Origin of the sequence: Evansella sp. AB-rgal1 (assembly GCF_041820985.1) — a bacterium.
Taxonomy (GTDB): domain Bacteria; phylum Bacillota; class Bacilli; order Bacillales; family Salisediminibacteriaceae; genus Evansella.
This window is the reverse complement of sequence record NZ_JBGUAU010000003.1, coordinates 57,672-115,342: the sequence shown is the minus strand read 5'-3', so window position 1 is coordinate 115,342 and position 57,671 is coordinate 57,672. Positions and strand designations below refer to the sequence as shown.

Here is a 57,671-nt window from a genome sequence, read left to right as displayed (position 1 = left end):
GGATCTTCGTCCAGAATCATGAAAAATCGTATACCATGAACAAGGTAGAGAGCACTTCTCCTATCCTGATTCGGAAAGTGCACATATATTTGCTCGATTCGCACATATAATCAGGATTCCGCACATATATTGCTTGAATTCGCACATAAAAGGGAGAAATGTGCACATATAATCGCCCAATCCGCACATATATGGTGATGCCACCACTAAAATCTCCCCAACTTTCTCCAAACAACAAAAAACCTGACCCGGAAGATGCTTTCTCTTCCAGGTCAGGTTCAAACACACATAAGTTTTCTCTTTAATATACGAAAAAACCTGCGATTTGTAGTTCTTCATCAAAGGTTATACTAAATTCTGCTTCTGTTCCTTCAAATAACCCTTGAATAAATACTACTTGATAGTTTTCTGTAGCTTCTGTACGGAGATACTTTTGCTCTAGAAAGCTTCCAAACTGATTTTGAAAACTCTCCCAAAGCTCCTCTAGTACTTCTGGAGGAAGTTCATCAGACATCGTTTCATCAAAGTGCTCAGTAGCAGCCTCAAAATCTCCCTCTGTTATTAATGATATAAAGTTTTCTGCTAATTCTACTCTTTTTGCTTCTTTATTCAAGCTTTCTTCAGCGTTATTCGTTCCATCATCGTTTCCGTTATTACATGCTGCTAAAAACAATACCATCATTAAACTGTATAAACCTATTCTATATTTACTCATATATGTAGTGCTCCTCTCCGTTTTTCCTCTCAAGCATAATAGCAATTAACCATTCTATTCCACCTGTGCCCAGATCCACTGACCAATATCCGAAATAACGTTTCTATCTACTATATTCGGATAGTCGTATTCATTTATGGTACCTTTATGAGGACCTTCATATGAGATGAAGAAATGGTTAAGTCCTTCATAGCTTTGTATTAACGCCCATTCATTCTCCCCTAATAATTCCTTCCATAACGGAAAATCCTGCTCCATCGTAACTTGAAAGTCATCTTCTCCGTGTAAAATAAAGATTGGTTTTTCAAAGTCTTCAAGGACATCCCTAGTTGGGAAGCTGTCCATCTCCAGAAAATAGAACGCAGGCAAGCCAAAGATGGTTTCAGCCTTTGCATCCTCTTCCGTAAACTTGCTCATCCGCTCCGCTTTCTCACGTTCAATCTCTAACATTTGCAGATATTCATGCTCCGCTGCTTCATCAAAGTCTTCCGTTGCTAGAAAATGCAAATTTTGATCATAGATGATTTCCCACAACGGGCGAGCAGACCCACCTAATACAACAATCCCAGCGAAATCGCCTCCTTCTGCATCAATCCTCGGGGCAAGCATCCCTCCAAGGCTATGGCCTACTATATATACATTGTCCGCATCTATCCGTGTATCTCCCTTTAGAAGCTCAGCTGCCAAAATCGCATCATCAACAGTTTCTTCCTTCACCGTAATAGTTTCTTGCTGAGCCATTTCGTTTCTATATGTGTACGTCCGCTTGTCGTATCTCAGCACAGCGATCCCCTGTTCCGCCAATCCCCAAGCGATATCACGAAACGGCCGATATCCATATACCGCTTCATCCCGATTGCTCGGACCTGATCCTTGAACAAGTACCACTGCCGGAACGGATCCCTCCTCCAAGTTTTCCGGAAGCGTCAACGTTCCACCTAACTCAAATTCCGTTCCCACCCCCACAACTACCTCTTCTTCAAAAACACTGTCTGGTAGCTGTGCATTAGCATAGCCATGACTAAAATAGATCCCAGCAATTCTCCTCGCTTCATTAAATGTTAGCCTAATTTGGAAAATCACGTCTGTAAAAACTAGTTCCGCTTCCGCAATTTCATGACTTCCCGTTTCGGAAAAACTCCATGTAACATCCTCTAGAAGTTCTCCACTATTCAAAGTTCTGCTTTCCCACTCCTGCTTAAGTTCCTCTTCGGACATAGACGCTTTTAAACTATCATCAACATATATCTCTAACACTTCTTCATACTTTCCATCCATTAAATGCTGCAAAGCTTCTTCGCTTATCTCGTCTACTGGCTGCTGAGCTCCGCCTGAACACCCTACCAATAATCCTACCACTATGAAAATCATGATCCATGACCTACAAATTTTATTCATCTCATTCATGCCTTTCTCTATTACTATATGTATTACGAATTAAAATGCTGGTTAGTTTCAAATATTTTCCTATCAAATTAGGTTTTGAATTTTAAGATCTTCTTGAAAATACTAATTACCCTTTTTCAGAGTTTATTTTCCATTTCAGCTCTCATCCCGGTTCCTTTCGGAAATTAACGAGGAGCAAACCTTATCTACCTTTATTCTGTGCATCGTACTCCGATTTTAGAAGGGAATATACAATAGTATCATGATATTCTTCCCCGTCGAAGTCTGTTTGTCTTAGTTGGCCATCTTTATGGAACCCGAATTTTCCCATTAGACGCTGAGAGCCTTTATTGCTCGCAAAAAGGTCTCCGACAATTCGATTTAGTTGAAGTGTAAGAAAACCAAATTCCAAAAGTGGTTTTAAAATTTCTGTCATGACGCCTTTTCTTTGAAAGTCATCCCGGATAACAGCGCCCATTTCCGTTTTTTTATGCCAAAGATGGAGTTTGTGAAAACGAAACATCCCGATAAGCTCATTGTCTGCTTTATGAATAATCACCCATGGTATTTCCTTTTGTCTAAGGAAGCTTTCGATGCTGTCGTTCACCTTGTTCTCCATTTCTTCTAGTGTGGTCACTGGGAACGGCGTGATATATTTCATTGTTTCCCTGTCTGACATGAAGGAATATAAACTTTCTGCATCCTCTAAACTGATTCCTCGTAACAAGAAATTTTGTGTTTCTATAGTAGGTATATCTTTTAATGATGTAAAGTTCATCTTAGTTTCAACTCCGTTACCTGTATTTTAAACCGCCTTATATTTTATCTATATTTAAATCAGCTGGTCAAATAAGTCATACATAGAACGTAGCGACTAGGAAAAAATATGTTAGTACTATATTTTTAGGAGGAATTCGATGAACACTCAACGAGCAAAAGAAATTGCACAGTCACCTGACATGAAAAATGTTGTTTGCAACGGGGAGCGAATTTATATTCAACACGTGAATGATCAATCGGAAACAGCGAGAGTTTTCCCGTTGGATCAGCCTGAAAAAGAGTATGAGGTTCAAGTTGCAGATTTGACGGAGATGTAATAACTCCTAAATTGAAATGAAAATTCCCTTAGGCATCCAAAAAATCTTTTTGGGTGCTTTTTGCTCATGTTCCTGTCATGAAGATGTATGTTCACCCTCCAATCAGACAAACTATAAATAAGGATATAGTCTGTGAAAACGAGGTGCCTATGATGATTCAACGTTATGAACTGAAGACAATAGAAAATGAAACGATAGTAATTGTACACTTGGATCCCCAGTTAACGGAGTTTTCCTCCGAGTTAGGAAAAACTCCCGAGGATAGGGTTGCAATTAGCCAGCATATTCGAACAACGATTATCAAAAAGTTTCCCGAGCTCAAAATAACAGCGATTAAAGTAATGTCCGGTTCTTTACTTGTTTCTTCTATTTATTTAGGTGGAGGAAACACAGCTTTTGCAACAACATCCGCTTCAACTAGTACTACGACAGCTCAAGTGACTCAAGAGATATATGATATGTACACAGTGAAAAGTGGGGATAGCTTGTTTCTTATTGCGCGACAACATAACGTAACAGTCGATGCTATTAAAGAAGTAAACAATCTTAGATCTGATTTAATTTTTATTGGTCAAGTATTAAGACTGCCATATTTTACTTATACGGTAATGTCTGGGGATAGTTTATCAAAAATCGCTCGGAAATACGGTGTCACAGTAACAGATTTGCGCTCTTTCAACAATTTAACTGGTGATCTTATTTTTGTTGGTCAAAAATTACGTGTTCCTCGGACTGTAAGTAGTGCGACCGCACCAACGCCAGCACCGAGTCCTACTCCAACGGAACCGACACCACAACCTGTAGTGGAAACATCCATTACATATACCGTTGTTTCGGGAGACTCTTTATCGGTGATTGCTCGGAGATTTGACACGACAGTCACAGAAATACGAACTCTTAACGGACTTACATCGGACCTAATTCGTGTGGGACAGGTGCTGAAGATTCCGCAAAAAACAGCGGTCGCGGAACCAACACCGACGCCACCACCAGAACCTACTCCCGCTCCCCCCGTGGAGCAAACGACGTTCAACTATACCGTCGTGTCAGGAGACTCACTATCTGTGATCGCTCGGAGATTTGATACGACTGTCACAGAGATTCGTACTCTTAACGGACTTACGTCGGACTTGATTCGCGTTGGACAGGTGCTGAAGATTCCACAAAAAGCAACGGTCGTGGAACCAACACCGACGCCACCTCCTGCGGCACCAGCGCCTGAACCTACTCCTGAGCCAACACCACCTGTAGAGGAAACAACGATTACCTATACAGTTGTGTCAGGAGATTCTTTATCGGTAATTGCTCGTCGTTTTGACACTACCGTTTCTGAAATAAAAACACGGAACGGATTAACATCTGACTTAATTCGCATTGGTCAAGTGTTGATTATTCCACAAAAAGTCACAATACAAGATCCACCTGCACCACCAGAAGAAGTGTTGCCAGCGCCCGCGACACCGACGTTCCTACTACTAGATCCTATGAATAGTACAAACAGCTCATCTTATACTATCATTGGTGAAACGAGTCCTAACTCGGCGGTTGTCGTTACCCTAACCGATGAAAACAACAAAACCCTAACAGATAATGTCACTAGTAATAATGAGGGTAGATTTGAAACTTCCTTCAATGTGACATCATTGGAAGAAGGTAAAGTTGAAGTCCAGGCTGTGGCAACGAATGCACAAGGAAAGCAAAGTGATCCCATACGTACTACTATAATAAAAGATACGATTATCGAGGTTCCGAAGATTGAAACTACTTCACCATTCGTTAATGGGAAAAACCAGGCTGCGTTTCAGATCACTGGATGGGCGGAGCCTAACGGAACAATATTTATAACGATTTCCGATGAAGAAGACAGGAACATAGAAGTGGAGATACCAGTTGACGAAGACGGAAACTTTGTTTCCTCCATAAATGTTTCGAACTTAGCTGATTCGGAGCTAATCTTCCGGATTAAACAGCGAGACTCTGCGGGAAATGTGAGTCAGTCTCAGCTTCATATTGTGGAGAAGGACACGTCTCATCCTGATGTTCCTGTGTTGCAGGCGGGTGATGTGGTCAACAATCAAAATGCTGCAACGTTTATGTTCGATGGAACAACGGAAGCGTATGCTACTGTTTTTGTTTCGGTCATGGATGATGTTGGTGAACGTATCACAGGGTCGATTCGTTCTGATAAAAATGGGCAATTTCGTTTACCAATGAACCTCTCTTCTTTACGTGATGGAAATTTGAAGGTGGAAGTAAAGCAAGAGGATCGAGCTGGAAACGAGAGTGAAGTTGGAATTCACACATTGCAGAAGGTAACGGTGACGCCAGATATAGCAGTAGACCCTATCGGTATTGTTAATAGTAGTAACGTGGGTGAATTCATTGTATCTGGGGAAACAGCATCGAATAGTGATGTTCAAATTACCGTTTCAGATGGTGACTCGGAGCTCACGGAAACTGTCAGTGCGGACAGTGCCGGTGTGTTCACAGTTCCATTGAATTTACGCTTTTTACATGATGGGGAGATTACATTTGCCTTCGTCACAATAGATCGCAACGGAAATAAGAGTAGTAAGGAGACAGTCACAACTTCTAAAGATACGGTTACTCCAGCTAACTTGGTGATCGCAGATTTAACCTCTGTGAATAGTGCAAATCAAGCAGAATTTGTAATTGAGGGTACTACGGAGGACGAAGGGACCGTCGCTCTCGTTATCACCGATGGGGTTATTACGATTACAGAGATCACAGAGGTTGGCGACGATGGTACCTTCCGCTTTACGCTCGATCTAACCGATATGCTAGATGGAACGTTAACAATCGCTATCACGCAAACAGACAAGGCTGGAAATACAAGCGATGTAGAAGAGCTGACAGTGGACAAGGACACGGCCATATCCTCCCCAACCATCAGTCGAAGTGGGTATGCTTTTGAAGGAGACCGCATTTTGTATAATGTCGCCGGCGTGGCCGAACCATTGTCTACGATTTTCATCACTGTGGATGATCGGTCAGGTCGAGATCCTATTACGATCGAGCACACGGTAAATGAGCGTGGCATATTTAATCTTGATGTGAATATATCTGATCTCGATTTATCACGATCTCTTCTCGTCTCCATCTCCCAGTCGGACGCAGCAGGAAATGTGAGTGAAGTGCTGACACCTGACTTCATCACACATACCGTGGTGAGTGGAGATACGCTATCACATATCGCAAAGCGCTATAACACGACAGTGGAAGCAATTCGTCGAATTAATGGGATCAACGGTGACTTGATTCGAGTCGGGGACGTCTTGAGACTACCTGTTACCGCAAGCGAAACATTGAACCTAGGGTACCTATATTTTGGTCATCCGAACAATTTTTCCAATCAAGTGTTGGCAACGGAACGATCCTTTAATGTGGTATCCCCAAGCTATTTCGACGTGAACCCAGATGGTACATTAAAGGTCACCTGGCTATTTGATCCAACGTTTATCAAATCCATGAACGACCAAGGAATTCGTGTCGTGCCGTTTTTAAGTAATCACTGGGATCGAGAGCTTGGACGGGCGATGCTGGAAAACCGGGAGCAAGCTGCCCAGCAAATTGCCGACATGGTCATCCGCTATGACCTCGGGGGAGTGAATGTGGACCTAGAAAACATCAACCACCAGGACAGAGACAATTTCACGGACTTCGTAAGATTACTTCGAGAAAAAATCCCGTCATCGAAGGAGGTATCTGTCGCTGTTGCTGCTAACCCGAACGGCTGGAACACGGGCTGGCACGGTGCCTATGATTACAACGCTCTGGCAAAGTACACAGACTATTTGATGATCATGACCTACGACGAAAGCTATCACGGTGGACAACCAGGCCCTGTTGCAAGTCTCCCATGGGTGGAGCGCTCGATACAATACGCCATTGCCCAAGGAGTTCCAAAAGACAAGATTGTCATCGGCCTCGCTCATTACGGACGCTTCTGGCGAGAAGGAGCAGCCACTGGGGGGCAAGGCATTTCCAACTTCCAAATCCAGGAGATGCTGCGCAGGTACGAGCACACTGTTACCTTCGATTCAGCAACCCAATCAGTTAAGGCCGTGGTCACCATTCGGGAAAACGACCCGAAGACCTACATTATGGGCAACGCCCTCGTACCAGGCACGTACACTATTTGGTATGAAAACGACGAATCCTATCGCGCCAAAGTAGGACTCGTGGAAACATACGGCATTCGAGGAGTAGGTCACTGGAGCATAGGACAGGAAAATCGCGACGTGTGGAACAACTATCACACCTTTTTCCTACCGAAGGACACGCAACTGGCCCCTGTGAACCCAGCACCAACCGAGCCATTGACGTACTTTACCTACACCGTCGTCTCCGGAGACAGCCTATGGCGACTAGCCGTGCAGAACAACACAACCATAACGGCAATTAAAGAACTGAACAACCTTACAAGCGACACCATTTTTGTCGGACAAACATTAAAGATTCCGAGATAAATCTTATTCATTTAAAAAAATAGACGATAGTACAAAACCCTGGCTGACTATGAACGTAGTCTCCAGGGTTTCGATTTAGGTTTATTTCGTTGTTGAACTTAGTTGTTTTGTTGACTCACGCTTCGCTTTATTTGTGTAAAATTCAATTGTCTCCCGAATACCTACCTCATACGGAGTTTTCGGTAACTCCCCAATCTCCCTTTCGTATTTCGCACCACTTAGAACTACTGGATTTTCAATCAAATAAAACATCTCCACTACTTCTTTCATTCCTGCATTGAAGAATCCAAGAAACTTTATCATACGCTTGGTAATGGTTCCCACTTGTTTGTCATACCCAGTAATATCTCTCATCTTCTGAACGAACTCCATGCCTGTGATAACGTCCGTGGCTGGAATGTTCCAATTTTGGTTGTAAGCATCATCGCGGAGTGATAATTCGATGAGTGCCTTCGCTCCGTCTGGAGTATAGATTACTTCTTTAGCTGTATAAGGATCCCCAACAATAGATGCTTTCTTATTTGCGATAACATCCTTCATTGTATAATACAGCATAGCATTATCAGCGTTAGGTCCGTAGAAATCAGGGAAATGAGCAATCACAACAGGAGCTGGTGATTGCTTAGCGAGAGTTTCCAGTTCCAATCGGATCTTTCCTTTTTTCGTGTGCGGTTCCTTTGGTGTATCCTCGGTAATTTTTTTGTTGCTTTGCCCACGGCCGTATGCATAGATGTTATCTACATAAGCAACCTTTGCCCGTTGTTTTTCCGCTGCAGTCAACACGTTATTCATTATCGTGGCGAGCTTTGCCGACCATTCTGGATAAGGTACATTGAGTGCGTGGTAAATAATATCTACGTTTTCCGAAGCCTCTAGTATGTCTTGCATTTTCAATGCATCTCCAGGGTGGATGGTAACATTTTTGTCTTTTTGAAAAAGTTCAGATAGCTTTTCTTGGCTTCGGGAAAAAGCCACCACTTCCACATCTCGACTACTTAACTCTTTCACAAGGGCATACCCCATACCCCCTGATGCCCCTAAAACTAAAGCTCTCATTAGCGTTCCTCCTGTATTTGGTTTACTTATGTGTGTCATGATGGTTGATTCTCTATTGATGAGTTTGAAGTGTGATCTGAGGTGAGCATTTGATTTTCAAGGTGATTGTAGTTGGTTGTTTTTTCCAACTTATAATTTAGTTATATATGGATTGTTGAAGTGTTGCAAGTTAAATTTTGATTAATTTGAGTAAAGTATACTAACTTTCCTAGTCAGCTATTTGGTGCTATTCACTGGTTTTGCTACGTTGTGATTCTGATTCCTCTTGAAATTAACCATTTGCCGGGTAGTGCCTACCACGGCATATGGTTAAAAAGCTATAATATCGTTTGAAATCCTGCATAAAAATGCCCTAGTTTATGCTACGCAGTAACCCCAGTCTCAAAATAAACTTCGACTATGTAATTCAACAAGAATAATTCACTCCAACTAGCAAAAAATAAAGTTATCCAGCATGGATGAAGGAGTTGATGTTATGAAGTGCAAACGTGTACAAGAAATTATTGATTCACCAAATATGATCAACGTTCGGTATAATGGGATTCCAGTTTACATTCAAGAAGTACTTCCGAATAAAGAAACAGCCAGAGTTTTCCCCCTAGATGAGATGGGAAATGAACAAGATGTGGATATTGAAGGTCTAGTAGAAGATCCTATCCATACTATGCCGCATTAAGTGGAAATAGAAATCGACAAATCTCACAGGACAATTCATAATAAACGACCGTTATCTACACTTTTGTTGATTGGCGCTTTGTTCAACTACGATCAACTTTTCAGTGGCCATTAAATGGTTTACGGTCGTTTTTCCTATTTAGAAACAAGCAACTTTATTTATATTGCTTTTTCAATGGTCAACTGTTTCTGTCCTTTCTTTCGAATATACCCCTCTATGACTATGAGATTCCCGATCCAACAAAGCCATGTGGCTAAGGCGTAACCTAAGATAAAGTTGTCAGTTGAGTAGCCGATAATTGCTGACCAGATTCGAAAAGTCACTGCTGCAAAAGTTACTGCATAGCTTCTATACATCCATTGTTCGTGTAAATGGACGTTTCGTTTGCGTATGTAATAATATGCGAGATAGGTTGTGATAATCCAAGCGATATCAAGGAAAAAAAAGCCTAACATAGCTGTCAGTCCACCAAATGCATAGAAGGACAGGTACATTCCTACTGATGCACTGATTGCGATTGAGATGACATAAAGCTTTCCTAAGTTTCTATGTAGAGCTAGGTTTTTAGTTCTGAATTTTTTAATAAACTGAATAGGCCCTACTAATAGCGCTATAGCTGCTGAAAAAATATGTGTGTACATAGCGTAATTCCATAGTTCATATTGGAATGTAAACATTTCAAACCCGAGTTCAATAAGTACTAGATTTGTGGAAACAGGATCCATAAAGAAGTAACGTACGATGGATGATATAGCTAAAATAACAGCAAAAAGTATGATTAAAATAAGAGCTACTTTCTTACGTAAGGTAAACATAACAAACCTCCCTTTTATTATTTACAGACCTAAATTTATGAATTTTGTATGCTAAAATCCTCTTTATACTTAGGCGTTTATTCCTTTGAATTCGTTACACGTAATTTGAAAAGATGTCACAAAATAGACACGGACCTGGTCCCCGACAAAAGTGTCGGGGACCAGGTCCGTGAATTTTTCATGAACTTATTTTAGAAATTGGATTGCTAAGGGGTATTTGAATTTTTTACCACTTACTGTTTTATAGCCTGCAATCATGACCGTGATCCAGAATACGATTAATGATGCAAATATGGAGATGATCGCTGTATTTCCTATAATGATTGTTACCATAGATGGGATTTGTTGGTGAATCAATCCTGCTGCAACCCATATTAGGATAGCTCCTAGTAAATATAGAACAAATGTTATTTGAAAGTTCAGCGACTGTTTGCCGCTATAGTCTGCAAAGGTAGATTGTCTTCTTACAAAAAGCCAGTAAAGCAAGGTAACGATGATATTTAATAATGGTACAGATAGCGCTAACATGTGATTGAACATAGCAACGATTTTTACATTCATTGGTAACTCTCTAGGTGATAATTCTACTTCTGTTTTATGGTTCCCTGTCATGTTTTGATTGTATTTTTTTGTCATGGTGTGTTGGATCTCTCCTTTATTTGTCATCTTCGTCACGCAAAGTTCTAGAGACGATGATGGTAGATGAAAACGTTAACCATTTACGGAATAGGACATAATTACCTGTTATTATCACTTTGTTTTCCCAAAAATAATTGTATCATATATCAAATGATTGTCCATGTAAGCATAAAAAAACTGAGCCCTAGTGTGGGTTCAGTTCAGTTGGTTATTGTTTGCCCGTTGGATTCTATTAGTTTGCCTGTTAGGATATATCGTTCTGTTGTAAAGCCGAAGAAGTCTAGTGGGTAGCAGGTGATTAGGGTAATAACTGGTTCGTCATAAGAGATAATGACAGTGCGGTCATCTTCATGCACGATTCTTTCATCTTTTAGCTGGTAGATGAATGTTCCTTCATGAGTTTCGATTTCGATAAGATCACCTAGCTGTATTTGGTCAAAGTTACGGAAAACGGTGTTGTTGTGGCCTGCGAAAACGGTGTTGTCGTTTTCGCCTGGTAGGACGCTTCCGATAAAGTGACCTACTCCTTTGTCTAGTTCCTCATCATCTGTTCCGGAAATGATGGGTATTTCTCTGTCTAGTCTTGGGATATACATTTTCCCAAAAATGTCTCCTCGAGATGGCCGGTTTTCGTAGATGAGTTGGTATGGTTGTTCTTTGTTTTGTGTGTCTTCATCAATGGTTGGAATATTTGGGGCAGTTTTGTGTGTTCTTTGGTGTGTTGGCTTTTCTTGATGGTCTTGGATGAGGAGTTCTACTTGTAGGTTGGCCGTTTGGGTGTTCCATTCTTCTAGTGATTGATCTACTTGAGTTGAGCCTAGTTGAATTTGTATTAGTGACGTGATAACAAAGGTGAGCGAGATAAAAAGGCATACGATCACCAATAGATTCTTCAGTTGGTTTGGCATGTTTTTCACCTCGCGTTGGAATGTTTTTTAATAAATTCTTCGTTTTACTCTTCTCATGAGGATGAATCCTGATAATATAAAACCTACTGTGCTTACGGCAAAAATGTTATACCAAGGACTTGACGTTCTTGGAAGCTTTCCACCGTCGATTGTTTTAGGTTTGTCTTCTCTATCCGTAGGAGTTTCTTGTTTTGTTTTTTTCACAGGTGGAGCTGGTTGTTCTTCTTCATCATCCTCTTCTTCTGGTGCTTCTGGCTCCTCTGGTTTGGATGGTTCACAATCAATATCAGATGTAGAAGCGGTAATTTGAATTAGTTCATATAGTCGTTCTTCCTCTTCTACCGTTTCCTCTTCATTATCACTCGAAGATGTAGTCGCATCGTTGGTCTGAGAGTTATTGTTTTCCTCGTTTGTATCGGTATTGTTGGTGCTTTCGTCTGCTGTGTCTTCTTCATTTGTTTCTGTGTTGTTCTCATTTGAATTGCTATCCTCATTTGATTCTGACTGCTCGTCCTCATCGTTTCCGTCGTTTTCAGAGGATTCTTCGTTTTCTTGGTTTGTTTCATCTTCTGCTTCTTTATCTTCTGCAACTTCTTCTGGTTGCGTTAATAGTGGGAATTCGAGAGTAATAGTATCTCCCGCTGTCTCAGGTGTTGTAATAATTGTCTCTCCTGGTCCAATAACCTTGTGATCGATAATTGTTCCAGGGTATTCCGATCCCCATTTCACTTCAATCTCTTGGTCATTAGGATTTGTAATTACCCAAGCATGAACCCCTTCCTCTTCTGTACATATAGGCGTGATTGTTACTGGTAGTTCTGCGGGTTCACAATCAGTGATACAATCTCCAAACTCCAATGGGTTCTCAGGTTCTTCAGGAACTTCTGGTTCTACTGGCTCTGGTTCTTCTGGGCGGTCCGTGAAGCTACCAGCTTTAATAAAAACATTAGAATCTAAGTCTCGATCTCCTGCGTCGGCAATTGCCATTTTTATTGTGTTCACTTCTCCAGCGTTCACTTGTGCCTCAACAGACAAGACTACTGTTAACCCATCCATCTCCGTATTGAGTGGTGCACCACTCTCAATATCATTGTTACGGTAAAACTCAGGATTCGAGGCATTGTCACTTCCATACGGCTCTCCTCCGTTCACATTATTAATAGAAACAACAATGTCGGTACCAGGAAGCTTTGCTTCGTTTTCCCCATTAATAAAAAAGCCAAAGACATCATTAAATGAAGAATTTACATACTCATTGTATTCATCAGATGCAAACACATACTGGAAATATATACTATCTTTTTCCGGAATGAAGTCAAATTCTAGTACAGTTGCGTCATATGTCCTATAGCCAGGAATTAATTTATCAAGATCTTCGTCACCTGGTAAGCCTGTTTCATATGCTATTGTATCCGATGTGTTGGGACCAATAACATTATGTACAGAGCCTGTACTTAGTATGATTCCTTGATCAAAACCGATAATATCCTCTCCACCTGTAAAGAAACCAGAAGATACATCTACTCCTTTAAGTGATATGTTCGTAACTGTTACTCCTTCACCAAGGAGACTTTCTACAAGGTTTTCTTTTGTTAATTGGTTCATGTCTGTTACGATAAGACCTTCCTCTTCTGTGTTTGCTAGTACTGGTTGTCCAATTATGAGGATTACTGAAAGGAAACAAATGCTAAGTATTTTCCAACTTTTCTTATACAATATTTTACCTCCTCTTCGTGCGTTTTATAGAATCTTCTCACCAATACTAGCACCGCAGTTTCCCTTTGAGTATTATCCTAAAGTATTAAATTTGGGTATATTTTCTAAATCAGTTAATTCGAACTAACTAGATATCTTTCTAAAGTCTTAGAGAGAAAAAATGTAATAGGTAGTTGAAGAACTTTCCATAGTATGATACAACTATAAGCGAGTTGTTAATTTTCAAAACTCTTAAATAATTTCATATGTACCACTACTAGGGGTGCTTGATAAAGCTGAGAGAGACGATCGTCTTAACCCTTATAACCTGATCTAGTTCGCACTAGCGTAGGGAAGAAGTGTAAAGACATAGTAAAGGGAAAGACCATTGTTTCCCTTTGCATCATGTATTATTTGGTTGTTTAAAGCCGCTTCTTTCCAACAAGAAGTGGCTTTTTTGTATGTTGTCACAAAAAGTTCAGGGACCTGGGACTGTACGATTTTGTGACAGTTTTGAAGGAGGGGAAATTGAATGAATAAAGACTTGTTAGAGGAACTCCTTAGTGATGTGGACGCTCGGCAGGATGAGATGATTGAGTTACTGAAGACACTCATTTCCTATGAAACTCCTGCTCCACCTGCTCGGAACACGAAAGAAGCACAGGACTTTGTAGCTGAGTATTTGAGTCATCTAGGTTTTGAGATTGATATGTGGGATGTGTATCCGAACGATCCCAATGTTGTGGGGTTTTTAAAGGGCACAGATAGTGGGCGTTATAAGAGTCTCATTATTAATGGTCATGTTGATGTTGCAGAGGTAAGTCCTGATGAAGCTTGGGAATTAGACCCTTTCACTCCAATTGTCCGTGATGGATATGTTATTGGTCGTGGAGCCGCTGATATGAAAGGTGGCTTAGCTGGTGCACTCTTTGCTCTGAGATTACTTCGAGAGAAAGGAGTGAAATTTCCTGGTGATCTTTCATTTCAATCAGTGATTGGAGAAGAAGTCGGGGAAGCAGGAACGTTGCAATGCTGTAAGCGTAACGGTGGCGCGAAGGCAGATTTTGCGATTGTGGTAGACACGAGTGATTTACATATTCAAGGACAAGGTGGCGTTATTACTGGGTGGATTACGATTAAAAGTGAGAGAACATTTCACGATGCAACTCGCCGCAATATGATTCATGCTGGTGGTGGTCTAATTGGTGCTAGTGCCATTGAAAAGATGACAAAAGTGATTCAAGGTTTGCAAGATTTAGAAAGACACTGGGCAGTGACAAAGAGTTACCCTGGTTGTCCACCTGGAGCAAATACGATTAATCCTGCTGTAATTGAGGGCGGACGTCATGCCGCTTTCATTGCAGATGAGTGCCGATTATGGATTACTGTTCATTTTTATCCGAATGAGAATCATGAAGAAGTGAGTCGAGAGATTGAGGAACATATTTTGAATGTGGCAAAAGGGGATCCTTGGTTGAAAGACAATTTACCTAGGTTTGAATGGGGTGGAACTTCCATGATTGAGGATCGTGGAGAGATATTCCCTTCACTAGCGGTGGATCCTGCAAATGAAGGAGTTCAGTTGTTGGCTAAGAAGCACCAAGGTATCGTAGGTTCTGAAGCGGTAGTGGATGTTTCCCCAACTGTTACCGACGGTGGTTGGCTTGGTGCAGAAGGTATTCCTACAGTTATATACGGTCCTGGCGATTTGCAAAATGCCCATGCAGTGAATGAGCAAGTTTCTATTAAACAGCTAGTGGAATATACGAAAGTGCTATTAACGTTTATTTATGAGTGGGCTAATACAAAGAAATAAGAAAATACAGTGTGTTTTGTATTGTCACAAAAAGTTCAGGGACCTGGGACCGTACGAATTTGTGAACAATTTGGATATGTTCACAAAATTGTCGGGGGTCTGGTCCCGGAACAAAAGTTCGGGGACCAGACCGGTGAATGGTTGACCGGTGAAAGGTTTGTGAAAGGTTTGTGAGTGATATATCAAACTTAGATTTTATTAGAGGGGTGTTTCGTTATGACTATGAAGTTTAGTGAGCGTTTATATGATAAGTTGCAGCCGATTTGGAGACAGAATCATGCTCATCCGTTTGTTAGGGGGATTGGGGATGGTACGCTGGATAAAGAGAAGTTTCGTTTCTTTATGGTGCAGGATTATTTGTATTTAATTGATTATGCAAAGCTGTTTGCTATTGGTGCGGTTAAGGCAACAGATGTGGAGACGATGGGGAAGTTTGCTAACTTATTAGATTCTACATTAAATGAAGAAATGTCGTTACACCGTGAATATGGAAAGAAGTTTGGGATTTCAGAAGAAGAGTTTGAAAAGGCAGATCCTTCTCCAACGACTCTTGCGTATACTCATTACATGCTTCACGTTGGGCAAAACGGTACACTTGCGGAGCTTGTTGCAGCACTTCTACCTTGCATGTGGAGCTATTGGGAGATCGGGAAAGAGTTAAATGAAGTACCTGGAGCAAGTGATCATGAATTTTATGGAGAATGGATCCAAATGTACAGTTCTAACGAGTTTGGCGACCTCGCGAAATGGTGTATCAATCTACTAGATGAACTTACAGAAGGAAAGTCAGATGCGGAGCTTGAGAAACTCGAAGAAATTTTCTTAAATACCACTCGTTTTGAGTATATGTTCTGGGATATGTCTTACAACGAGGAAATGTGGCCAATCAATGAGTAAGCCAGCATTACAATTCGAAAAAATTAGCTTTACCTATCCACCTTCAAAAGGATCGGATGAAAAGGTTATTTTCGATAACCTTGATTTCCAAGTGAATACAGGAGAGTTTGTATGCATTATTGGACCTAGTGGTTCAGGAAAGACGACTCTCTTTAAATTAGTGACAGGTCTTATGCAACCAACTATTGGAAGTATTTTATTAAACGGTGAAAACGAAGAAAAACGTCTCGGAAAAGTTGGATATATGCCGCAACAAGATCTACTTATGCCATGGCGAACAATTATGGATAATGCCGCTCTGCCGTTAGAGATAAAAGGAATTCCGAAAAAAGAGGCACAAACTCAGGTGCGACAACTCCTTGATGAGTTCGGTTTAACCGGGGTAGAAAACAAATATCCAAGTGACTTATCTGGCGGTATGAGACAACGAGTATCCTTTTTGCGAACCGTACTAAGTGGGTCTAATGTACTTTTGCTGGATGAACCGTTTAGTTCTCTAGATGCAATTACTCGTTTAAACATGCAGGAATGGCTTCTAAACCAATGGGAAAAATATAAATCTACCGTTCTCTTCATAACTCATGACGTAGATGAAGCATTATTTTTGGCAGATCGAGTATTTGTTTTTACCGAAGCTCCTATCCAGCAGTTTTATGAGTTGAAGGTTCCTCTTGAAAGACCTCGACAATTAAAAGATATCCATAAGACGAAGGTTATTGAGCTAAAAGAGTATTTAATCGACCAGCTACGATCGAGGGTGTTGCCATGAAACAATGGAAAGATTATATTGCGCCAGCTCTCCTTATACTAACCGGACTCGTACTTTGGGAAGTTGTTGCTAGAATCATAGGTTTAGCTTTTATATTGCCATCACCGACTCAAGTAGCTGTAAAGCTATGGGATTTGCGGAGTGTCTTACTTATAGGACATCTTCCCGCAACGTTATCTGTTATTTTAACAGGACTTCTTCTATCGATCCTGTTAGGTGTTGGGTTAGCAGTTTGGATGAATACTAGTAAAACAGCTGAAAAGGCGTTTTACCCTATACTGATTGCATCTCAAACCATCCCAATCATTGCTTTAGCACCAATCTTCGTTCTTTGGTTTGGCTATTCTATTTGGAGTAAGGTTGCAGTTACATTACTTATTACGTTTTTCCCTATAACGGTGAATACGTTTGATGGACTTCGGTCCAGCAACAAGGAGTTACGGGATTTACTATATACGATGGGGGCAACAAGGAAAGATATCTTCTTTAAGCTTGATGTACCATCGGCATTACCACATTTTTTCTCTGGGTTAAAAGTGGCAGTAACACTAAGTGTTATTGGTGCTGCCATTGGAGAATGGCTCGGTGCTCAAGCAGGACTTGGCTATTTTAGCCGTAGAATGATGACACAGTTTGATGGTGCAGGGGTATTTGCACCGATTGTACTGTTATCAATTGTAGGAATTGTGTTGTTTTTGTTTGTTAATTTACTAGAAAAACTTGCATTTAAATGGAGGAAATGAAAATGAAAAAATTATTATTGTTAAGTTTTACACTGTTATTATTGCTTGTGGCTTGTGGAGATGGTGAAGCACAAGGCGGGAACGCCGATGAGGCGGAGCTAACGGAAATCGATATTATGTTGGATTGGTACCCGAATGCAGTACACAGCTACTTATATACTGCAATTGAACGTGGTTTTTTTGAAGAAGAAGGGATAAAAGTAAATATTCAATTCCCGGCTAATCCTACGGACCCTATTAATCTGGCTGCGGCAGGGCAAATTACGTTAGGGATTACCTATCAGCCTGATGTGGTTACTGCTCGTGCGAATCAAGATGTGCCGGTGAAATCCATTGGGGCAATTGTAAGATCCCCTCTAAATCATACGATTTTCTTAGAGGATAGTGAGATTCAATCTCCGAGTGATCTGGAAGGGAAAACTGTTGGTTATCCTGGAATCCCAGTAAATGAAGCGTTAATTAAAACGATGGTTGCGAATGATGGTGGGAATCCTGATAATGTAACTATGGTGGATGTTGGATTTGAACTAGGTTCTTCTATTGTTAGTGGACGTGTAGATGCGGTAACAGGGGCGTACATCAATCATGAGGTTCCTGTGTTACGTCATGATGGTCATGAAACTCGTTATTTTAATCCTGTTGATTATGGAGTTCCTAGTTTCTATGAGTTAGTGTTTGTAACGAATGATGCTACGTGGGAGAGTGATTCAGAGCTAATCAAAGCTTTCTGGCGTGGAGCAACAAAGGGGTATGAGTTTATGGTGGAAAACCCTGATGAGGCGTTGCAAATTTTATTAGATAACCAAGATGAAGCGAACTTTTCATTAGTGGAATCTGTAGAAAAAGAAAGCTTACAAATCTTATTACCAAAAATGGAGTCTGCAAATGGTTTCGGAAGTCAGGATGCTGAGTCTTGGCAAGAGACGATCGATTGGATGTTAGAGTTCGGGTTGATTGAGGAAGAGCCGAATTTGGATGAGATTTTTGTGAATATTGTAGAGTGAGACCATAAGATAGAGGCCCATTTTTTCCTTTGGGTCTCTTTTTTATGCTCTGTTAAACGTTGCTGTTGAGTAAGAAAGTATTCTTAGTACATTCTGCGAACTTTCATTTCTTTGAAAACATTCTCATTTTCCCTTTCTATGATTCCTCTTTCCTATATAATGAAAGGTAGAATAAATAGGAGGGATATATGATGACATTGAACATTGGCCTTGTAGGAACGGGTTGGTTTTCGAAAATGCACGCTGAAATTCTAAGCAAAATAGAGGATGTGAATATCTCTGGAATTTGTGGGTCTTCCCAAGTGAAAGCAGATAAAATGGCACAGCAGTTTTCCAGTGCAAAAGGGTATGAGTCGATTCACACCTTGCTAGAGGATCAGAAGCTTGACGCTCTTTATATTTGTGTACCACCGTTTGCCCATGGAGAGATAGAATTAGCTGCAGTCGAGCACAATATCCCGTTTTTTGTGGAAAAACCATTAAGCACAGACTTACAAACGCCATCTCTCATTCTCGATGCAATCAAAAACAAAAACCTAATAACTTCCGTCGGTTATCACTTTCGATACCACGATAGTGCGCAACGTGCGAAATTACTTCTACAAGAACAAACCATTGGAATGTCGTTAGGATACTGGATGGGGAATATGCCAGGAGTTTATTGGTGGAGAAAACAAGATGGATCTGGAGGTCAGTTTGTGGAACAGACAACACATATTGTAGATTTACTTCGATACTTAGTTGGTGACGTAAAAGAAGTTTATGCAGCTTTTTCCAATCGAGTTTTACACGAAAAAGAAACTGGTGTGGATGTTGCCGATGTTGGTACTGTGACGATGAAGATGGAGAATGGTTCTGTCGCTACCATTTCTAATACATGTATACTCCCTGCTGGTGGTAAAAATGGATTACATATTTATACCGATCAAGGGGTTTTGGAAGTGGACCAAGGGAATTTAATCGAAACCGCAGTAGGACGAAAGACAGAATACAAAAACCAGTCCAATCCATATGAAACAGAAACGAATGCATTTTTACATGCCTTGCGAACAGGGGATACATCAGGAATTCTATCAACGTATGCTGATGCGTGGAAATCACAGCAGGTGGCTGTTGCGGCAAATGAATCAGCTAAATCTGGTAAGCCTGTAATTCTATAATTTACATGGGGAGGAAGTAAGGGAATCCTCCCCTCGTAACTTACGATCCTACCATTTCCCCTCCATTTACATGCAATACTTGCCCTGTCACATAGCAAGAATCCGTAGAAGCTAAATAAACAAAGGTAGGCGCTAACTCAAATGGTTGGCCAGGTCTTTTCATTGGTGTATTTGTGCCGAATGTTTTCACTTCATCTTCGGAAAACGATGATGGTATTAGTGGTGTCCAAATTGGACCTGGAGCTACTGCATTCACTCGAATACCATCTTCCGCTAACGATTTCGACATCGATCTTGTGAAGGTAACGACAGCTCCTTGCGTTGCCGAGTAGTCGATCAGTTTTTCATGACCTCTGTATGCTGTTACCGAAGAAGTGTTGATGATACTGCTCCCTGCTTTCATGTGCGGTAATGCTGCTTTTGTCATATAAAAAAAGGAAAATATGTTTACTTTAAACGTATATTCCAGTTGTTCTGCTGAAATATCTAATATGGATTCCTTCGGATATTGCACTGCAACATTATTTATTAACGTATCAATTCTCTTAAAATAATTCATCGTTTCATTTACTACGTGCTGACATACGTGCTCTTCACTAAGATCTCCAGAAATCGTCAAACACCTTCGACCAAGCTGCTCAATTCTTTGCTTCGTCTCTTCTGCATCTTGATGCTCATTATAATAAGGGATAACGATATGAGCCCCTTCTTTTGCAAAGGCAATGGCAGTTGCTCTTCCAATACCACTGTCTCCACCAGTAATAATAGCGACTTGGTCTTTTAGCTTATTAGATCCTGTATAATTAGGATTCTCTGCAATTGGTCTAGGTTTCATTTCATGTTCATACCCTGGGTGTTGCTCCTGGTGTTGAGGTGGAAAAGAAATAGGCTGGTCTTCACACTTTACTTTCTTATCATAATAAGGGTAAAAAGGATACAAGGGAATTCCCCCTCCTTATTTCATAGGTGATTTACCATATAGCCTATTCACTGGGCATGGCTTAAGTGAAAAAGGATTTTCTAACCTTATCCCTTATTAAAAAGTTTCAAATATTTGTATAATAGCAGGTCCTAATAATACGATAAAAATACATGGAAAGATAAACAAAACTAGAGGAAACAACATTTTAATTGGTGCTTTCATTGCCTGTTCCTCTGCACGTTGCTTTCTTTTTTGGCGTATCTCATCTGATTGAACACGCAAAATTTGCACCATCCCTATGCCTAACTGTTCCGCTTGAATAATACTTCCAATGAGAGTTTGCACATCCTCAGCGGTTAATCGTTGCTTAATTCCAGTAAGTGCCTCACGTCTTGTTTTTCCAAGTCTCACTTCCTCTAAGCACCTTTGAAATTCATCTGACAAAACCCCATCTCGTTTTTCTACTACCTTACTTAGCGCAGAATCAAAGCCCAATCCCGCTTCAATACTAACAGTAACAAGATCAATAAAGTCAGGTAACTCTCTCATCGCTTGTTTATTTCGAGCATTCGTTTTTTGCTTCAAATAATAGGAAGGATAAAAAAGTGCAATAAGAAAACCTATCAGTACAAAGAGGAGAACTCTACTAATATCCATATTTAGCATATACCCATAGCCCCCAGCGATCATAGGCAAAAGAGAAAATAAGATAAGTTGGACGAATCGGAACTCCACCGCTGTCATTCTAAATGGATTTCCCGCTTGGAGAAGCTTATTCTCTAATTTTTCTTGTTTCTCGCTATCGATGTTTTTCTGAAAAGATCGTTTCATCTTTTTCCAAGTAGGAATAATGACTCTTTTTGAAAAAGACAGTTTACTCATATCATCATCAGATTCAATAATACTCCGTTGCTCTTGAAAAACTGATTGGAGTCTGCCATTAATTAGTAGCCGCTTTTCCTTTCTCCATAAAACGATTCCAAGTACAAGTAACAATAGGCTTGAAATATAGGTCATTATTATCATAGAATTACACCTCAATTGTTGTTAGTTTTCGAATAAATACAAAGCCTAGAATACATGAAACAGAGGCAATTCCAATAAGAACTAACCCAATGGGGTGTGTAAACAGTACACTCATATAATTAGGTTCAATAATAAAGATAAGACCACCTAGTACAACAGGTAAAAGGCCAACTACCATTCCGGACATCCTACCTTGTGCTGTTAACGTACTAATTTGACCTTGTATTTTAATACGATCTCGGATGGTTTGTACAATCGTCTCTAGAACAGTAGCTAAGTTGCCGCCCACCTGACGTTGAATAATAATGGCTTGTATCATAATATCTAAATCCTCACTAGGCATACGTTCCTTTAAATGATTCAAAGCTTCTTCTACCGTTGCTCCGTACTGCATTTCTTTTAGTACTGTAGCCATTTCTTCTTTTATAGGGGAAGCTGACTCCTCCATTACTGATTGTAATGCTTGTGGAAAACTAAACCCAGCTCTTAAGGCACCGATAATCGTAGAAATCATTTCTGGAAGTCCTGCATTGAACTTTTTCAACCTAGCTGCTTTTTTGTTCTTTACAATGTATTTTGGAATTATTGCACCTATAAATGCACCTAGAGGCAATACAAAAATACTATTGATAAATAAGTAAATAATACCTGCTACTAGAGCGATGGAAATCCATCGAAACATGATAAACTCTTCTGGTTTTAACGGGATACCTGCTTGAATTAATTCTTTTTCTATTAGATTATTTTTATCTTTTTTCTCTAATCTTCTCTTTATCCTTTGTTTCGTAAGTCGAAAATCAAGCATCATCTTAAACTTTACTGGTTCAAAAACTTCCTTCTCATCCTGCAATAAATATTGCTTTACTCGTAACTCCATTTGTTTGTGCTTCGCAAGAAATATCTTTTGAAAGATGAAAGTAAATAAGAAGAAAGTGAACAGAAGAAAGGTTATTATCAATAAGCTTTTCATCCTTTCCACTCCTCTTCTTTTATAAATACATTAGGCGCAATAGTAATACCTGAGCTCTCTAATTTTTCATAAAATTTTGGTCTAATCCCAGTTGGCACGAGCCTTCCTTTCAGTTTTCCAGTATCATCGAGTCCTGTTTGTTCGAAGGTGAAAATATCCTGCAACACGATAACGTCGCCTTCTAACCCTTGCACCTCTGTAATTTTCACAATTTTTCTCGTTCCATCCTTTAATCGAGATTGTTGAATAATTACATCGATGGCTCCTGCTATTTGTTCACGTATTGCCTTTACAGGTAACTCAACTCCAGCAAGTAATACCATCGTTTCCAAACGAGCGATCATATCCCGTGGACTGTTAGAGTGACCGGTTGCTAGTGACCCATCATGCCCAGTATTCATTGCTTGTAGCATGTCTAACGCTTCAGCTCCCCTTACTTCCCCAATTACGACTCGGTCTGGTCGCATTCGTAAGGAGTTTCTCACTAAATCTCGTATAGTTATTGCACCTTTTCCCTCTATATTCGGAGGTCTCGATTCGAGAGAGACAACATGTTCTTGTCCTAACTGGAGCTCGGCAGCATCTTCTATCGTTACAATCCTCTCATCGTTTGGTATGAAGTTCGATAATACATTTAACGTTGTTGTTTTCCCAGATCCTGTTCCTCCACTGACAAAAATGTTCAGTCTTGCTTTTACACAAGCATCAAGGAATGTCGCCATTTCGTTTGTTAATGTTCCAAACCTAACGAGATCGTCTATCACAAATGGGTCCTTCGCAAACTTTCGAATAGTAATAGTTGGTCCGTTTAAAGCAAGTGGAGGTATGATTGCATTTACTCGCGATCCATCTGGTAACCTTGCGTCTACCATGGGACTGCTCTCATCGATTCTTCTTCCAATAGGAGCAACAATTTTTTCAATTACATGTAAAACATGATCATTATCACGGAAGACCACATCTGTTAATATAAGCTTTCCTTTTCGTTCACAATAGACTTGATTCGGTCCATTTACCATAACTTCTGAAACTTCTTCATCCAATAGGAGAGGATTAATTGGTCCAAACCCAGTTAAATCATTTATTAATTCCTCCACTACTTTGGAGCGATCAAAGTTTCCCCTAAAGGATTCATCTTCTTTAATGATTTCTAACGCCATTGCATCTATTTTTGGAATCAGTGTATCTACTTCATCCAAATCCTTAATTTCTTGAAGGATTTGTTTATGCAATTTATTCTTAAGCTCTTTATGCTTGTCCGTAGCGGGTGCTTTTTTCTTTTTTGTTTGTGTCTCTTGTTTTTGAGGTACAGATTTTACAGATGCGTTGGAGATTCCTACCTCCACTTCATCTTTCTTTTTTGGTTCTGAGGAAACAGCAGTATGAGGTCTATAATCCTTTTGGCTTTTTATTCTCGTTAACAGACTCATATCATGTCACACCTCTATTTTCTAGGTAGTATTTTGTGTAAGAAAGATTTTTTCTCTTTCGGTTTGATTGCTTGTTTCGATATAATCGATTCTGTCATTTTAAAAATTGCCTTTGATAAGTCACACTTTGCTTGGTTACTCACAAAAGGTATACCCAAATTCATTGATTGAGAGGCGATTTTAAAATTATTTGGGATAAAAAAAGAATTTGCTTCTCCTAACATCTTAGATACTTCGTCTGCTTTAAGTAAGCTTTCCATATTATACCGATTCACAACTAATTGTACTTTTTCACGCATATTAATTTGTGTGAAAGCCTCTAATAATAACTTCGTATTTTTTAGCGCGGTCATTTCTAAATTAGTTACGATAAGAATTTCGTCCGCTTTATCAAGAATATCCATTGATTGCTCTTGTATCCCAGTTCCATTATCAACAATCACATAATCATTTTGCTTTAAAAGAGCGTCAATCACGATTGTAACAGCCTCACTTGAAACAAGTTCCGCATATTCAGGTCGATCTGGTGCCGCTAAAACCTTAACAGAGGATAAGTGATTTGTAGTATAGTTCATAATTGTATCTTCACTTATCCCATCAATTTCTTCTATAACATCCTTTATAGAAAAAGTTGGCTTTAGGTCCAGTGCCAAACAAACATCCCCAAATTGAAAGTCTCCATCTACTAGCGTTACATCAAGATTTTTCTTCTTGAAAGCTAAAGCTAAATTTACTGAAATGAGTGTTTTTCCTATTCCACCTTTTGCGCTACAAACAGCAATGAGCTTTCCTTGCTTCTCTAGTTGATTACTATCTTCTGCTGCCATAGCAAACCCTCCTTTATACATTACCTCAGTGTTACTATTTCGTATTGTCTTCATGAATAAGACTAGAATGTAAGATTAGCTGTAATGGGCCTTTATAGGATGCATTAATTATTTCTCGAGCATCATCAGGAGATAACTCTAATGTTACTGCATTGTATTCTATATGCTCCTCTGTTCCTGATGTTGGAGGAATCATTTTTCTACCCACCGATAATACACGTACTTCTTCTAAAACTACAGAAGTCTCATATGTAGAGACTTCCTCTTCTCCCTTTTTCTCTTCCGTTAAAATAACATCCACAAAATCTTCTGGCTCAATAAGGGTGGAAACGGATTGAACATAGTTTACATTGATTGAAACAGCTCTATTTCCTTCTTGAACTTTTCTCGACACAAACCTATTCTCTTCTTTCTCAGATTTCATTCTGTGTGTCAAGATTACCTCACCCTGCTCTATATCTGTTGTAGCAAATTGGCCTTCCAGATCCGCCATGGTCATTACTGTAGATGGATGTAAACCTTGTTCTGGTACTTCCGTCATTTCAAGTACATCTACGGAAATCAGTTGATTCATAGTAATTTTTTCACGTGCAGTAACAACTGTAGCCATTGGTTCTTGTCGTACCATTACATCCTCGGCCTGTCCGTATTGTTGAATGTATTGGAAAAACAAGACGGTAGAAATGATTCCCATAACTAATGCTAATAGTAAGACCATTTTTGATCTCATATTTCTTCACCTACTCCGTTAATCTAATGCTGTATGCTCCTTTATCTCTTGCACCTTCACCAATAAACGTTTTATTTGAACTAACATCTCTAATATAATAGCCTTTTATAGACGTATCACTACTACTCATCCGTTCTGCGATATAGAAATAAGCAAATCCAGTAACTTCTACTTCAATAAGCTTGTTGTTCTGATATCTCGAGTCTTTATATACGGGAACTAACAAGATTCTCGAACAATTAGGTTCGTCGACACTACTACAACTGTCCACCTTGTTATCAATAATACTCTTTGTTCCTGCCTTTACCCCTGTTTCGGTTGCTAATTTATCACCTATACTCAGCAACTGATCAAAACCTTCATCTAAATAACGATAGTAGTCAGGAGCACCAGGCCTATTCAATTGCAAAATCCCATAATTACCTATCGTTCCATTAGAGGAACCAACATGTAAAGGATACGGTTCTCCAGGATTTTCTGGATCGTAAAATTCTAACTCTATATCTTCATGTATCCCTAAAGGAGCAGCACCATAAGCATGTCCAATTGCTCCTATACTTGCCGTTGCACTTGCTGATATCGTTACGGATTCTTTTCCAAGTAACTTAGAAAACGCAAGGGAGACTGGCTTGCTAAGATAAACTTTTACACTGGTTGGCTGAATATCAGGTTCCCCTATAAGACTACTTTCTTCTTCATGAAGACCAAGAATTTCATTTACTGTCTGTCTTGCATTTACTTCTCCATTCTTAGCTAATCCTTGTGCTCCTGATAAAGCAGCTGCATTTGCTACCTTTTGTAAGTGACTTTTCGTGGCATATAAATTTCCACCATCAATAACTAATCCCGCTAACATTAATAATCCCGTAAAAGCAAAAGAAACAAATACAAGAATATTGCCATTTTCACTTTTTATGAGTTTCATTATATGTTTTTTCATCGTTTATCCTCTCATTCAATTCGAATGGTTGAATCACTCTTTAATACGATTGCTCTCGATAAAAGATTACTTACAAAAGGCATCAATGTTTCAATTGGATATTCTAATCTCACAGTAAGGTATTCCCCTGTTCTTCTCGATTCTATGGAAGGACTTATAAAAACTTCTAGCTTAGTCGCATCGCCAGCACTGAAGTTTTCCCTAGCAAAAAGTTCTAGCTCACTATCTGTTCGACCAAAGGATCCAATTCTAACTGTTTCTTGTGTTGTGAAATGTAACCCCGTATATGTGTAAAGCATTCTACCTATATCAAAAATACCAATAAGAACAATCAGTAAAATGGGAATTACTAAAGCAAATTCCACTAACGATTGTCCTTTTTCTTCCCGTATCATAAGAAAACAACTCCTTTTAGAAAGAAGGCTAGAAATGCACCACCTGCTATTGCAACCCCATAAGGAAATGCAATTCGATTATGAAAGTCGATATTCGGATTTATCCCGTGTCTTAAGCCTAAAATTGTATAGAAGAGTGCTTTTATCCTACGGAATAGTCCTTTTCTAAAAAGAAGCATCCACAACCCTATCACAGCACCAATTAATGCCATATATACAGCTGTCGTTAATACAAATGTAATTCCGTGTATCGCACCAATAAGTGCTAATAACTTAACATCCCCTGCACCCATTCCTCCTAGTAAATACGGAATAAGAAGAATACCTAGACCAACTACAAACCCTAGTAAACTACTGGATATTCCTGACCAACCATAGAAGATTGCGTTAAGAAGGAGAGCAATAATAAGTGCTGGAAAAATTACTTTGTTGTAAATTTTCCTGTTTTTTAAATCAGTAATAACACATACAGTGAGGACAGCAATTAGTAAAAAATTCAGTAATAACATCTTGCTATCTTCCTTTCTAAATCGAAGTAATTTTTGTAGAAAAAATGAGGCTGGAACAAAAGTGTTTTCAGCAAAGAGAAATCCGAACGAAATGATGCTTGGTATACTATCCTCTGCAGAAAGATACTGCGCTTTCCGCGGGCGGCTGGTGAGCTGGTGAGCCGCCGAGCGCTTAAGCACGCTTGGGGTCTCTCCCTTGCCTTTTGATCCCGCCGGAGTCTTCGTATCTTTCCTCCGCTAGGTTACCTATCGTTCGTCTTTTCAATGTTACACTTTCGTTATGTCCCAGTCTCATTCCATTTACATATTTATAAAATTCTAAATAGTGAACAATTAAGGTTTATTCCCCTACTTCAGCCTCAAATTCTCCTATAATACTTTCAAATAATCCTTTTATTGTTTCTCCGAATCCCGACAATAAAGCTACAACCCCAACAGCTATAACTCCTAATACTAAAGCATACTCCGCCATACCTTGTCCTTCTTCTTCTACTACTAACGCTTTAAGTTTGTTTACTAACATAATTTACACGCTCCTCTTTTTATTTTATAAATTTCATTTTTTGTCCGACTTTTGTCTCGGACCTTTTGACTGTACCGGCTGATAACTCCACAACTGAGTGTGCACCTTTGTACCGCTTACCTACTTTTCCTGGTGCTAATGCTTCATCGATAGCTACAACCTGATTATCCTTATTAATGTATAGAATATCGATTGCATAATTCATAAAGTAGGTGTGAACCGATGGGCAGGGTTTAATGTGTAATCCATCACCTATGGGAAGCTTTTTTGTAAACATTAAGCCTTTTAATCTCTTAAAAAAGCTATACGCTTGGTTAACGTTTGCGGCTATTACCCTGTCGTTACCCAGGTTTACTAATTTCAATGCTTCACCTCCAAGCAATAAAAAATACCCCCGCCTCTACCGAAAGCGGGGGTACTTCCTCGTAATTCTTCAGAATAAATAAGCTGAGTAAATAAACTCTGCTTTCATTATATAGAAGAAATTACTCCCTGTTCTTTCGGTAACTGGCTAGCTTTGTGTTTCCACCGAAGCCCCTATAGCTTTGCGTCACTGGTTTTCACCAGCTTTGCCTTTATCGAGAATCAGCGTTTTGTCCGACTGAACTCTTAATTAAATGATAGATGAGAACAAAGAAATACAAAATCCAACATTATACTCATTTTTTTTACACGTTTTTTCGACAAAATTGACAATCTTTAAGAAAGTAACAAATATAACTATGCCCTCTCGTTACATTAGTTGGTACTTTTTTCACATAACTATAGATTTTTTCAATTTATTACATAATTACTAGTTATAACAGCCTATTTTTTGCTTTTGAACAAAAAGAGAAAAAACAAACATAAATGCCCATATTTTTTAAAAAATTACGCCCTTTCAAGTCAAAAATGATACATTATTGTATTTGTATTAGCTACTTTAGTAACGCACACTTGGCTTATTATAGGTATATAGTCACACCCCTATTCATCATGATCTAGGTCTTACAAGACAACACAATACTCCTGTTGACCAAGTCTATCCTCGCTGGAGTTACTACCTCGATTAGAACATCTGATACTCTCACACCTAAAGGAGTGGGGTTCTAATCTACTTAGTTTACGATGGATGCCCCTATATCAATACCAACTCGTTTATCGGCACACTCTGTTTGCTTCGTTTCACAGGAATTAGATTTCTTCGGAGCAACACCTTCCAAAATGAGTTGTACGTAGTATACATAGTTGTCTTTACTCCATTTTTATGTCCCAGCCTCCATGTATTATGTTTTACTCTCCCATATAAATCATCGTATGCTCCAACACATCCTCAAACGTTGTACCTGTGATAGGAGACCCATCTGTAGCTTCCATAGGCTTCACTCGATAAATATCATCAAGAATCACTACAGTAGGCTCGATTTGTGGAGTAGTGATAGTAACGGTGGATTCATTACCCACGGTTTCTTTTGTTACCTCCACTGTAGCAACGCCACCTATATCAGTGAACTCAAAATATTGCCCTGAAAAGAAATTACCCAACGAATAAAAGACCGTAGTTTCATGTCCTGTTTCCTCATTTTTTATCACATCAATTGGTTGTAGCACATGAGGATGATGACCAAAGACAATATCAACTTCTAGTTCAGCTAAAAACTGTGCCAAATCTCTCTGATTTTGATTAGGTTCACGAATATACTCGGTTCCCCAATGCATATGGACGATGAGTACATCGACTTTTTCACGTAATCGTTCCACATCTTTTGTAATTTGATCTTTATTAATTAAAGGAACGACATACTCATGTCCTGATGGAATAGGAATTCCATTCGTTCCGTATGTATATGCTAATACTCCTAAGGAAATATCCTCTATAGAAACAATTCGATCCGTATTTCGGTCTTCTTGATCTCGGTATACCCCAACATAATCCATACCTACTACATCATACAAATCTAATGCGTTATTAACTGCTTTTAATCCACGATCAATAGTGTGATTGTTTGCACCAATCATCATATCTACCCCTACGTTCTGTAAATCAGTTACAATCTCTTGAGGACTATTGAAAAGTGGATAACCAGACAATCCTAACTCCACACCACCAGGCATGGATTCCATATTAGCCATTAAAAAGTCTGGTGAATGCAATAAATCAGCTACTTCTTCAAAGCTTGGTGAAAAATCATATTTTCCTTCCCCCACTTTTGCCCTATCGTAAACACGATCATGAATAAGTACATCTCCAATAGCACCGATAGTGATGGTGGACTCCCATCTTCGTTCTACATCAATATCATCACGCTCTTGATTAGACCTTTCTGACATATTTCCTATAAGTGATGGTTCTTTTGTAAAGGTTTGTTCATTTCCTTCGTTTACTACATTTTGACATCCAACAAGAAAAACAAATAACAATATCAATATACGTGCGAAATTCATGAAATCACTCCAATATGCTGTGTCTTCATAACGCCTAATATAGCCCTTTATGATTTAGACGATCATTTTTCCGTTTCGATACTTGTCCAATGCGATAGAAAATAAAAGAAATTTCGTACTTCATGTAAAATTATATCAATGTATGTTATCAAGGTAAAAGTAATTTTTCCTATTATTGGAGAACCTTCTTTCCATGTTCAGGATAATTTGTCATAAACCCTGACACTCCCCAATCTATTACCCTTTTCATTTCTTTTTTCTTATCCACTGTATATGGATGAATGAAAAGATTATATTTCCTTACTTCCTCCACGTACTGTTTCGTTATTCTATCTATATTTGGACCAATCCCAATGGCATATTTTTTGATCTCCTTTAGTTCTTTATCAGTACCTTTCCCAATGATAGGGTGCTTTAAGAGTTGGAAAAGGGGGATAGACTTATTTTGGCTGTGAATGATTTGTAAGCTTTCTTTGTCAAACGATTGGATAATAATACAATTGGAACGACCATTTTCTTCAAGTAACTTATACTGTTGTAAAAGATCCAGTACCCTTTTTTCTATACCCCTCGTCTTTAATTCAATAATGTAATTAGTAGCACGACCAAACTTACGAAAAACTTCTTCTAATGTAGGAACCTTCTCATCAATGTAACTTTCATTACTATGATCAGGGTATGTCTCATTAAACCAAGATCCAGCATCTAGCTCTTTTATTTCGGAAATCTTCATCTCTCCGACTTTCCCAGAACCATTTGTGGTTCGATCTACTGTATCATCATGGATGGCAACGAGTACATTGTCCTTCGTTTCATGAACATCAAGCTCTATGTAATCACTTCTCATTTCAATTGCTAATTCAAAAGCGGCTATTGTATTTTCTGGTGCATAAGCAGAGGCTCCTCGATGTGCACCTATATAGAACTCCTCTCCAGTTGGAAGAGTGGCTTGTGCCATTAACTGATTATCTTTTGCCAAAGTAAGCTGAGAAGACGCAAGAGTAAAAATAAGTAAAGCAACAAGAATAATGCGTTTCATGAAAACACCCTTTCAGCCTAACAGTTTATATTTTTTCAAAAAAAATAAGACCGCTACATTTTCTCGATCTTATTTTTGCACAATCATTATTTAATTATTAAGTCTCCATCATAGGAGGTGATAATTTTATATAAATCTGGACGTCGATCTCGGAAAATCCCCCATTCGATTCGTTGCGTTTCTAACGCATCTAAATCAAATTCTGCTACTAGATACGTTTCCTCTGTTCGATCCGCTTCCACAATCTTGTTCCCTTGTGGTCCTGCAATGAACGATGAACCGTAAAACGTTATGCTTGATTCCTCATCCTCTTCTAACCCTACACGATTGGATGCAATCACTGGAACTAAGTTTGCACCAGCATGACCTAACATAACTGTTTGCCAATGATCTCGTGAGTCAATCGTTGAATCCTGCGGCTCTGAGCCAATTGCAGTAGGGTAGAAAATCATTTCTGCTCCCATTAACGCCATACATCTTGCTGCTTCTGGGTACCATTGATCCCAGCAAATACCGATGCCAATTTTCCCGTATCTTGTTTTCCAAACCTTAAAGCCCGTATCACCAGGGTTAAAGTAAAATTTTTCTTCATAGCCCGGTCCGTCTGGAATATGACTCTTTCGATAAGTTCCTAGAATCTCGCCATCCGCATCAATCACAACGAGGGAATTATATCTCGCATTATTTTTCTTTTCATAAAAGCTGATAGGTAGTACAACACGTAGTTCCTTTGCGATCTTTTTGAAATGGTTAATCGCTTTATTAGATTCTACTTCCGTTGCATACGTGTAATAATCAGACTTTTCTTTTTGGCAAAAATAAGGTGTTTCGAACAGCTCTTGCAGTAAGATAATTTGTGCACCTTCTGCAGCAGCTTTTCGTACTAATCCTTCCCCTTTGCTTATATTTTCATCAACGTTGCAAGAGCAGCTCATTTGCGTTGCTGCTACTTTCACTTTCCTCATATCTTTCACCTCAATTATTCACTTTTTGTAGCTTGTACCTTTGGCATTTGTTGTGTAGTACAGTGTACATTGCCGCCCTCTTTGATAATTGCCATTCCATCTATCGTCCTAATTCTTCTTTCTGGGAAAACCTCACGTAACTTCTCTATCGCTAAACGATCTGTTTCTTCGGCCTGTCCACCAAAAACAGGTAAAATAATGCCACCATTCACAAAATAAAAGTTTAAATAACTTAATGTAAGTCGGCTTTCCTGAAACATTGTATTAGGTGGCTGTTGAATTTTAATAACTTCCAATGAACGACCTTTTGCATCTGTCTCGTTCATTAAAATCTCCAAATTTTCTTTCGTTATCTCATAATTTTCATCTTCAGGATCGTCACAAACTTGCATAATGATCTTCCCTGGTTCAGCAAAGCAGGCAATATTATCAACATGGCCATCCGTCTCGTCGCCACTTAGTCCTCTATTTAACCAAATAATCTTTTCTATGTTTACATACTCTTTAACATATTGTTCAATTTGTTCTCTAGTGAGTTCTGGATTACGGTTTGGATTAAGAAGACATTCTTCTGTTGTAATTAACGTTCCTTCTCCATCTACATGGATAGAGCCACCTTCCATCACTAACGGGGCATCAAAACGTTTGATATTATGGTGTTCCAATACTTTAGGTGCAACTTGATCATCTAAATCCCACGGAGAATATTTTCCTCCCCATGCGTTAAAAATCCAGTTCACCCCTGCTATTTCCCCGTCATTATTTGTAATAAACGTTGGTCCATTATCACGGAACCATGCATCATTATGAGGGATGGATAAAAATTCTATATTCGATTGATCAGAGAAAAGGTTTTCTACCGCTTCCTTTTCTTCCTCGTTTACGATCACGGTCACTGGTTCAAATTCAGCAATTGCCTTTACTAACTCAACATATCCTTCTGAAACAGTTTTGTGGTCTTCTGGATAAACCATGGAATCTTTTACTGGCCATGAGATGAATGTTCTTTCGTGTTCTGCCCACTCTGGTGGCATTGTATATTGTAGTTCATTTGGTTTTACATTACTCAATTTCATCACTCTTTATCTTATTATTTTGACTTCCACCGTACATCATATAATAAAAGTTGTTATTACTCAATTTTGAAATTTTTTTCTTATAATTATTCGTCTACCCTGAAAATACGTGTATCAGACTAATATGGAATACTAACTTTGTTGTTTGTATTCCATTCGCTACTGTCCACTCCTTTCCTGTGGGGAGTTGCCGAGCCCCCTCCGTCAATTCCGCCTAGGAACGTGCCCACGTCCTGTGGGCAACGGCGTCATGTCGCCGTCCTGGCTCCCGTCTGCTACGGTGTCTCGCCTCTACTCTACATCCCACTGGAGTTCGTGGACTTACGCTCATTTCATATACAGTTGATGTTACTAAAACATCTAATAATAATGTATTTTCATCCCCCATGGGGAAAATTATCTCTTTCATTGTTGTCTAAAAACGAGCACTTTCAAAAAAATAGGCAGACCTATGTCTGCCTATTTCAATACAGCTAACAAATAGTTTTCTTTAAAATGACGGTAAATTGTCCAGATTGTTTTGTTCAATTCCATCTGCGTCGCTTCGTAAATGTTCTTCACCGTCTCGTCCACGGAATACATTTACATGTTCAATCTCACCGTTTTTCGCCATTTGTTGAGCCTGTTTATAATCTACAACTTGTCCTGACGATAATTGCAACTCTACGATATCTCCTTCATTATTCTTCCTTACAGCAGTTACCGTTTCTGCCATAGTTATCGCCTCCTTCTGTTGTATTATCTGCATATATTTGTTAACTATAACAAGAGGGATTTTCCATTTCTGTCCTACTTACCTTGAGATAAATTTATTGCCACTAATCCAAAAGCGCCAAGGGTATTCTTTTGCTTCACCACTGTTATCTATTCCGATTCTTGGCCCACTTGAAATAGAGCAAGGCTCATATCCTTCTGCAATATAGAGTGGTGGTTCAAAAAGTGGAAGTCCATAGTCTTCTTTCACAATCCCTAACGCCTTCGTCAACTTTCCTGGTCCACTTGTTAAGTCCGTATCTTTTTTGATTGTTCCTCTTCGTTCATACATTAAATCTATTCCTAAATGTGGTTCTACTGCACGTATGAGTATTGCTCGAGGTGCTTCCTTTGGTCCGCTCACTACATTGACAAGACAGTGAGTATGCATGACATATGTATATACATACCCTGGTTCTCCAAACATGACCTCCGTGCGTTTGGTTCTCCTATTACCAAAGCTGTGAGCCGCTCGATCTTCCGCACCCATATATGCTTCTGTTTCAACAATCCAGCCTGCAGCTGTTCCTTCTTTTGTTTCTTTCACGAGAATTTTACCTAAGAGAGACTGAGCTAATTGTAATGTTTCTTGTTGAAAAAATTCCTTATGAACTGGCTTTAGCATGTTGTACAATCCCCCTTATTATTCTTTTTGTAAAAGTTTCACTAGTCCTCCAATTGATATAAGCTGACCCGTCGCAACTGCGGGCTAGTGTTCAAAGGATGGATAAAGGCCAGTTTCACAAATCGTACCGGTTGATGAATCATAAATGATTGCAACTCTTGATGATCTGAGGTTTTCCCATAACTCTGCCATTTTTCACCATCGCTGGACACCAGCAATTTAAAGCCCACCGTCTCCCAATTGACCAATTCAGCCTCCAATTGAAGTTTTGCTTTATCAGTACCTAGATCCACACTCCACCAATGGGCGGTGGTTTGTGCAGCACAGGTCCAATAAGTCAATGGATTGCCATCCACCGCTTTTCCGCTACCGAAGCGATTTGATTTCGCATTATCACAATCTGTGGCTTGACGAAAGGCATAATCAGTTTTTCTTTCCCCTTCTTGAGTTTCTTTAGGATGCAGCAGAGCAATTAGTTCCTCCTCTGAAATTTCTGCAACGGCAGTGGTGGTGCCAGTTTCTTGAAGCAGGTATTGTTCAACAGCTTTTTTAAATGCTGTTTGACTGATGCTATCCTCCAGTAAAGGGATACCTGAAATCAGCAACCGCCCCGCACCCAAGCGGTATTCCGCCAAATAGCAGCGAATCTCATTGCTGAAAAAATTCGGAACGGAAGAAATCAAGCTCCCTTGTTTCGGCTGAGTAAAATGCACCCCTGCTTCCAGCAATTCTTTAAATTGAAGAGAAGCCTCTTGACCGCTTTCATACAAATTAAATAATGGATGGTGGTTTCTAACCACCGTGCCAATACTATCGTTCGACTTAAAGAAAACCGGACTCCAGAACACCGAAAAGAAATTTCCAGGTTCAACTTGATTGAAGTGTCGAGGGTCTAAGTAAAGATACCCAGATTTTCCTTCGTTTACTTCTGACAAGAAGTCAGAAGACAGTTGATCGGCAACCAGTAACTGATCTGTTACTTCAACCTTAGCCAAACCATCGATCCAAATCCTCCATTGATTTGTTACTATTTTGTCCTCTAAACGGACTTCAAAACGAATTTCCAACTGAAGGAAGTTGGTGATATCTGTAGGTACTTGCCAATGAATGGTGCCAAAACGTTGATAACCGCTGTTGATTTCCGCTAGATCAATGCTTTGTTCAAATAAACAAATCTCCCCGTGGTTGATACTCAAATGGCCCTTCCCAGAGATGGGAACCAGGTGGTCAGAGCGAACACCGCAGTGGATTTCCAACGTTTCACCGATTCTCAAGATTCGTCTGTCAACTTCTGCCATAGGTACTAAGGGACCGCAGACAGCTGCGATTGCTTCTTTAGATACGATGCCCTTCTCCTTCCAAGAAGAATCTAAAAAGCCCACCATTGCGGAAGCCTGTCCCGGATAATCCTGCAGACCTAATAATTGGTAGCCAGCTAAGGAGTCACTACGTATCAACATTTCAATTTCGGCCTTATATTGCTCAAAGGCAAATTTTTGGGAATGTTTTAGGAAATCCTCCGCTTGATCCAACAAACCTTTTTGGGCCAAATCATTGGCCACCGCCAACTCGTTGACTGCCACTAAGTTCCCGGTCATTCTTTGGGGCTCACTTAAATCTGGATAGCTGGCATATTGCCCATTTTCATGGGAAATCGTCGGTACCGGTATATAGGATAAAGAGTCTTCCATATTAAAATCGGTGCTCACCATCATTTGATCCAAAAAGCGATTGCCCCGTAAGCCGTGTTTCTCGTATTCCACCCCAACGAAGAAATCATCGGCACCTTCATAAAAGTCCCGTAGCAAATTGGTCGTATTGGCGGTAACGGTAGTCATGATTTGCTGTTCCTTAAATGGTAACTCCCGAATCAATTGTGCTAAAAACTTAAAATCCCCATGCAATTCATTTCCAACGGCGAAGAAACAAAAACTTGGATGATGTCCATAGGAGGTCACAATTTTTTTCAATTCTGATGGAATCAATTCATAATGCTCAGGAAAATCCCCCACTGAATTGTGGAACCATTCATCCATCCAGAACGGCCCTTCTGGCATTAAATACACCCCCAACCGATCGGCCACGGCAAAAGCCGCTTCTGGTGGACACCATGAGTGGAAACGAATATGATTTAAGCCATGTTCTATACACGTGGTGAAGATCCGTTCCCATTCTCTTTCATCCATGGCCGGATAACCGGTTTGCGGGAAAACAGCACAATCTAAGGTTCCACGCAAAAAGAGTCGTTTGCCAAATAAGAAGAAGTGGTTTTCATCCCAGGTCAAATCCACTAGCCCAAAGGGTTTTTGAAGGGTCTGAGTTTTTGTTGACGCTTTCACATAATAAGTGACTGGTGTGAATTCAGACCAAGTTTGCCATCCTTTCGTTCTACAAACGTACCTACCGATCTCTTCATCCCATCTCATTTTCTGAGGAACTACTTTGCCTTCTTGATCAGTGATCATCACCTCAGGCTCTTGTTTCTGAAGCCTTTCTGCTAATTTGATTTCCACACGTTGTTCTTTTGGATCATACACCGTTGTGATCAGATCTTCTGTGAGTTCATCACTGACATATAACTCACCGATGATGCCAAGCCAATAGGTTTGCGTCTGGTTAGTATAGCCAGAAGCCAACTCTCCTAGATGATAATGATTGCGGTTATCTAATGAGATTGTCACTGTAATTGTTTGACCACTATATTGATCAAAATCAATGGCATAGCGATGGCCCGTAGAAAAGCCCACCTCTTTTCCGATAAAATCCCCATTGATCCATATTGCTGATTCACCTAAAATGCGCTGGAAGAAGATATGCCCCGCCCCTAGCAGTTCACTTGGCAGGTCTACTTCCTTTTGCAACCAGACTTTTCCGCGATAGCTGTATTTTTCTCGGAAAGATGCCACAGATTCCTTGGTCATCTTTTCAGTTAAGGACATATCCAAAGGTGTACCAATACGATTCTCACAGGCGGTTCCCGGCAAGGTAAAGCCTTCGTTTGTGAGACGTGTTTGCTGCCACCCTTCTGTCCTACCTTGGTCATTAGGATCTAAGCGAAATCGCCAATTCCCTGCTAAATTGATTTTCATAGTGTCCTCCTCACAAAAAACTTAAAAAATAATATCTTATATAACATCGTAAAGGGCTTGAAATCATTTGACAATTGTTTATCTAACAAAAGATGGAGTTTTCAATTTGAATAAGTGAAATATATTGTGATTTCGTTTGTGAATCAGCCTGCATTTTCGTTTTCCATCCTATAAAGTAAATCCGTTACTCTAAACATATTTGAATTGTTTTCTTAATTAGTTGTCTTTTCCTAGGCTAGTAAACAAACCTAATAGTATAGACAAGAATAGGATTAAACAACGGAAGAAATGTTTGAAGGAGGGAAACAATGGCTAATCACAGGATTATACGAAGCAAAATGCAGAAAACACGAGTGCTGGAAAACGATCCAATTTTAACACATTATGTTCCAGATATATGCTGGTTTAGTGAAAAAAGTTTGCTTTTGATGTTAAGAAAACATCAAGCAGTGTATATAAAACCAGATAAAGGTAGACAAGGGCTAGGAATTTGGAGAATAGTTACTGAAGATACGTTTTCATATACAATTTCTAATGGAACTGACATTAAAACAACATCGAAAAAAAACCTTTATGATGAGTTGACAAAAATCCTTCATCCAAAGAAAAAGTATCTTATTCAAAAAGGCATTGATTTAGCAACCTATAGAAATAGGCCATTCGATATTAGAATGGTTATGCAGAAGATTGGTAGTCGCTGGACATTTACACTATCAAGTGCCAAGGTGGGCGATCATTCAAGCTCCATAGTTACGTACTCACCTGAAGGCTCATTAGAGATACCACTGGAAAAACTGTTAGTTTCTATCGATCAAGAAATGAATCTGTTATCAGTTTACCGAGAACTCATTGATGTTTCACACCAGATTGCTACCCGTTTAGGTCAACAATTTCCATTTCAAGTACTTGGCTTAGATATGGCTATCGATAAAGATGGCTCTATATGGTTTATCGAAGCAAATACAAAGCCAGATTGCACAGGGCTAAAAAAGCTAAATGATCCAATCTCATTAAAAAAATTTCGAACAGCAAAAGCTATATTTGAAAAAGAAAATAATTCTTTTTTAACTCTAGATTAAAGGGTGATAACATGCCTATTCAGTTACATCACATTAAAAGTAAACTCGCTACAACATACGTTCTTGAAAATACAGAAAACACCAAACCTTTTGTTCCAGATACAGCGTTACTATGTAAAAAATCATTTGAAAGGATGATTTTCGAACATAACATTCTGTATATTAAACCAGATGGCGGTCGGAAATCAAAAGGAATTTTTCGAATTGATCGTCTTAAAGAGCAGTTTATTTTACGTCATAGTGAAACGTCGAATATAAGGAAATATACTAACACATCTAGCTTGTGGAATGATGTATATAACCTAACAAAGAGGAAGAAGTATGTTATTCAACAAGGCGTTGACAGTAACACGAGTGATAACCGTCCATTTGACTTACGCTGCCATGCAGTTAGGATAAAGGGGAAGTGGGTGGTTGCTGGTATTTGTGCCAGGATTGGAAAACAAAATGGAATTGTTACAACAAACTATAAAGGTGGAAATCCTACAGTTATTGAAAATCTATTTACTAACTACCTTCATTTGTCTGAAGAGGAGCAAGATGAGTTAGTAAAGAAATTGCACTTTTGTATACTGTCTACGGTAAATACAATTAGCCCCCTTTATCCTTTAAATAAAGAGTTTGCAGTTGATATTGGAATTGATTCGAATAAAAATGTATGGATATATGAAGTAAATATAGAACCTCTCATTCGTAGAAACTTTAAATTGTTAGATGACAAATCTATTTATGAAAGAATAAGAAGATTAAGATCCCAGGCTGAATAAGTAGATTTGCAAAAAAAGAGCCTCACATCTAGAAGGCTCTTCTGGGAAATACTCTGAAACTCTCCAAACTCCCTCATTTCAAGAAAATAATTAAGGAGTTACCGTAGCTCCTTTGTTTGTTGGAGGAGTTGTAACCTCCGGAACGTCTTCATTTCTTTTATTAAATAGTTGCTTGAACTTGCTAGATACATTTAGTAATTTCTGCTGTAAATCCATGCTCGGCTCCATACCTTTAATATTCATTTGATATGCTCGAATCATCGCTACTGTTGCTATAGGGTCGATGAGAGCTCGTTTTACTACTGTTGTAATAACATAAGCACCTACAACAGCAAGAAAACCTAAGAAGGATTCTGCACCTGCATTAGAGGCTAGTAATCTTGCTAATCCCATAAGAGGGAAGACCGCCATTAGAAAGACAGCAATATTTAATATATAGACAAATGCTACGATTCCCGCTGCTGTTGTAATGATTTTTTTCCAGCTTTGTGCATATAACACTACACCATCAGCAGCTGACTTCCAGACTGTTTCTTCTCTCTTTTCCGATTTTCTTAGCATGATATAACTTAATATAGCTTCATCTATATATCCTAAGCTTACTGCCAATATGCGATTTAGAATCGCTATAATATTTTGTGAGCCTGGAACAAAACTAAAGAAATTACCGATCCGCATCATCCAACGTTGTATTTGTTTAATAGCGCCAAGGACTAGCTTATCAACAACAAAACATACATTTGCTGACCCGAAATTTTCTCTCACTTGTTCCTTTCCATAAGCTAATTGCCCTTTCCCTTCAGGTACGTCACCATTTCTCAGTATTTCAGTGATAACCGAAACATGACCTACCTTTACCATGTACAAGACATACCTTTCAACAAATCTCAATGCAGCTAAAACAGTAAAAAATGTTCCTAGTATGATAATGAAAAAGAATCCAGCACCAAATTCAAACATTTTAAATAATAAAATACTAAATCCTAGCATAAGTCCTAAAAACAAAAAAGAGGCGACAGCAAAAAGAGCGTATACAATGATACGCGAAATAAAGAACGGCATCGTACGCATAATCAGTTTTGATACAGACATTCATCAAACACTCCCCAAAATCTTTTTTGTTTCATTTTTTTCTTTACGGGTATTACTAAGGTAGAACCTGCAAATGTTCAACTCTACTACTTCTGTCCCCCCTCTTTATTTGTCATCGCAAGTTACATTTTATGGATATCAGACATTCGGCACAATAATTATAAAGTTCTAAATATTCCATCAACATAAATAGTTATACAAAAGTATTAGTTATGATTTACTAGCAAAAAAAAGAAACTACACTTGTGTTAACAAGATGTAGTTTCTTTTCTTTATTTTATAATAATTATGGGACAAATCAGTTGATATCCCAGTGAATACACGATCGAATATTTATGATTATAGACCCAGATCCTCTTACCTATGGTAATTACTTCTTCTGAATAAATACTACCTTCAAATAGTTCCCTTCTTTAAAATCCTTCCTTGTCCGGAAGTCTTCTGGAAGAGAGAATGTTTCTATAATAGAGTAGTTTCCTCCTGATTCATTGAACGCTTTCTGAATAAACCCTTTGAATTTGTCCATTCCGAAACCAGCATAATTGGTGGAAGCAACAATCATACCATTGAGTGATGTAATCGCAATAGCATCCTTTATTAGATCCTTATAGTCTTTTGCTACACTAAACGTGTGTTTCTTGGATCTAGCAAAACTCGGCGGATCCAAGATGACCATATCAAACGTTATATTATTCTTTTTTGCAAAATCAAAATACTTAAATACATCCATTACTTTAATATCTTCTGTATCAGGATTGATATTATTTAACTCAAATTGCTCCTTCGTTTTCTCTAAGCTTCGATTAGCGAGGTCCACACTTGTTGTTTTTCTTGCTCCACCCACTGCTGCGAAAACCGAAAATGCACCAGTATAAGAAAATGTATTTAACACCGTTTTCCCTTTTGCATATTTATCACGAATTGTTTTTCTAACATCTCGTTGATCCAAAAAGATTCCTGTCATAGGCCCTTCGTTTAAATAAACGGCAAAATTGACTCCGTTTTCCTTTACCATTAACGGGAACTCTCCTCGCTCACCTATAACAAAGTCATCTTCCTCAATATATTTACCACCTGTATCAAATCGCTTTTTCTGATAAATCCCCTTATACTCTATCAAGCTCTTTAATGACTCAATGATAAGCTCTTTAAATTGATAAACACCTTCACTATACCAGCTCAGAACATAAAAACCATCATAATAATCAATGGTTACACCACCAATTCCATCGCCTTCTCCGTTGAAAACACGAAAGGCAGTGGTGGAGTCATCTTGATATAAAGAGCTTCTTCTATTCAATGCAGTACTAATTTTTTTATGAAAGAATGCTTCGTCAAAGAGCTCGGTCTCTTTTTGCGTGAGTATCCACCCATATCCTTTATTCTGTCTTCCATAATAGCCCCTACCTAAAAACTCTCCTCTTTCGTCTATTACTTTAACAAGTTTCCCTTCTTCTTTTAAGTCTTGAACATTTATTATTGCCTCTTTTATAAGTAGGGGAAATCCACTTTGGTATTTCTTAGCAAAGCTATTTTTAATCTTAACTTGAATTTCTTCCATGTATTTATCATCCTTCAAAAACTCTTATTAGTTTATATATTCTCCACCTGGATACAGTGTGGAGCTAAATAATCTTTTTGATTGTGGTAAGCCAGTTTTACTACCTTTTGTTTCCTTTTTTAATTCTCGATATTCATTGGAAAAAATATAAGCCGCTTCATTGTCATATATGATAACTTGGTCTTTGTTTTCACCAAACAAATCTCCTTGTACAACATACCCATCTACAGGGAATCGAATGACAGGTTGTAAATAGCCATCATATAATGTAGGTGTAATTCCTCCACCTCTTCGATAGGCAAGTATATAATCTAACTCCCTATCATCCCAATTGCGTATCGTGTCAATGATCGTTAACCAACCTTTTGATTTTCTATCTTCCTTACAGATTTCTTTTCCATTAGCATCTAAAAGAAAAAGACCATCTTTCCCATTTTCATTTCCTCTAATAATACGATCAAGACCAGCTATTTGTAATCCAGGATAATCACTTCGGAATTTCCCTAACGCTATATGCTGCGATTCTACCGATCCATCATATCTCCAAATCTCTTTGCCTCTCGGATCATACATTACAGTAACACTACCACCAATGACAATATCGATTGCTTTCGAATCAGGGTTCACATGACCCGTCCAAATACAATCAGCATGATCCTCTAAATCGGTACATGACCATAATACACGTCCATCATGGTCAAGACAATCATAACCGGCTATTACCTCATCATGTCCATCCCCATCCAAATCACACACCCATGGAAAGTGGCCAACATTCCCTTTATGAGTCCATAAAAGTTCGAAGTCGTTGTTTAATGCCCACATCGTTTTGTATCGATCTTTTAAAATAATATCCTGTGGGAAATCATTCCCCGACAAATTTGCGATAATGATACAGTCATGAGCCTCTGCGCTAGGTAGTGGGAACGATTTTTTTACACTCCCTGTTTTCCCATCCAGGACAAGAAATCTCTTATTCATTATACAGAGCACTTCGTTACAGCCATCTCCGTCTATATCGTATATTTGAGCAGGATAATCCGAACCTGGACCTCCTGCATGTTCGTCCGGTTTCCCTACTTGCCAAAGAGTATTCCCTTCTAAATCAAATGCGGTTAAACATATTACTTGATGTGGTACATAACGATCATCAATCCCACCGTCCGCTTGAACCATTAACAGCTCCATTCTTCCATCTTGATTTAAGTCTCCTAACAACATTTTGCTTCGTAAGCCCGCTTCTCGAATATCAAGTTTGGTTAGTAAAATCGGTTCTTTTCTATTATCCATTTTACATTTCCTCCTAATTAAAAACTACTTCTTACTATTGTCACAATTCACCTCACTAAGTTGTTGACAACGTTTTCAAAATGCATTTTAATTAAATTACAACGTTGTTATTAACTATATGACATTGGTAGTCTATTTATATTATAAACAAGTTACTTTGGAGGGGAAAATGCATGGCTTATGAATTGGTGGAAAAACTTAAGCAGCAATATAAAGAAAGCTCTGGGAAATGGTTTGGCTATAACTGGCATTATGTAGAAGGTTGTATTTTAAAAGCATATTTAGATAGCTACGAACAAACTGGAAATGAAGAAGATTATCTTTTTGTAAAAAATTTTATTGATCAACTTGTCGACGAAAATGGAGACGTTTCTCAAATAAACACAGATTACTATAGTATTGACCAAATTAGAATGACGGCGATTCTCCATACACTTTATAAAAAAGAAAAAGATGAACGTTATAAAAAGCCAATGGATTTAATTTATAACCAATTAAAGACATATCCTAGAACGAAAACAGGAAACTTTTGGCATAAAACAAATTATCCGCACCAAATATGGATGGATGGTCTTTATATGGGGCAGCCATTTTATGTAGAGTATATAAAAGAGTTTGAAGAAAAGAAGGATTACTCCGATACACTGAAACAATTTAGAAATGTACGAAACCTTCTCTTTGATGAAGAGACACAATTATATTACCATGCGTATGATGAAAGTCGCGACATGTTTTGGGCCGACAAAGAAACTGGTTTATCCCCACACGTTTGGGGAAGAGCTTGTGGTTGGTTTGTGATGGCACTCGTAGACCTATTAGAGATGCTAGAAGGCGAAGACGTGGATACATCTGAATTTAAAAGTCTCTTAACAGAAGCAGTTGATGGTATGCTTCGATATCAGCATATCAGTGGAATGTGGTACCAAGTTGTAGAGTATAGTGGTCGTAAAGGGAATTATTTAGAGTCTAGCGGAACTGCTATGCTAGCCTACGCAATGTTAAAAGGTGCTCGTCTAGGATACTTGTCCGCTGATTACATTCCATTTGGAAAAGCAGCTTTCGATGGTATTATCGAGCAATATGTTACAGAAGAAGATGGAGAAGTGTTACTAGGTGGAATATGTAAAAGTGCCGGATTAGGTACCCACCCTGAATTAGGAATCGTTCGTAAAGGAGATTACGAATATTATATTAACGGTGAGCCTATTGTTATCAATAACGGACACGGAGTAGCTCCATTCCTGATGGCTTACAACGAAATAAAACAACTAGCTTCAAAGTAAAAAAATTAAATGAGGTTGGGACATAACGAAAGTGTAGATCTGAAAATACGAACGATAAGTAACCTTTTAGCGAAGTATATTTCCGTAGCGAATACTTTACGCAAGTATCATTTCGTTCGGATTTCTCAGCGTTGGAAACACTTTTGTCTCAGCCTCATTCTTTTTATTTTCTAAACTCAGCCAAACTTAAACAACTTTTAAGTAACAAGCGCAGCATTTTCAGAAACTGCGCTTGTTACTTGTTAAATCGCAGTTTTAAATAAAAGCCAATATTTTTCAAACATGGATGTAAACTCTTTACTTAATGGCTCGTTTGTGGAAAATAAATCAGGATTCAGCAGAAGCATTTCTGTGATTATTTCCGTTAGCATTACCGTATCACACACGAGTACATCTGCATCTCCAAACTTCCCTCTGGACACAGCTTGAAGTCTCTCTAGCGTCTCCTCTACCTTCCAAAAGTGCATAGACCATGATAAACCACAATGTCTTCGAGATGGAACAGGAATTTCAGTTCCGTCAGGCATTACTGTATATAGCTCTTCGTGAGTATCAGTTAATCTTCCAGGGATGTCTATCCATTCTTCAATACCATGAATAAAGGTATTTTTTCGCAAATCTACTCCAACCAAAACAATTTGTGCTTTTTTATCTAACAGTTTTCCCCATGCAGAACCTCTTGCACATGGAGTGTCAAATTGCTCATCTCCTGAAACAAAGAAAGACGCATCTTTTCCAACAGCTGCAACAGAATGAGTAGGGTGCAGTGACCTTACAGCATCTGGACGTTTTCGAAACAATTCCGGTAAAATACCAACACAAGAAGGAGAACTGTCTACATAATATCTAGGATTCTCCTTATTGATGTACGACCACGTATGTGTTGGAAAAACTAGTAATCCTTTTTTCATATAGTCACCGAATACATCTAGTACAGTTTCTCCTCTCCCTTCCACCTCACCAATTCTCTTATAGGAAGAGTGGACAAGAACGGTACCTGTTTCATTGATACGTAGTTTCTTTAATTGATCTAGTAATGTTTTCTTTGTATGCATAATCGCTCTCCTAATTTACTGAGTTAACCAACACCATTATATCATTTTACTGCTTCCAAATTAATTACAACTTTTCAAATCACAAGTTTTCGTTTTTTTTGTTTATAATAGGAAGGGAAACAGAATATCTAGCAGTTTAACAATAATTATTAACTGCATAAGGAATTTTAGGAGGGAATTTAATCATGAATACATACACTTTAAAAATAGGGGAGATATCTAGACAACTACCTATCATCCCAATCTCTGATAAATTAAGCATTGCTAGCTTTGTTATTCTAGGGGATACGGAGCTTGTTATGGTTTCCGCTCCTTTGCTTGCAAAGAAAATACCTCCTGTTGATGTTATCGTGACGGCAGAAGCAAAAGGAATTCCCTTTGTTTACGAGCTTTCGAAACAACTAGAAATGAAAAGATATGTAGTTGCGAGAAAGACAATAAAGCCATATATGGAGCAACCATTAGTAAGTGAAGTGGTTTCCATTACTACCCAGAAAAAACAGCAGCTTTGCCTTGATCAAGCAGATGTGGATTTCATTAAAGGGAAAAGTGTGGCTATTGTGGACGATGTCATTAGTACAGGAGAATCCCTTCGCGGTTTGGAAGAGCTTGTGACAAAGGCTGGTGGAAATGTTGTTGCAAAAGCCGCTATTTTAGCAGAGGGAGATGCCGCTGAAAGAGATGATATAATCTTCCTAGAGAAATTACCATTATTTTTCAACTGATTTGCGTATGTATGTTAGGTATGTGAAAGGGATATACCATTGTAGATTATTACATTATTGTTTTCCATACTGCCTGATCGAACGGAGGGAAAGTGTGAAGATTACGTTTTTAGGAACTGGTGCAGGGATTCCAGCAAAGCATCGAAATGTATCATCCTTAGCTTTGCATCTAGATAATAAACATAGTTCCATTTGGCTTTTCGATTGTGGAGAAGCAACACAACACAAGATTTTATATACACCCATAAAAACTCGAAAGATAGAGAAAATATTTATTACTCATCTTCATGGTGATCATATATTCGGTCTTCCTGGGCTCTTGGGGAGTCGTTCTTTCCAAGGTGCCGAAACACCATTAACAATATACGGTCCACCTGGGATTAAAGAGTTCATTGAAACATCTCTACGTGTAAGCACCACTTATTTACACTATCCTTTAACAATTGAGGAGATTAAAGAAGGTGGGGTGTTGTTTACTAATGATGATTTCACTGTCTCATGCGCTCCCTTACTTCATGGAATTACCTGTTATGGTTATCGAGTAGAACAACAAGATTTCCTAGGTCCTTTACTTATGGAAAAAGTAGGGGAGGCAGGCATTCCAAATGGACCTCATTTACAAAAGTTGAAACGTGGGGAAACGATTACCTTACCTGATGGCCGGTCATTCGAAGGAAAAGACTTCATTGGGCCCTCTAAGAAGGGAAAAATTGTTACTATTTTAGGTGATACACGCTATACGGAAGCTTCCATTCGATTGGCAAGAGATGCTGATTTACTAGTTCATGAATCCACTTTTGCAGTTGGAGATGAAGCTTTGGCATTTGATTATTTTCATTCCACTGCAGTTCATGCGGCAGAAATTGCGAAAGCTGCAAATGTACGGAAACTGATATTAAATCATATTAGCTCCAGATATCAAAAGGATGCTGTGGATCAACTGCTGGAAGGGGCGAAAGCTGTTTTTTCACATACATTTGTAGCGGAGGATTTGGCTTCGTTTTCACTTTGATGGCACAACACGAAAATGCTTCCACAACATTGTTGTGGAAGCTTACTTTTGTCCGGGAACCACGTCCTCCCTAATCATCCACTAGTTCCATCCAGCTCACTAGATGATGAATGGCAAACCCTAAAAAGGAAGGATCATTTCCATACTCTCCCCAAACAATATCTAATTGCTCTCGTAATTCGGACTCCGTTTTCCCATAAAATGTGGTATGAATTTCAGGTAACTCAATGGTTTCCACAGCTATTTCCACCTTTATTCCAAACTCATTTGCCCAACCAATTTCATTAAACACTAATTGGTTTATTCCATTTGCGCCTTCCGCTTCCTTTCGATAGGCCATAATAGTCACACTATCAACTTCTTGAACAATCCACTTTCCCAAAACATCATTACCGAAATGGTTGTCGTAATGAATCTCATCAAACCAAAACGGAATATCGACGGCAAGTGGCAATTGTAGTTCCTCCAACGCTTGGACCATGTCTCTTATATGATTTTGGAAGTTAATAACCAGTTCTTCTTTTTGTTCCTCCCAGTTGGTAAGTAAATAAAACTCAATATCTAGATGCACCCCTTTAAACATAGCTACTTCATCTGATGTTTCTTGATACATAGAGAGCCAGGATAATAAGGCTGTTTGATCCCCCATATCCCATGTTGGAGCACCATCTAGAGCATGAACATCCACACCTATTTCGTGCATTGCACTAATAAATTTTCGATAGCTTTGATACGATATTGACCTATTAATTTGAAGATATACTATATTTACCTTCTGTTTTTGTAAAAAGTCTATCATTTTTTCTACTTCTTGATGTGACTCGATTAGCGCTGTATCCCAAAGCCACGTCGACATCTCGATATCATCCTTTTTCTCATGAATATTTGTAAAAAACAACCACACTAGTACAATAGGAATTATAAGCATTCCTAAAAGTAGTACTTTTTTCATATATCAATTCCTTTCTACCTAAGAAAACAGTTGGTAAGTTAAGATAATTCATATAAAATTAAGTAATTATATCAACCATTTACAGATTTGCTCTAGGAGGATTTTCCTTGAAAAAACGAACGATTATTATTATTACACTGTTACTATTACTTCTTAGCATACCATTCCTACTGTGGTTCACGAAGGAGGAACATGAATTACATGTCGTGATCATCGACAAAACGGTTCCAGACGATGACAAAAGAGAACATAAAGGACTTACGTGGCTGTTAAATTATGAAAAATATGTTCACCAAACATCACTAGAAACATACTCTATCGATGATTATTATGGATTTTTTCCATTAGATGATTATGAATATGAAATAAAAGAGTTACCCCCTGACTTAGAAAATCTAGATCTCATCTATATAGCCGATACGTACGGGGTTTTTCATGAAGAGTATTATGAACAAAGTACTTCTGGTGATCGATCTGAAAAAGTGTACGGAGGCATCTCTGTAGATGAAATAGAAACGATCAAAGGATATTTATATGATCAAAAAACGACGTTGGTAGCCGAATTCAATAGTTTTGCAAGTCCAACAAGTTATGATGCCCGCTCCGAGTTAACGAACTTACTATCATTAGACTGGACTGGCTGGATCGGAAGATATTTTCAAGAGCTTGATAGAGAATCATCCGATGAAGTTCCTGCATGGGCAGTTGAACAATACGAAGCTCAACATAATTCAGACTGGGATTTCTCAGATGGTGGTTATATTTTAATTCACGAAGATGATACGATCGTTGTTTTAGAAGAAAACATCCATGTAGGGTCTCAAGGAATTAACGTAGCTTTTACAGAAAAAGGACAAGACATGTTTAATTTACATCAAAGTCCTCGCTATTATTATTGGTTTGATATCATCACTCCACAATCTGAAGAGGATATTGTTGCTACGTATAATTGGGATTTAACAGAAGAGGGCGCTACTCTGTTACGACATTATGATATACCAACTACTTTTCCTGCTATTGTCCATTCTACTAGTAAAGGATTTACATCTTACTATTTTGCAGGAGATTATGTTGATATTAAAAATGTCCCTTCTTTTTATCAAATCGCGGGTTATCCGACATTTAAAAAATGGTTTACCTTGGATAGGATTGGAAGTACCGAAGCTTTTTATTGGAAAACGTATGTGCCACTGATGCAAACATTGTTGCACTCGTTAACGAAAGAAGTACCATCTAATGATTCTGTATTGGAGCCTTTTGAAGATGAAACTGGGTTATATAGTGCAAGGATACAAGATCAAGTGTATGAAGTGTATGTCGATAATGAGTGGAAGGAATTAACGATAAAAGGAATTAACTTAGGAATTGCCAAGCCAGGGTATTGGCCAGGAGAAACTGCTATTACAGAAGATGAGTATTATCGATGGTTTCAATTAATGGGAGAAATGAATGCCAACTCCATACGTGTTTATACATTACATCCTCCTGGTTTTTACCGAGCACTAGAACGATATAATCGTTCTGCAGAAGAACCGTTGTATTTGTTCCATGGTGTTTGGATTGGTGAAGAGGGATTAGAAGAAACATTGGATGCATTTGATCCTGAGAATATAGAGCCTTTTAAAGAAGAAATAACTTATGTTATTGATGCCATACACGGAAATATTCAATTACCAGAAAATCCAGGTCATGCAAGTGGAACTTATACAGCCAACATCGCTCCTTACGTTATTGGTTGGATATTAGGAATAGAGTGGTATCCTGAGATGGTCTTAAACACAAACGAACATTATGCTTCATTAGGTGATTACGAAGGGAATCACATTTATACAGAGGGAGCAGAACCGTTTGAATATTGGTTAGCAGAAATTTTTGATTACACATTAGAATACGAACATAGTCAATATCGATGGCATCGCCCTATCAGTTTTACGAACTGGGTAACAACAGACTTACTAGAGCACCCATCTGAACCGTCTCTTGAAGAAGATCTAGTAGGGGTAAATCCTAATACAATTTTTCTAAAAGATCATATGCGTTCAGGGCAATTTGCTTCTTATCATGTATATCCTTATTATCCAGACTTTTTAAACTATGATCCTGACTACATTAATTATATTGATCATCGAGGTGAACCAAATAATTTTGCAGCATATTTAAAGGATTTACACGCTGCCCATACCATGCCAGTTTTAGTTGCTGAATTTGGTGTTCCAAGTTCCAGAGGACTAACCCACGAGAATCCATTTGGCTGGAATCAAGGTTTTCTCTCTGAGCAAGAACAAGGAGAAATCAATGCTCGCTTATTCGAAGATATTGTTTATGAAGGTATGCTAGGAGGATTAGTGTTTGCCTGGCAAGATGAGTGGTTCAAACGAACATGGAATACGATGGAACTCGATAGTCCTTATCGAAGACCTTATTGGTCTGATGCACAAACGAATGAACAAAACTTTGGGTTAGTAAGCTTTGATTCTTTAAAAATTCCGATTAGAGGTGTGAAAGAGGATTGGACTACTTCTCCACTATATGAAGGAAGTGGAGATGAACAATCGTTACGCGGATTTTATGTAGATCATGACGAACGATATTTATATCTTCGAATTGATGTAGAAGGATTACATGAAAATAATCCTTTTGAAAACGTGAATTTGCTAGTAGCTATTGACTCGATAAAAGGCCAGGGTATTACAGACCTCCCATTTGATACGAATATTTCTATTGAAAATGGTGGAATAGATTTTCTAATTCATTTAAATGGTATAGAAACATCAAGGATACTGGTAGATAGCTACTATGATCTGTTTCACTTTCAATATGGACACGAATTAGGAATGATCCCAGATTTAGCTTACGCTTCTGAAAAGAACAATGGAGTTTTTCATCCAATTGAGTTAGTGACAAGTAAGGAAATGGTCATTCCTACAACTAACGAAGTTATTCCTTTTACTTCTTATGAAACAGGTAAACTTCGTCATGGCATTGCAGACCCTTCTTCCGACGAGTATGATTCATTGGCTGACTTTTACGTTAGTGATGATATGATTGAACTTAGAATTCCATGGGGTCTCTTACATGTTAAGGATCCAAGCTTGAAAGAAGTAGCAGGAGACATATGGAGTGATGGGTTTGAGGCAAGTGAATTTATTGAGGGAATGAGCTTTGCGGTGATATCTTATAAACCAGACAAAGACGGAGATAACGAAACTGGAACAAATGGGGTAACAATCATGGACTCGTTCCCTTCGAATGATAACGGTCGTATCGACGCTAGTCAGATGGAGAGCTATAATTGGAACATATGGGAAATTCCTTCCTATCAAGAAAGATTAAAACCATCTTACTTTATACTTCAAGAATTATTCCGAAACTATTAGGAGAAAGATAACAGCAAACATCTTGCTTTGAAACTATAAGACATTATTACTGCCAAGAAGTTGGTAAATAAAATATAAAGGGTGAATGTAAGGTATTCTTCGTTCACCCTTTTTTTGTCATTTTTAACTATCTAACGCTGTATTAAAGAGAATATCTAAACTAACTTTATATTAATATTTTCTCTAAACATAACTCTCTATTTTCTATTTCTTCTCGTAACATTATCAGAAATTCCTCGTCTAGATCTAATTCTAACGCTTGGTGATAAGCTTCAAGTAGTTGTTTATCTGTTAATCTAAACACTATACTAACCCCTTTGAAATGAATGATTATTATACAGAATCTATTATTTTCATATATTGGTTACATTCCCATCAATATGAGTTAGGAAACATTTTTTTAGAGAAACATAATAAACATAACGTTCTAAAAATAAGACAACATGCTACTCAAGAGACAAGCTATAGTTCCACCTAGGTAAGTGAACAACCTGAAGTGAAATTAACAACAACAGAAAAGAGGATTTTGAATAAATATCTATACTTTTTGGCATAATATATTAAGTTTTTTAATAACGCTTACATTTCGTTTTTGATACAATGAGAGCAGACTTGTACTAATTTTTTATTTTAGAGGAGAATTGACATGAATAAAAATAACCCAAAACCAAATGTACCGATTGTAACTCACATTTACACTGCGGACCCTTCCGCTCACGTATTTGAAGGGAAGCTATATATCTATCCATCACATGACTTGGATCATAACGAACCATCTAATGACAACGGTGATCAATATAAGATGGAAGACTATCACGTTCTATCTATGGACGATTTGAATTCACCTGTTGTAGATCATGGAGAAGCACTTCATGTGAAAGATGTACCATGGGCGTCAAAACAAATGTGGGCTCCTGATGCAGCATTTAAGAATAACATGTATTATTTATATTTCCCTGCAAGAGATCATGATGGTATTTTCCGAATTGGAGTAGCAACTAGTGATAAGCCAGAAGGTCCTTTCACTCCTCAAGAAAACTACATACCAGGAAGTTTTAGTATTGACCCTGCTGTTTTTGTAGATGAAGATAATAAGGCTTACATTTATTTTGGAGGACTTTGGGGCGGACAACTGGAAAAATGGCAAACAGGTACATTTAAACCTGATGCAGAAGATCCAGCATTAGATGGCCCTGCTTTAGGTCCTATTGTAGCGGAATTAAGTGAAGACATGCTTACTTTTAAAGAAGAGACGAAAGAAGTTTCCATTGTTGATGAGGATGGAAATCCAATCCTTGCTGGTGATGAGGACAGAAGATTCTTTGAAGGGCCTTGGGTTCACAAATATAACGGACTTTACTACTTGTCCTATTCGACTGGAACAACTCACAAAATTGTTTATGCAGTTAGTGAAAATCCACAAGGACCATTTACTTTTAAAGGGACTATTCTTAATCCAGTAATAGGTTGGACAACTCACCATTCCATCGTTGAGTTTCAAGGAAAATGGTATTTATTCTATCATGATTGCTCTTTATCTGATGGTGTAGATCACAAGCGTTCTGTAAAGTATACGGAGATTACTTATAATGAAGACGGAACAATCCAAACAATTGATCCGTACGAAAATAAATAAGATAGCTTTGAAAAGACTAACTCGTAGACATGTGAGTTAGTCTTTCTTTTTTCGTAATATATTGATACAAAAATTAATTATATTATGAACTTATAAATGAGAACATTGTATGATTAATTGAGAAAAGGGAATAATAAAATTAAGGAAAAATATTATTAGATATTCAAATCAAATGATAGATTGAGTTTTTTATTACTAGGGTCAAGGAATGAAAACCCTTACAATCGGTATCTATTTGAACATTTTGTGAAAAAAATTCAATCTAAGTCTCTTTCCTTGACAATAAATATCTACTATATGATAATGAGTATCGAATTAGAATTATTACAGTAAAAGTTTTTACTGTATATCTATTACTTAATCTTACAACAATTTTAGGAGGATTTTAACTATGTCTTTAATTGGAACTGAAGTAAAACCATTTAGCGGAAAAGCATTCAAAAACGGTGAGTTTATCGATGTAACAGAAGATAGCTTTAAAGGTCACTGGAGTGTACTTTGTTTTTACCCAGCTGACTTCACATTCGTTTGCCCAACAGAACTTGAAGATTTACAGAACGAATATGAAACATTGCAGAATCTTGGAGTTGAAGTTTTCTCAGCTTCTACTGATACTCACTTTACACATAAAGGTTGGCACGATAGCTCAGAAACAATTGGTAAAATTACGTATGGAATGATTGGTGACCCTTCTCAAACACTTTCTCGTAACTTTGAAGTATTAAATGAAGAGTCAGGTCTTGCTGATCGTGGTACTTTCATTATTGACCCAGATGGTGTTATACAAGCTGTGGAAGTAAATGCGGGCGGTATTGGTCGTGATGCAAGTATCTTAGTAAATAAAATTAAAGCAGCACAATACGTTCGAAATAACCCAGGTGAAGTTTGCCCGGCTAAATGGCAAGAAGGCGGAGAAACACTGAAGCCAAGCTTAGACCTTGTAGGTAAAATTTAAGGAGTGCAATTACATGCTACTTGATGCAGAAATTAAAGCTCAATTAAACCAGTATATGCAGCTAATGGAAGGTAAAGTATTACTTAAAGTTAGTGCAGGAACTGATAAAGTATCAAATGACATGCTAGCTCTTGTTGAAGAGCTAGCTTCCATGTCATCGAAGATTGCTGTTGAAAAAACAGAATTAGAAAGAACTCCAAGCTTTAGTGTCAATCGCATCGGTGAAGATACTGGGATAACATTTGCTGGTATACCTTTAGGTCACGAATTCACTTCTTTAGTGTTAGCTTTACTACAAGTAAGTGGACGACCTCCAAAGGTTGAGCAAAATGTTATTGATCAAATTAAGAGTATTCAAGGTGAATTTCATTTTGAATCCTATATCAGCTTAAGCTGTCACAATTGTCCAGATGTTGTGCAAGCACTAAACTTGATGAGTGTTTTAAATCCTAACATCACTCATACGATGATCGATGGTGGTGCTTTCAAGGAAGAAGTAGAAAAGAAGGATATCATGGCAGTTCCAACTGTCTTCTTAAATGGAGAATCCTTCAGTAGTGGTCGAATGACACTAGAAGAAATCCTTGCAAAAGTGGGTAGTGGTCCAGATGCTTCTGCCTTTGCTGATAAAGGCCCATTCGATGTATTAGTAGTAGGTGGTGGTCCAGCTGGGGCAAGTGCAGCTATCTATGCAGCTCGTAAAGGAATTCGTACAGGAATCGTTGCAGAACGCTTTGGTGGACAAGTGATGGACACGCTTAGCATCGAGAATTTTATTAGCCAGAAGTATACAGAAGGACCTAAGCTTGCAGCTAGCTTAGAAGAACACGTGAAAGAGTATAACATTGATGTTATGAACTTACAGCGTGCGAAACGTCTAGAGAAAAAAGATATGATCGAATTAGAACTAGAAAATGGTGCGGTTCTTAAGAGTAAAAGCGTTATTATTTCCACAGGTGCTCGCTGGCGTAATGTTGGTGTTCCTGGAGAGCAAGAGTTCAAAAATAAAGGTGTAGCTTATTGCCCACATTGTGATGGTCCTTTGTTTGAGGGAAGAGATGTTGCTGTTATTGGTGGCGGTAACTCAGGTATTGAAGCAGCAATTGACTTGGCAGGGATTGTAAATCATGTTACAGTACTCGAGTTCATGCCAGAGTTAAAGGCTGATGAGGTGTTACAGAAACGTCTATATAGTCTTCCAAACGTAACGGTTATCAAAAACGTTCAAACGAAAGAAATTACTGGCGATGACAAAGTGAATGGTATCACGTACATGGATCGTGACACAGAAGAAACTCATCATATTAAGTTAGCAGGAGTTTTCGTTCAAATCGGTCTTGTACCTAATACTGATTGGTTAAAAGGCGTCGTTGAACAAAATCGCTTTGGTGAAATTGTAGTGGATGGTCATGGTGCTACAGACGTTCCTGGAGTATTTGCTGCAGGAGATTGTACAAATAGTGCCTACAAACAAATAATCATTTCTATGGGATCTGGAGCAACTGCTGCGTTAGGAGCTTTTGATTATCTCATTAGAAATACAACGTCTGAAGAAACAACTACTACTATTTCTTAATCGAGTTACAATAAGGAATATAAAAAGTCGCTACCTATTTTATCCAAATAGGAATAGCGACTTTTTTATTTTGAAAACGCAAATATAGTTAAAATACCAAGTGTTGCTAATATTGTAGTCCTAACCTATCCTACGTTAGAATAGACAATTTGATTTCTACCTTTATCTTTTGCTTCATAAAGTAGTTTATCTACTTTCTCTACTAACTGATCGGACTTTTCCCCTTTTTGTCTACAACTTCCAAAACTCATCGTTACAGAGAACGATTCTTCGCCATAGTAAAAGAGATGGTTTGCGATAGTATCTTTTATTTCAACTAACATCTTGTCCACTTTTTCTCTGTCAATTGAATAAAAAATGATTGCAAATTCTTCCCCGCCATAACGAAAACAATTACCTTGGTTTTGCGGAATAATGGAGCTAATCATGCCACTGATCTGACATAACACCTTATCGCCTGTTACATGACCATATCTATCATTAATATACTTAAATTTATCAATGTCAGAAAGAACGAGATAAAAATCTTTACCACTTTCTAAATCTGTTCGCAAATGTTCCTGAAAGGACCGGTGATTTAATAAGCCTGTAAGATAGTCTCGATTTGCTGCTACCTCAAGTAAATTTCTCTCTGAGTGTTGCTTTCTTTCTCTTGAAACGATAATTCCCCCTAGAAAACCCATTAATAAGAAAAAGACAATTTGGGTGGAATAAGGAATGAGTATGTTTAGCGTAACTCCTTGAACTTGGGTGAAATATATGACGGTATATAACAAAGTAAAAAGAAAAGCTGATATGAATCCTCCGGCCAACTTCCAATATACTGACACATGTAAAATAATTAAATACGCTAAAGGAAAGAGGGGGCTATCTATACCTCCAGTTAATGGAACTAGGGCTGAGTATGCAATAAAATCAAAAAATGGTCCTCCTTTTGTCATTGTTCTGTACATGACTGAATCTTGAGGAGACTTATGTAAATAAAAATCGGAAATACCCATATAGATAATTCCAAACACAATTAAAGCTACAAAAATTGTAAGTCTCAAAGTATTAGGGTTATCAATGTATTGAATAGTGAAAACAACAGCAGAAACTATTAAGAAAAACCAACGTAACGATGAAAAGAGAATTTCTAGTGAATGATCTGACTCATAAGAATCTTTAATTAACCTTTTCATTGCTTCACTTCCTGTTATTTG

At 38.4% G+C, this 57,671-nt stretch carries 52 protein-coding genes and 2 riboswitches; of the genes, 18 read left to right on the top strand and 34 right to left on the bottom strand.

Features of this window, described 5'->3' with window-relative positions:
* Positions 1 to 301 precede the first annotated feature (301 nt).
* The 3 genes from ACERII_RS03350 to ACERII_RS03340 all read right to left on the bottom strand — a co-directional run bounded on the left by ACERII_RS03350 (position 302) and on the right by ACERII_RS03340 (position 2,879).
* On the bottom strand, positions 302 to 715 hold the full coding sequence (locus ACERII_RS03350) for a DUF3887 domain-containing protein (RefSeq protein WP_373640037.1): 414 nt from the start codon (positions 713 to 715) through the stop codon (positions 302 to 304).
* Positions 716 to 769: 54 nt separating this feature from the next.
* Positions 770 to 2,086, bottom strand: a complete 1,317-nt coding sequence (locus tag ACERII_RS03345; protein ID WP_373640036.1) for an alpha/beta hydrolase — start codon at positions 2,084 to 2,086, stop codon at positions 770 to 772.
* Between the two features lie 217 nt (positions 2,087 to 2,303).
* Positions 2,304 to 2,879: a GNAT family N-acetyltransferase gene (locus tag ACERII_RS03340; protein ID WP_373640034.1), complete on the bottom strand. Its 576-nt coding sequence runs from the start codon at positions 2,877 to 2,879 to the stop codon at positions 2,304 to 2,306.
* Positions 2,880 to 3,018: 139 nt separating this feature from the next.
* On the opposite strand from ACERII_RS03340, the gene ACERII_RS03335 reads away from it, so the two are divergent.
* Entirely contained in the window at positions 3,019 to 3,198 is a 180-nt protein-coding gene (locus tag ACERII_RS03335) for a small acid-soluble spore protein H (protein WP_373640032.1), read from the top strand.
* Positions 3,199 to 3,350: 152 nt separating this feature from the next.
* Positions 3,351 to 7,688, top strand: a complete 4,338-nt coding sequence (locus ACERII_RS03330) for a LysM peptidoglycan-binding domain-containing protein (RefSeq protein ID WP_373640031.1) — start codon at positions 3,351 to 3,353, stop codon at positions 7,686 to 7,688.
* Positions 7,689 to 7,769: 81 nt separating this feature from the next.
* Here ACERII_RS03330 and ACERII_RS03325 read toward each other — a convergent pair whose 3' ends face one another.
* The gene (locus ACERII_RS03325) at positions 7,770 to 8,744 is read right to left on the bottom strand and encodes an SDR family NAD(P)-dependent oxidoreductase (RefSeq protein ID WP_373640029.1); all 975 of its coding nucleotides are present in this window, start codon (positions 8,742 to 8,744) and stop codon (positions 7,770 to 7,772) included.
* 475 nt (positions 8,745 to 9,219) lie between these two features.
* Here ACERII_RS03325 and ACERII_RS03320 point away from each other — a divergent pair, with 475 nt between their 5' ends.
* Positions 9,220 to 9,420, top strand: a complete 201-nt coding sequence (locus ACERII_RS03320; protein WP_373640027.1) for an H-type small acid-soluble spore protein — start codon at positions 9,220 to 9,222, stop codon at positions 9,418 to 9,420.
* A gap of 158 nt (positions 9,421 to 9,578) precedes the next feature.
* On the opposite strand, the gene ACERII_RS03315 is transcribed toward ACERII_RS03320, so the two are convergent.
* The 4 genes from ACERII_RS03315 to ACERII_RS03300 form a co-directional block, all read right to left on the bottom strand.
* Complete coding sequence (locus tag ACERII_RS03315; protein ID WP_373640025.1) at positions 9,579 to 10,235, bottom strand: DUF2306 domain-containing protein; 657 nt, start codon at positions 10,233 to 10,235, stop codon at positions 9,579 to 9,581.
* Positions 10,236 to 10,421: 186 nt separating this feature from the next.
* Entirely contained in the window at positions 10,422 to 10,871 is a 450-nt protein-coding gene (locus ACERII_RS03310; protein WP_373640023.1) for a DUF4870 domain-containing protein, read from the bottom strand.
* Positions 10,872 to 11,074: 203 nt separating this feature from the next.
* Positions 11,075 to 11,782, bottom strand: coding sequence for a sortase (locus ACERII_RS03305; RefSeq protein WP_373640021.1), 708 nt, complete (start codon positions 11,780 to 11,782; stop codon positions 11,075 to 11,077).
* 27 nt (positions 11,783 to 11,809) lie between these two features.
* On the bottom strand, positions 11,810 to 13,498 hold the full coding sequence (locus ACERII_RS03300; RefSeq protein ID WP_373640020.1) for a choice-of-anchor L domain-containing protein: 1,689 nt from the start codon (positions 13,496 to 13,498) through the stop codon (positions 11,810 to 11,812).
* A gap of 248 nt (positions 13,499 to 13,746) precedes the next feature.
* Positions 13,747 to 13,849, top strand: a riboswitch (TPP riboswitch).
* A gap of 160 nt (positions 13,850 to 14,009) precedes the next feature.
* On the opposite strand from ACERII_RS03300, the gene ACERII_RS03295 reads away from it, so the two are divergent.
* From ACERII_RS03295 to ACERII_RS03270, 6 genes are all read left to right on the top strand, one after another.
* Complete coding sequence (locus ACERII_RS03295; protein ID WP_373640018.1) at positions 14,010 to 15,293, top strand: acetylornithine deacetylase; 1,284 nt, start codon at positions 14,010 to 14,012, stop codon at positions 15,291 to 15,293.
* A 222-nt stretch (positions 15,294 to 15,515) separates the two neighbouring features.
* Positions 15,516 to 16,190, top strand: coding sequence for a thiaminase II (gene tenA / locus ACERII_RS03290; RefSeq protein ID WP_373640201.1), 675 nt, complete (start codon positions 15,516 to 15,518; stop codon positions 16,188 to 16,190).
* The gene (locus tag ACERII_RS03285; protein ID WP_373640016.1) at positions 16,183 to 16,959 is read left to right on the top strand and encodes an ABC transporter ATP-binding protein; all 777 of its coding nucleotides are present in this window, start codon (positions 16,183 to 16,185) and stop codon (positions 16,957 to 16,959) included. The genes tenA and ACERII_RS03285 overlap by 8 nt, the downstream gene beginning before the upstream one ends.
* On the top strand, positions 16,956 to 17,702 hold the full coding sequence (locus tag ACERII_RS03280; protein ID WP_373640015.1) for an ABC transporter permease: 747 nt from the start codon (positions 16,956 to 16,958) through the stop codon (positions 17,700 to 17,702). Before ACERII_RS03285 ends, ACERII_RS03280 begins: the two co-directional genes overlap by 4 nt.
* A gap of 2 nt (positions 17,703 to 17,704) precedes the next feature.
* Positions 17,705 to 18,706 carry an ABC transporter substrate-binding protein gene (locus ACERII_RS03275; RefSeq protein ID WP_373640013.1) on the top strand — a complete coding sequence of 334 codons (1,002 nt, stop codon included), beginning with the start codon at positions 17,705 to 17,707 and terminating at the stop codon, positions 18,704 to 18,706.
* 191 nt (positions 18,707 to 18,897) lie between these two features.
* Entirely contained in the window at positions 18,898 to 19,866 is a 969-nt protein-coding gene (locus ACERII_RS03270; protein WP_373640011.1) for a Gfo/Idh/MocA family protein, read from the top strand.
* 40 nt (positions 19,867 to 19,906) lie between these two features.
* On the opposite strand, the gene ACERII_RS03265 is transcribed toward ACERII_RS03270, so the two are convergent.
* From ACERII_RS03265 to ACERII_RS03175, 19 genes are all read right to left on the bottom strand, one after another.
* Positions 19,907 to 20,806: an SDR family oxidoreductase gene (locus tag ACERII_RS03265; RefSeq protein ID WP_373640010.1), complete on the bottom strand. Its 900-nt coding sequence runs from the start codon at positions 20,804 to 20,806 to the stop codon at positions 19,907 to 19,909.
* Positions 20,807 to 20,902: 96 nt separating this feature from the next.
* Positions 20,903 to 21,814: a type II secretion system F family protein gene (locus ACERII_RS03260; protein WP_373640009.1), complete on the bottom strand. Its 912-nt coding sequence runs from the start codon at positions 21,812 to 21,814 to the stop codon at positions 20,903 to 20,905.
* 4 nt (positions 21,815 to 21,818) lie between these two features.
* Positions 21,819 to 22,784 carry a type II secretion system F family protein gene (locus ACERII_RS03255; RefSeq protein WP_373640007.1) on the bottom strand — a complete coding sequence of 322 codons (966 nt, stop codon included), beginning with the start codon at positions 22,782 to 22,784 and terminating at the stop codon, positions 21,819 to 21,821.
* A complete protein-coding gene (locus ACERII_RS03250) occupies positions 22,781 to 24,214 on the bottom strand; it encodes a TadA family conjugal transfer-associated ATPase (RefSeq protein WP_373640006.1) in 1,434 nt (477 codons plus the stop codon). Before ACERII_RS03250 ends, ACERII_RS03255 begins: the two co-directional genes overlap by 4 nt.
* A 14-nt stretch (positions 24,215 to 24,228) precedes the next feature.
* On the bottom strand, positions 24,229 to 25,041 hold the full coding sequence (locus ACERII_RS03245; protein WP_373640004.1) for a CpaE/TadZ family protein: 813 nt from the start codon (positions 25,039 to 25,041) through the stop codon (positions 24,229 to 24,231).
* A gap of 34 nt (positions 25,042 to 25,075) precedes the next feature.
* Complete coding sequence (gene cpaB, locus ACERII_RS03240) at positions 25,076 to 25,771, bottom strand: Flp pilus assembly protein CpaB (RefSeq protein WP_373640002.1); 696 nt, start codon at positions 25,769 to 25,771, stop codon at positions 25,076 to 25,078.
* 10 nt (positions 25,772 to 25,781) lie between these two features.
* On the bottom strand, positions 25,782 to 26,711 hold the full coding sequence (locus tag ACERII_RS03235; RefSeq protein WP_373640001.1) for a pilus assembly protein TadG-related protein: 930 nt from the start codon (positions 26,709 to 26,711) through the stop codon (positions 25,782 to 25,784).
* A gap of 11 nt (positions 26,712 to 26,722) precedes the next feature.
* Entirely contained in the window at positions 26,723 to 27,106 is a 384-nt protein-coding gene (locus tag ACERII_RS03230) for a TadE/TadG family type IV pilus assembly protein (RefSeq protein WP_373640000.1), read from the bottom strand.
* Positions 27,103 to 27,615, bottom strand: a complete 513-nt coding sequence (locus ACERII_RS03225; protein WP_373639999.1) for an A24 family peptidase — start codon at positions 27,613 to 27,615, stop codon at positions 27,103 to 27,105. Before ACERII_RS03225 ends, ACERII_RS03230 begins: the two co-directional genes overlap by 4 nt.
* Before the next feature lie 340 nt (positions 27,616 to 27,955).
* Positions 27,956 to 28,138, bottom strand: a complete 183-nt coding sequence (locus tag ACERII_RS03220) for a Flp family type IVb pilin (protein ID WP_373639998.1) — start codon at positions 28,136 to 28,138, stop codon at positions 27,956 to 27,958.
* Positions 28,139 to 28,157: 19 nt separating this feature from the next.
* Positions 28,158 to 28,520, bottom strand: a complete 363-nt coding sequence (locus tag ACERII_RS03215; RefSeq protein WP_373639997.1) for a DUF192 domain-containing protein — start codon at positions 28,518 to 28,520, stop codon at positions 28,158 to 28,160.
* Between the two features lie 117 nt (positions 28,521 to 28,637).
* Positions 28,638 to 28,722: riboswitch (cyclic di-GMP riboswitch) on the bottom strand.
* A gap of 688 nt (positions 28,723 to 29,410) precedes the next feature.
* On the bottom strand, positions 29,411 to 30,562 hold the full coding sequence (locus ACERII_RS03210; protein WP_373639996.1) for a CapA family protein: 1,152 nt from the start codon (positions 30,560 to 30,562) through the stop codon (positions 29,411 to 29,413).
* Between the two features lie 172 nt (positions 30,563 to 30,734).
* Positions 30,735 to 31,601 (bottom strand): glycerophosphodiester phosphodiesterase, encoded by an 867-nt coding sequence (locus tag ACERII_RS03205; RefSeq protein ID WP_373639995.1) that lies wholly within the window; start codon positions 31,599 to 31,601, stop codon positions 30,735 to 30,737.
* An 86-nt stretch (positions 31,602 to 31,687) separates the two neighbouring features.
* On the bottom strand, positions 31,688 to 32,566 hold the full coding sequence (gene aguB / locus ACERII_RS03200; RefSeq protein ID WP_373639994.1) for an N-carbamoylputrescine amidase: 879 nt from the start codon (positions 32,564 to 32,566) through the stop codon (positions 31,688 to 31,690).
* A gap of 14 nt (positions 32,567 to 32,580) precedes the next feature.
* Positions 32,581 to 33,600 (bottom strand): agmatine deiminase family protein, encoded by a 1,020-nt coding sequence (locus ACERII_RS03195; protein WP_373640199.1) that lies wholly within the window; start codon positions 33,598 to 33,600, stop codon positions 32,581 to 32,583.
* Between the two features lie 256 nt (positions 33,601 to 33,856).
* Positions 33,857 to 34,030, bottom strand: coding sequence for a hypothetical protein (locus tag ACERII_RS03190; protein ID WP_373639993.1), 174 nt, complete (start codon positions 34,028 to 34,030; stop codon positions 33,857 to 33,859).
* A 102-nt stretch (positions 34,031 to 34,132) separates the two neighbouring features.
* Positions 34,133 to 34,357, bottom strand: a complete 225-nt coding sequence (locus tag ACERII_RS03185; RefSeq protein ID WP_373639992.1) for a DUF3892 domain-containing protein — start codon at positions 34,355 to 34,357, stop codon at positions 34,133 to 34,135.
* A gap of 78 nt (positions 34,358 to 34,435) precedes the next feature.
* Positions 34,436 to 35,020, bottom strand: coding sequence for a DNA-3-methyladenine glycosylase (locus ACERII_RS03180; RefSeq protein WP_373639991.1), 585 nt, complete (start codon positions 35,018 to 35,020; stop codon positions 34,436 to 34,438).
* A 41-nt stretch (positions 35,021 to 35,061) separates the two neighbouring features.
* Positions 35,062 to 38,109 carry a discoidin domain-containing protein gene (locus ACERII_RS03175; RefSeq protein ID WP_373639990.1) on the bottom strand — a complete coding sequence of 1,016 codons (3,048 nt, stop codon included), beginning with the start codon at positions 38,107 to 38,109 and terminating at the stop codon, positions 35,062 to 35,064.
* 308 nt (positions 38,110 to 38,417) lie between these two features.
* Here ACERII_RS03175 and ACERII_RS03170 point away from each other — a divergent pair, with 308 nt between their 5' ends.
* Together ACERII_RS03170 and ACERII_RS03165 are read left to right on the top strand one after the other, a co-directional pair.
* Positions 38,418 to 39,188 carry a YheC/YheD family protein gene (locus ACERII_RS03170; protein WP_373639989.1) on the top strand — a complete coding sequence of 257 codons (771 nt, stop codon included), beginning with the start codon at positions 38,418 to 38,420 and terminating at the stop codon, positions 39,186 to 39,188.
* Between the two features lie 11 nt (positions 39,189 to 39,199).
* Entirely contained in the window at positions 39,200 to 39,955 is a 756-nt protein-coding gene (locus ACERII_RS03165; protein ID WP_373639988.1) for a YheC/YheD family protein, read from the top strand.
* Positions 39,956 to 40,045: 90 nt separating this feature from the next.
* Here the strand turns inward: ACERII_RS03165 and ACERII_RS03160 are convergent, their stop codons facing one another.
* From ACERII_RS03160 to ACERII_RS03150, 3 genes are all read right to left on the bottom strand, one after another.
* The gene (locus ACERII_RS03160) at positions 40,046 to 41,047 is read right to left on the bottom strand and encodes a hypothetical protein (RefSeq protein ID WP_373639987.1); all 1,002 of its coding nucleotides are present in this window, start codon (positions 41,045 to 41,047) and stop codon (positions 40,046 to 40,048) included.
* Between the two features lie 370 nt (positions 41,048 to 41,417).
* A complete protein-coding gene (locus tag ACERII_RS03155) occupies positions 41,418 to 42,608 on the bottom strand; it encodes a class I SAM-dependent rRNA methyltransferase (RefSeq protein ID WP_373639986.1) in 1,191 nt (396 codons plus the stop codon).
* A 27-nt stretch (positions 42,609 to 42,635) separates the two neighbouring features.
* Positions 42,636 to 43,898, bottom strand: coding sequence for a rhamnogalacturonan lyase family protein (locus tag ACERII_RS03150; RefSeq protein WP_373639985.1), 1,263 nt, complete (start codon positions 43,896 to 43,898; stop codon positions 42,636 to 42,638).
* A 173-nt stretch (positions 43,899 to 44,071) separates the two neighbouring features.
* Here ACERII_RS03150 and ACERII_RS03145 point away from each other — a divergent pair, with 173 nt between their 5' ends.
* A complete protein-coding gene (locus ACERII_RS03145; protein ID WP_373639984.1) occupies positions 44,072 to 45,181 on the top strand; it encodes a glycoside hydrolase family 88/105 protein in 1,110 nt (369 codons plus the stop codon).
* 242 nt (positions 45,182 to 45,423) lie between these two features.
* On the opposite strand, the gene ACERII_RS03140 is transcribed toward ACERII_RS03145, so the two are convergent.
* Entirely contained in the window at positions 45,424 to 46,236 is an 813-nt protein-coding gene (locus tag ACERII_RS03140; protein ID WP_373639983.1) for an AAC(3) family N-acetyltransferase, read from the bottom strand.
* Positions 46,237 to 46,421: 185 nt separating this feature from the next.
* Here ACERII_RS03140 and ACERII_RS03135 point away from each other — a divergent pair, with 185 nt between their 5' ends.
* Both ACERII_RS03135 and rnz read left to right on the top strand, forming a co-directional pair.
* Positions 46,422 to 46,961, top strand: a complete 540-nt coding sequence (locus tag ACERII_RS03135) for a phosphoribosyltransferase family protein (RefSeq protein ID WP_373639982.1) — start codon at positions 46,422 to 46,424, stop codon at positions 46,959 to 46,961.
* A gap of 94 nt (positions 46,962 to 47,055) precedes the next feature.
* Positions 47,056 to 47,973 (top strand): ribonuclease Z, encoded by a 918-nt coding sequence (gene rnz, locus ACERII_RS03130; protein ID WP_373639981.1) that lies wholly within the window; start codon positions 47,056 to 47,058, stop codon positions 47,971 to 47,973.
* 70 nt (positions 47,974 to 48,043) lie between these two features.
* On the opposite strand, the gene ACERII_RS03125 is transcribed toward rnz, so the two are convergent.
* Entirely contained in the window at positions 48,044 to 48,925 is an 882-nt protein-coding gene (locus ACERII_RS03125; protein ID WP_373639980.1) for an amidase, read from the bottom strand.
* 107 nt (positions 48,926 to 49,032) lie between these two features.
* On the opposite strand from ACERII_RS03125, the gene ACERII_RS03120 reads away from it, so the two are divergent.
* Positions 49,033 to 52,302 carry a glycoside hydrolase family 2 protein gene (locus ACERII_RS03120; RefSeq protein WP_373639979.1) on the top strand — a complete coding sequence of 1,090 codons (3,270 nt, stop codon included), beginning with the start codon at positions 49,033 to 49,035 and terminating at the stop codon, positions 52,300 to 52,302.
* A 166-nt stretch (positions 52,303 to 52,468) separates the two neighbouring features.
* Here ACERII_RS03120 and sda read toward each other — a convergent pair whose 3' ends face one another.
* Positions 52,469 to 52,606 (bottom strand): sporulation histidine kinase inhibitor Sda, encoded by a 138-nt coding sequence (gene sda / locus ACERII_RS03115; protein WP_373639978.1) that lies wholly within the window; start codon positions 52,604 to 52,606, stop codon positions 52,469 to 52,471.
* Between the two features lie 342 nt (positions 52,607 to 52,948).
* Between sda and ACERII_RS03110 the strand changes: the two genes are divergently transcribed.
* The 3 genes from ACERII_RS03110 to ahpF all read left to right on the top strand — a co-directional run bounded on the left by ACERII_RS03110 (position 52,949) and on the right by ahpF (position 56,469).
* The gene (locus ACERII_RS03110) at positions 52,949 to 53,938 is read left to right on the top strand and encodes a glycoside hydrolase family 43 protein (RefSeq protein ID WP_373639977.1); all 990 of its coding nucleotides are present in this window, start codon (positions 52,949 to 52,951) and stop codon (positions 53,936 to 53,938) included.
* 391 nt (positions 53,939 to 54,329) lie between these two features.
* A complete protein-coding gene (ahpC, locus tag ACERII_RS03105; protein ID WP_373639976.1) occupies positions 54,330 to 54,893 on the top strand; it encodes an alkyl hydroperoxide reductase subunit C in 564 nt (187 codons plus the stop codon).
* Positions 54,894 to 54,906: 13 nt separating this feature from the next.
* Entirely contained in the window at positions 54,907 to 56,469 is a 1,563-nt protein-coding gene (ahpF, locus tag ACERII_RS03100) for an alkyl hydroperoxide reductase subunit F (protein ID WP_373639975.1), read from the top strand.
* Between the two features lie 125 nt (positions 56,470 to 56,594).
* Here the strand turns inward: ahpF and ACERII_RS03095 are convergent, their stop codons facing one another.
* Entirely contained in the window at positions 56,595 to 57,650 is a 1,056-nt protein-coding gene (locus tag ACERII_RS03095) for a GGDEF domain-containing protein (RefSeq protein ID WP_373639974.1), read from the bottom strand.
* Between the last annotated feature and the right edge of the window lie 21 nt (positions 57,651 to 57,671).

Coding starts and splice junctions, on each gene's coding strand:
- ACERII_RS03350 (WP_373640037.1), bottom strand. CDS start 715: ATGAGTAAATATAGAATAGGTTTATACAGTTTAATGATGGTATTGTTT.
- ACERII_RS03345 (WP_373640036.1), bottom strand. CDS start 2,086: ATGATTTTCATAGTGGTAGGATTATTGGTAGGGTGTTCAGGCGGAGCT.
- ACERII_RS03340 (WP_373640034.1), bottom strand. CDS start 2,879: ATGAACTTTACATCATTAAAAGATATACCTACTATAGAAACACAAAAT.
- ACERII_RS03335 (WP_373640032.1), top strand. CDS start 3,019: ATGAACACTCAACGAGCAAAAGAAATTGCACAGTCACCTGACATGAAA.
- ACERII_RS03330 (WP_373640031.1), top strand. CDS start 3,351: ATGATTCAACGTTATGAACTGAAGACAATAGAAAATGAAACGATAGTA.
- ACERII_RS03325 (WP_373640029.1), bottom strand. CDS start 8,744: ATGAGAGCTTTAGTTTTAGGGGCATCAGGGGGTATGGGGTATGCCCTT.
- ACERII_RS03320 (WP_373640027.1), top strand. CDS start 9,220: ATGAAGTGCAAACGTGTACAAGAAATTATTGATTCACCAAATATGATC.
- ACERII_RS03315 (WP_373640025.1), bottom strand. CDS start 10,235: ATGTTTACCTTACGTAAGAAAGTAGCTCTTATTTTAATCATACTTTTT.
- ACERII_RS03310 (WP_373640023.1), bottom strand. CDS start 10,871: ATGACAAAAAAATACAATCAAAACATGACAGGGAACCATAAAACAGAA.
- ACERII_RS03305 (WP_373640021.1), bottom strand. CDS start 11,782: ATGCCAAACCAACTGAAGAATCTATTGGTGATCGTATGCCTTTTTATC.
- ACERII_RS03295 (WP_373640018.1), top strand. CDS start 14,010: ATGAATAAAGACTTGTTAGAGGAACTCCTTAGTGATGTGGACGCTCGG.
- tenA (WP_373640201.1), top strand. CDS start 15,516: ATGAAGTTTAGTGAGCGTTTATATGATAAGTTGCAGCCGATTTGGAGA.
- ACERII_RS03285 (WP_373640016.1), top strand. CDS start 16,183: ATGAGTAAGCCAGCATTACAATTCGAAAAAATTAGCTTTACCTATCCA.
- ACERII_RS03280 (WP_373640015.1), top strand. CDS start 16,956: ATGAAACAATGGAAAGATTATATTGCGCCAGCTCTCCTTATACTAACC.
- ACERII_RS03275 (WP_373640013.1), top strand. CDS start 17,705: ATGAAAAAATTATTATTGTTAAGTTTTACACTGTTATTATTGCTTGTG.
- ACERII_RS03270 (WP_373640011.1), top strand. CDS start 18,898: ATGACATTGAACATTGGCCTTGTAGGAACGGGTTGGTTTTCGAAAATG.
- ACERII_RS03260 (WP_373640009.1), bottom strand. CDS start 21,814: ATGATAATAATGACCTATATTTCAAGCCTATTGTTACTTGTACTTGGA.
- ACERII_RS03255 (WP_373640007.1), bottom strand. CDS start 22,784: ATGAAAAGCTTATTGATAATAACCTTTCTTCTGTTCACTTTCTTCTTA.
- ACERII_RS03250 (WP_373640006.1), bottom strand. CDS start 24,214: ATGAGTCTGTTAACGAGAATAAAAAGCCAAAAGGATTATAGACCTCAT.
- ACERII_RS03245 (WP_373640004.1), bottom strand. CDS start 25,041: ATGGCAGCAGAAGATAGTAATCAACTAGAGAAGCAAGGAAAGCTCATT.
- cpaB (WP_373640002.1), bottom strand. CDS start 25,771: ATGAGATCAAAAATGGTCTTACTATTAGCATTAGTTATGGGAATCATT.
- ACERII_RS03235 (WP_373640001.1), bottom strand. CDS start 26,711: ATGAAAAAACATATAATGAAACTCATAAAAAGTGAAAATGGCAATATT.
- ACERII_RS03230 (WP_373640000.1), bottom strand. CDS start 27,106: ATGATACGGGAAGAAAAAGGACAATCGTTAGTGGAATTTGCTTTAGTA.
- ACERII_RS03225 (WP_373639999.1), bottom strand. CDS start 27,615: ATGTTATTACTGAATTTTTTACTAATTGCTGTCCTCACTGTATGTGTT.
- ACERII_RS03220 (WP_373639998.1), bottom strand. CDS start 28,138: ATGTTAGTAAACAAACTTAAAGCGTTAGTAGTAGAAGAAGAAGGACAA.
- ACERII_RS03210 (WP_373639996.1), bottom strand. CDS start 30,562: ATGAATTTCGCACGTATATTGATATTGTTATTTGTTTTTCTTGTTGGA.
- ACERII_RS03205 (WP_373639995.1), bottom strand. CDS start 31,601: ATGAAACGCATTATTCTTGTTGCTTTACTTATTTTTACTCTTGCGTCT.
- aguB (WP_373639994.1), bottom strand. CDS start 32,566: ATGAGGAAAGTGAAAGTAGCAGCAACGCAAATGAGCTGCTCTTGCAAC.
- ACERII_RS03195 (WP_373640199.1), bottom strand. CDS start 33,600: ATGCCACCAGAGTGGGCAGAACACGAAAGAACATTCATCTCATGGCCA.
- ACERII_RS03190 (WP_373639993.1), bottom strand. CDS start 34,030: ATGGGGGATGAAAATACATTATTATTAGATGTTTTAGTAACATCAACT.
- ACERII_RS03185 (WP_373639992.1), bottom strand. CDS start 34,357: ATGGCAGAAACGGTAACTGCTGTAAGGAAGAATAATGAAGGAGATATC.
- ACERII_RS03180 (WP_373639991.1), bottom strand. CDS start 35,020: ATGCTAAAGCCAGTTCATAAGGAATTTTTTCAACAAGAAACATTACAA.
- ACERII_RS03175 (WP_373639990.1), bottom strand. CDS start 38,109: ATGAAAATCAATTTAGCAGGGAATTGGCGATTTCGCTTAGATCCTAAT.
- ACERII_RS03170 (WP_373639989.1), top strand. CDS start 38,418: ATGGCTAATCACAGGATTATACGAAGCAAAATGCAGAAAACACGAGTG.
- ACERII_RS03165 (WP_373639988.1), top strand. CDS start 39,200: ATGCCTATTCAGTTACATCACATTAAAAGTAAACTCGCTACAACATAC.
- ACERII_RS03160 (WP_373639987.1), bottom strand. CDS start 41,047: ATGTCTGTATCAAAACTGATTATGCGTACGATGCCGTTCTTTATTTCG.
- ACERII_RS03155 (WP_373639986.1), bottom strand. CDS start 42,608: ATGGAAGAAATTCAAGTTAAGATTAAAAATAGCTTTGCTAAGAAATAC.
- ACERII_RS03150 (WP_373639985.1), bottom strand. CDS start 43,898: ATGGATAATAGAAAAGAACCGATTTTACTAACCAAACTTGATATTCGA.
- ACERII_RS03145 (WP_373639984.1), top strand. CDS start 44,072: ATGGCTTATGAATTGGTGGAAAAACTTAAGCAGCAATATAAAGAAAGC.
- ACERII_RS03140 (WP_373639983.1), bottom strand. CDS start 46,236: ATGCATACAAAGAAAACATTACTAGATCAATTAAAGAAACTACGTATC.
- ACERII_RS03135 (WP_373639982.1), top strand. CDS start 46,422: ATGAATACATACACTTTAAAAATAGGGGAGATATCTAGACAACTACCT.
- ACERII_RS03125 (WP_373639980.1), bottom strand. CDS start 48,925: ATGAAAAAAGTACTACTTTTAGGAATGCTTATAATTCCTATTGTACTA.
- ACERII_RS03110 (WP_373639977.1), top strand. CDS start 52,949: ATGAATAAAAATAACCCAAAACCAAATGTACCGATTGTAACTCACATT.
- ahpC (WP_373639976.1), top strand. CDS start 54,330: ATGTCTTTAATTGGAACTGAAGTAAAACCATTTAGCGGAAAAGCATTC.
- ahpF (WP_373639975.1), top strand. CDS start 54,907: ATGCTACTTGATGCAGAAATTAAAGCTCAATTAAACCAGTATATGCAG.
- ACERII_RS03095 (WP_373639974.1), bottom strand. CDS start 57,650: ATGAAAAGGTTAATTAAAGATTCTTATGAGTCAGATCATTCACTAGAA.